This is a genomic window from Ligilactobacillus salivarius DSM 20555 = ATCC 11741 (assembly GCF_001435955.1).
Taxonomy (GTDB): domain Bacteria; phylum Bacillota; class Bacilli; order Lactobacillales; family Lactobacillaceae; genus Ligilactobacillus; species Ligilactobacillus salivarius.
On sequence record NZ_AYYT01000003.1, the window covers coordinates 113,966 to 171,636 of the forward strand.

Annotated in this window: 55 protein-coding genes and 1 tRNA gene (1 of these 56 cut by a window edge); 53 read left to right on the forward strand and 3 right to left on the reverse strand. The window is 32.3% G+C overall.

The genetic code is table 11. From position 1 onward, the window contains the following. Nucleotides 1-19: 19 nt before the first annotated feature. From FC55_RS02915 to FC55_RS03015, 21 genes are all read left to right on the forward strand, one after another. Nucleotides 20-802, forward strand: coding sequence for an isoprenyl transferase (locus FC55_RS02915; RefSeq protein ID WP_003699891.1), 783 nt, complete (start codon nt 20-22; stop codon nt 800-802). A gap of 2 nt (nt 803-804) precedes the next feature. After that, nucleotides 805-1,593 (forward strand): phosphatidate cytidylyltransferase, encoded by a 789-nt coding sequence (locus tag FC55_RS02920; RefSeq protein ID WP_003699893.1) that lies wholly within the window; start codon nt 805-807, stop codon nt 1,591-1,593. Between the two features lie 24 nt (nt 1,594-1,617). Next, nucleotides 1,618-2,895: an RIP metalloprotease RseP gene (gene rseP / locus FC55_RS02925; protein ID WP_003699895.1), complete on the forward strand. Its 1,278-nt coding sequence runs from the start codon at nt 1,618-1,620 to the stop codon at nt 2,893-2,895. Nucleotides 2,896-2,945: 50 nt separating this feature from the next. Next, on the forward strand, nt 2,946-4,661 hold the full coding sequence (locus tag FC55_RS02930; protein ID WP_003699897.1) for a proline--tRNA ligase: 1,716 nt from the start codon (nt 2,946-2,948) through the stop codon (nt 4,659-4,661). Nucleotides 4,662-4,758: 97 nt separating this feature from the next. Next, nucleotides 4,759-9,093, forward strand: a complete 4,335-nt coding sequence (locus tag FC55_RS02935; RefSeq protein ID WP_035149686.1) for a PolC-type DNA polymerase III — start codon at nt 4,759-4,761, stop codon at nt 9,091-9,093. Between the two features lie 208 nt (nt 9,094-9,301). Next, nucleotides 9,302-9,775, forward strand: a complete 474-nt coding sequence (gene rimP / locus FC55_RS02940; RefSeq protein ID WP_003699900.1) for a ribosome maturation factor RimP — start codon at nt 9,302-9,304, stop codon at nt 9,773-9,775. Nucleotides 9,776-9,800: 25 nt separating this feature from the next. Next, nucleotides 9,801-10,928, forward strand: a complete 1,128-nt coding sequence (nusA, locus tag FC55_RS02945) for a transcription termination factor NusA (RefSeq protein ID WP_003699901.1) — start codon at nt 9,801-9,803, stop codon at nt 10,926-10,928. A gap of 2 nt (nt 10,929-10,930) precedes the next feature. After that, the gene (gene rnpM / locus FC55_RS02950) at nt 10,931-11,230 is read left to right on the forward strand and encodes an RNase P modulator RnpM (RefSeq protein ID WP_003699903.1); all 300 of its coding nucleotides are present in this window, start codon (nt 10,931-10,933) and stop codon (nt 11,228-11,230) included. Further along, nucleotides 11,220-11,525 (forward strand): L7Ae/L30e/S12e/Gadd45 family ribosomal protein, encoded by a 306-nt coding sequence (locus FC55_RS02955; RefSeq protein ID WP_003699904.1) that lies wholly within the window; start codon nt 11,220-11,222, stop codon nt 11,523-11,525. Before rnpM ends, FC55_RS02955 begins: the two co-directional genes overlap by 11 nt. 71 nt (nt 11,526-11,596) lie before the next feature. Then, complete coding sequence (gene infB / locus FC55_RS02960) at nt 11,597-13,810, forward strand: translation initiation factor IF-2 (RefSeq protein WP_003699906.1); 2,214 nt, start codon at nt 11,597-11,599, stop codon at nt 13,808-13,810. Nucleotides 13,811-13,833: 23 nt separating this feature from the next. Beyond that, nucleotides 13,834-14,193, forward strand: coding sequence for a 30S ribosome-binding factor RbfA (gene rbfA / locus FC55_RS02965; protein WP_003699907.1), 360 nt, complete (start codon nt 13,834-13,836; stop codon nt 14,191-14,193). Between the two features lie 69 nt (nt 14,194-14,262). Next, a complete protein-coding gene (truB, locus tag FC55_RS02970) occupies nt 14,263-15,171 on the forward strand; it encodes a tRNA pseudouridine(55) synthase TruB (RefSeq protein WP_035149689.1) in 909 nt (302 codons plus the stop codon). 12 nt (nt 15,172-15,183) lie between these two features. Then, complete coding sequence (gene ribF / locus FC55_RS02975) at nt 15,184-16,140, forward strand: riboflavin biosynthesis protein RibF (protein ID WP_003699910.1); 957 nt, start codon at nt 15,184-15,186, stop codon at nt 16,138-16,140. A gap of 120 nt (nt 16,141-16,260) precedes the next feature. Continuing rightward, the gene (gene hrcA / locus FC55_RS02980; RefSeq protein ID WP_003703155.1) at nt 16,261-17,313 is read left to right on the forward strand and encodes a heat-inducible transcriptional repressor HrcA; all 1,053 of its coding nucleotides are present in this window, start codon (nt 16,261-16,263) and stop codon (nt 17,311-17,313) included. Nucleotides 17,314-17,333: 20 nt separating this feature from the next. Next, nucleotides 17,334-17,906: a nucleotide exchange factor GrpE gene (gene grpE / locus FC55_RS02985; RefSeq protein ID WP_014568279.1), complete on the forward strand. Its 573-nt coding sequence runs from the start codon at nt 17,334-17,336 to the stop codon at nt 17,904-17,906. Between the two features lie 38 nt (nt 17,907-17,944). Further along, nucleotides 17,945-19,792, forward strand: coding sequence for a molecular chaperone DnaK (gene dnaK / locus FC55_RS02990; RefSeq protein ID WP_003699915.1), 1,848 nt, complete (start codon nt 17,945-17,947; stop codon nt 19,790-19,792). Between the two features lie 140 nt (nt 19,793-19,932). Then, on the forward strand, nt 19,933-21,066 hold the full coding sequence (gene dnaJ / locus FC55_RS02995) for a molecular chaperone DnaJ (protein WP_035149695.1): 1,134 nt from the start codon (nt 19,933-19,935) through the stop codon (nt 21,064-21,066). Nucleotides 21,067-21,210: 144 nt separating this feature from the next. Continuing rightward, complete coding sequence (lepA, locus tag FC55_RS03000; RefSeq protein WP_003699919.1) at nt 21,211-23,040, forward strand: translation elongation factor 4; 1,830 nt, start codon at nt 21,211-21,213, stop codon at nt 23,038-23,040. Nucleotides 23,041-23,210: 170 nt separating this feature from the next. After that, nucleotides 23,211-23,283: transfer RNA gene (locus tag FC55_RS03005), tRNA-Gln, on the forward strand. Nucleotides 23,284-23,658: 375 nt separating this feature from the next. After that, nucleotides 23,659-25,116, forward strand: a complete 1,458-nt coding sequence (locus tag FC55_RS03010; RefSeq protein WP_003699921.1) for an amino acid ABC transporter substrate-binding protein/permease — start codon at nt 23,659-23,661, stop codon at nt 25,114-25,116. Then, nucleotides 25,116-25,856 (forward strand): amino acid ABC transporter ATP-binding protein, encoded by a 741-nt coding sequence (locus tag FC55_RS03015; RefSeq protein WP_003699922.1) that lies wholly within the window; start codon nt 25,116-25,118, stop codon nt 25,854-25,856. The genes FC55_RS03010 and FC55_RS03015 overlap by 1 nt, the downstream gene beginning before the upstream one ends. Nucleotides 25,857-25,936: 80 nt before the next feature. On the opposite strand, the gene FC55_RS03020 is transcribed toward FC55_RS03015, so the two are convergent. Next, on the reverse strand, nt 25,937-26,266 hold the full coding sequence (locus FC55_RS03020; protein WP_003704574.1) for a hypothetical protein: 330 nt from the start codon (nt 26,264-26,266) through the stop codon (nt 25,937-25,939). A gap of 92 nt (nt 26,267-26,358) precedes the next feature. Between FC55_RS03020 and FC55_RS03025 the strand changes: the two genes are divergently transcribed. Next, a complete protein-coding gene (locus FC55_RS03025) occupies nt 26,359-27,360 on the forward strand; it encodes a serine hydrolase domain-containing protein (protein ID WP_003699924.1) in 1,002 nt (333 codons plus the stop codon). Nucleotides 27,361-27,524: 164 nt separating this feature from the next. On the opposite strand, the gene FC55_RS03030 is transcribed toward FC55_RS03025, so the two are convergent. Both FC55_RS03030 and FC55_RS03035 read right to left on the reverse strand, forming a co-directional pair. After that, complete coding sequence (locus FC55_RS03030) at nt 27,525-28,229, reverse strand: type 1 glutamine amidotransferase (protein ID WP_003699925.1); 705 nt, start codon at nt 28,227-28,229, stop codon at nt 27,525-27,527. Nucleotides 28,230-28,231: 2 nt separating this feature from the next. Next, the gene (locus tag FC55_RS03035; RefSeq protein ID WP_035149698.1) at nt 28,232-29,581 is read right to left on the reverse strand and encodes a Mur ligase family protein; all 1,350 of its coding nucleotides are present in this window, start codon (nt 29,579-29,581) and stop codon (nt 28,232-28,234) included. A gap of 272 nt (nt 29,582-29,853) precedes the next feature. On the opposite strand from FC55_RS03035, the gene FC55_RS03040 reads away from it, so the two are divergent. From FC55_RS03040 to FC55_RS03190, 31 genes are all read left to right on the forward strand, one after another. Further along, entirely contained in the window at nt 29,854-30,459 is a 606-nt protein-coding gene (locus FC55_RS03040) for a thymidine kinase (RefSeq protein WP_003699928.1), read from the forward strand. Further along, nucleotides 30,452-31,534 (forward strand): peptide chain release factor 1, encoded by a 1,083-nt coding sequence (gene prfA, locus FC55_RS03045; RefSeq protein WP_003699930.1) that lies wholly within the window; start codon nt 30,452-30,454, stop codon nt 31,532-31,534. The genes FC55_RS03040 and prfA overlap by 8 nt, the downstream gene beginning before the upstream one ends. Next, nucleotides 31,527-32,366 (forward strand): peptide chain release factor N(5)-glutamine methyltransferase, encoded by an 840-nt coding sequence (prmC, locus tag FC55_RS03050; protein ID WP_003699932.1) that lies wholly within the window; start codon nt 31,527-31,529, stop codon nt 32,364-32,366. The genes prfA and prmC overlap by 8 nt, the downstream gene beginning before the upstream one ends. A 17-nt stretch (nt 32,367-32,383) precedes the next feature. Next, nucleotides 32,384-33,394 (forward strand): L-threonylcarbamoyladenylate synthase, encoded by a 1,011-nt coding sequence (locus FC55_RS03055; protein ID WP_003699933.1) that lies wholly within the window; start codon nt 32,384-32,386, stop codon nt 33,392-33,394. A 93-nt stretch (nt 33,395-33,487) separates the two neighbouring features. Beyond that, the gene (upp, locus tag FC55_RS03060) at nt 33,488-34,117 is read left to right on the forward strand and encodes a uracil phosphoribosyltransferase (RefSeq protein WP_003699935.1); all 630 of its coding nucleotides are present in this window, start codon (nt 33,488-33,490) and stop codon (nt 34,115-34,117) included. A 230-nt stretch (nt 34,118-34,347) separates the two neighbouring features. Then, nucleotides 34,348-35,061 carry a F0F1 ATP synthase subunit A gene (gene atpB, locus FC55_RS03065; RefSeq protein WP_003699936.1) on the forward strand — a complete coding sequence of 238 codons (714 nt, stop codon included), beginning with the start codon at nt 34,348-34,350 and terminating at the stop codon, nt 35,059-35,061. An 18-nt stretch (nt 35,062-35,079) separates the two neighbouring features. Further along, nucleotides 35,080-35,304: a F0F1 ATP synthase subunit C gene (gene atpE, locus FC55_RS03070; protein ID WP_003699937.1), complete on the forward strand. Its 225-nt coding sequence runs from the start codon at nt 35,080-35,082 to the stop codon at nt 35,302-35,304. 52 nt (nt 35,305-35,356) lie between these two features. After that, the gene (gene atpF / locus FC55_RS03075) at nt 35,357-35,884 is read left to right on the forward strand and encodes a F0F1 ATP synthase subunit B (RefSeq protein WP_003699938.1); all 528 of its coding nucleotides are present in this window, start codon (nt 35,357-35,359) and stop codon (nt 35,882-35,884) included. After that, nucleotides 35,871-36,413: an ATP synthase F1 subunit delta gene (atpH, locus tag FC55_RS03080; RefSeq protein WP_003699940.1), complete on the forward strand. Its 543-nt coding sequence runs from the start codon at nt 35,871-35,873 to the stop codon at nt 36,411-36,413. The genes atpF and atpH overlap by 14 nt, the downstream gene beginning before the upstream one ends. A 20-nt stretch (nt 36,414-36,433) precedes the next feature. Next, complete coding sequence (atpA, locus tag FC55_RS03085; RefSeq protein WP_003699942.1) at nt 36,434-37,945, forward strand: F0F1 ATP synthase subunit alpha; 1,512 nt, start codon at nt 36,434-36,436, stop codon at nt 37,943-37,945. Between the two features lie 19 nt (nt 37,946-37,964). Further along, nucleotides 37,965-38,894: a F0F1 ATP synthase subunit gamma gene (locus FC55_RS03090; RefSeq protein WP_003699944.1), complete on the forward strand. Its 930-nt coding sequence runs from the start codon at nt 37,965-37,967 to the stop codon at nt 38,892-38,894. 24 nt (nt 38,895-38,918) lie between these two features. Then, nucleotides 38,919-40,325 carry a F0F1 ATP synthase subunit beta gene (gene atpD, locus FC55_RS03095; RefSeq protein ID WP_003699945.1) on the forward strand — a complete coding sequence of 469 codons (1,407 nt, stop codon included), beginning with the start codon at nt 38,919-38,921 and terminating at the stop codon, nt 40,323-40,325. 14 nt (nt 40,326-40,339) lie between these two features. Then, nucleotides 40,340-40,759, forward strand: a complete 420-nt coding sequence (locus FC55_RS03100; RefSeq protein WP_003699947.1) for a F0F1 ATP synthase subunit epsilon — start codon at nt 40,340-40,342, stop codon at nt 40,757-40,759. Between the two features lie 150 nt (nt 40,760-40,909). Then, nucleotides 40,910-41,125, forward strand: a complete 216-nt coding sequence (locus FC55_RS03105) for a DUF1146 family protein (protein WP_223656965.1) — start codon at nt 40,910-40,912, stop codon at nt 41,123-41,125. 19 nt (nt 41,126-41,144) lie between these two features. Further along, a complete protein-coding gene (gene murA / locus FC55_RS03110) occupies nt 41,145-42,470 on the forward strand; it encodes a UDP-N-acetylglucosamine 1-carboxyvinyltransferase (protein ID WP_003699949.1) in 1,326 nt (441 codons plus the stop codon). 157 nt (nt 42,471-42,627) lie between these two features. Then, nucleotides 42,628-43,614, forward strand: a complete 987-nt coding sequence (gene mreB, locus FC55_RS03115) for a rod shape-determining protein (RefSeq protein ID WP_003699950.1) — start codon at nt 42,628-42,630, stop codon at nt 43,612-43,614. Further along, nucleotides 43,589-43,852 carry a membrane protein insertion efficiency factor YidD gene (yidD, locus tag FC55_RS03120; protein ID WP_034983417.1) on the forward strand — a complete coding sequence of 88 codons (264 nt, stop codon included), beginning with the start codon at nt 43,589-43,591 and terminating at the stop codon, nt 43,850-43,852. The genes mreB and yidD overlap by 26 nt, the downstream gene beginning before the upstream one ends. A gap of 11 nt (nt 43,853-43,863) precedes the next feature. Beyond that, nucleotides 43,864-44,085 (forward strand): DUF2969 domain-containing protein, encoded by a 222-nt coding sequence (locus FC55_RS03125; protein WP_003699952.1) that lies wholly within the window; start codon nt 43,864-43,866, stop codon nt 44,083-44,085. A gap of 71 nt (nt 44,086-44,156) precedes the next feature. Then, nucleotides 44,157-45,359, forward strand: a complete 1,203-nt coding sequence (locus tag FC55_RS03130) for an FtsW/RodA/SpoVE family cell cycle protein (protein WP_003699953.1) — start codon at nt 44,157-44,159, stop codon at nt 45,357-45,359. Nucleotides 45,360-45,383: 24 nt separating this feature from the next. Further along, nucleotides 45,384-45,737 (forward strand): Spx/MgsR family RNA polymerase-binding regulatory protein, encoded by a 354-nt coding sequence (locus FC55_RS03135; protein ID WP_003699954.1) that lies wholly within the window; start codon nt 45,384-45,386, stop codon nt 45,735-45,737. A 155-nt stretch (nt 45,738-45,892) separates the two neighbouring features. Further along, nucleotides 45,893-46,747: a phosphotransferase gene (locus tag FC55_RS03140; protein WP_035149704.1), complete on the forward strand. Its 855-nt coding sequence runs from the start codon at nt 45,893-45,895 to the stop codon at nt 46,745-46,747. Nucleotides 46,748-46,868: 121 nt separating this feature from the next. Further along, nucleotides 46,869-47,486 (forward strand): guanylate kinase, encoded by a 618-nt coding sequence (gene gmk, locus FC55_RS03145; protein ID WP_003699957.1) that lies wholly within the window; start codon nt 46,869-46,871, stop codon nt 47,484-47,486. Between the two features lies 1 nt (nt 47,487). Continuing rightward, nucleotides 47,488-47,685 carry a DNA-directed RNA polymerase subunit omega gene (gene rpoZ, locus FC55_RS03150; protein ID WP_003699958.1) on the forward strand — a complete coding sequence of 66 codons (198 nt, stop codon included), beginning with the start codon at nt 47,488-47,490 and terminating at the stop codon, nt 47,683-47,685. Between the two features lie 144 nt (nt 47,686-47,829). Continuing rightward, nucleotides 47,830-49,029, forward strand: a complete 1,200-nt coding sequence (gene coaBC, locus FC55_RS03155; protein WP_003699960.1) for a bifunctional phosphopantothenoylcysteine decarboxylase/phosphopantothenate--cysteine ligase CoaBC — start codon at nt 47,830-47,832, stop codon at nt 49,027-49,029. A 6-nt stretch (nt 49,030-49,035) separates the two neighbouring features. Next, a complete protein-coding gene (priA, locus tag FC55_RS03160; protein WP_258413366.1) occupies nt 49,036-51,456 on the forward strand; it encodes a primosomal protein N' in 2,421 nt (806 codons plus the stop codon). A 17-nt stretch (nt 51,457-51,473) separates the two neighbouring features. Then, nucleotides 51,474-52,430, forward strand: a complete 957-nt coding sequence (gene fmt, locus FC55_RS03165) for a methionyl-tRNA formyltransferase (protein ID WP_003699963.1) — start codon at nt 51,474-51,476, stop codon at nt 52,428-52,430. Further along, the gene (gene rsmB / locus FC55_RS03170; protein WP_003699964.1) at nt 52,420-53,757 is read left to right on the forward strand and encodes a 16S rRNA (cytosine(967)-C(5))-methyltransferase RsmB; all 1,338 of its coding nucleotides are present in this window, start codon (nt 52,420-52,422) and stop codon (nt 53,755-53,757) included. Before fmt ends, rsmB begins: the two co-directional genes overlap by 11 nt. 12 nt (nt 53,758-53,769) lie before the next feature. Next, on the forward strand, nt 53,770-54,513 hold the full coding sequence (locus FC55_RS03175; protein ID WP_003705984.1) for a Stp1/IreP family PP2C-type Ser/Thr phosphatase: 744 nt from the start codon (nt 53,770-53,772) through the stop codon (nt 54,511-54,513). Next, on the forward strand, nt 54,513-56,216 hold the full coding sequence (gene pknB / locus FC55_RS03180) for a Stk1 family PASTA domain-containing Ser/Thr kinase (protein WP_003699966.1): 1,704 nt from the start codon (nt 54,513-54,515) through the stop codon (nt 56,214-56,216). The genes FC55_RS03175 and pknB overlap by 1 nt, the downstream gene beginning before the upstream one ends. Nucleotides 56,217-56,261: 45 nt before the next feature. Beyond that, the gene (gene rsgA, locus FC55_RS03185; protein ID WP_003699968.1) at nt 56,262-57,176 is read left to right on the forward strand and encodes a ribosome small subunit-dependent GTPase A; all 915 of its coding nucleotides are present in this window, start codon (nt 56,262-56,264) and stop codon (nt 57,174-57,176) included. Then, nucleotides 57,173-57,671, forward strand: partial view of a thiamine diphosphokinase gene (locus FC55_RS03190; RefSeq protein WP_003699969.1) — the 5' portion only. It continues 164 nt past the right edge of the window; 499 of the gene's 663 nt are visible here — the first part of the coding sequence; it begins with the start codon at nt 57,173-57,175; its stop codon lies beyond the right edge, outside the window. Before rsgA ends, FC55_RS03190 begins: the two co-directional genes overlap by 4 nt.

The window sequence follows — 57,671 nt, forward strand, 5'->3', positions numbered from 1 at the left end:
ATTATGGAGGTGAATTTAGATGTTGGATTTTTTTAATAAAAAAGAAAATATAGACGAAAAAAGGAATAAATTAAAAAGAGAACTAATTCCTAATCATATAGCTATTATCATGGATGGAAATGGACGTTGGGCTAAGAAAAGACACTTACCGCGAATAGCAGGACATAAACAAGGAATGGAAACTGTAAAAAATATAACTAAGGTAGCGAGTAATCTAGGTGTTAAAGTCCTAACGTTATATGCTTTTTCTACAGAAAATTGGAAACGTCCTGATAAAGAAGTGGATTTTCTTATGGATTTACCGGTCAAGTTTTTCAATACTTTTGTTCCTGAATTAATTGAAAATAATGTAAGAGTAAATGTTATGGGTTATATAGATATGCTACCTAAAAAAACTCAAAAAGCTGTTTATGATGCAATTGAACAAACTTCAAATTGTACAGGAATGATCTTAAACTTTGCGTTAAATTATGGTGGTCGTGCTGAATTAGTATCTGCTATTCAAAGCATTGCTAGTGAAGTAAGTGAAAATAAATTAGAGATAGAAAAGATAACTGAAAAAGTAGTAGATGCTAATTTAATGACTGGAAAGCTTGCTCCATACAATGATCCTGATTTGTTAATTAGGACGAGTGGAGAAGAAAGAATATCAAATTTCCTATTATGGCAATTGGCATACAGTGAATTTGTATTTACTGATACATTATGGCCGGATTATTCAGAAGAAGATTTATTGGCTAATATTTATACTTTTCAAACAAGAGATAGAAGATTTGGCGGATTAAAAGAGGAGAAAAAATAAAGATGAAACAGAGAGTTATTACAGCAGTCATAGCATTGCTGATTTTTATTCCTTTACTAGTAGTGGGAGGAAATTTATTTAGTATATTAGTAGTAGCAATGGGATTAGTGGGAATGTCAGAATTCTTAACTATGAAAAGAAAACTTTTAATTTCACCTGAGGCAATAGTAGCTTTTATGGCAGTAGCTTGCCTATTAGTACCAAGTAATTGGATCAATTTTTTTCCAAATGGAATTTTTTATAGTGGATTCTATTTCTTCACGCTAGTATTACTAGGATATACAGTTGTTAGTCGTAATAGATTTTCCTTTGATGATGTGGGAGCTATAATTTTAGGAGCTATTTATTCAGGATTAGGATTTCACTATATGATTTATGCTCGCCAAGAAAGTTTATGGATGATTTTATACGCATTCTTGATTACTTGGATTACAGATAGTGGCGCATACTTAATCGGGCGTCAAATTGGGCGTACTAAGTTAGCTCCTCATATTAGTCCTAACAAAACATGGGAAGGATCAATTGGGGGTACAGTGAGTGCTGTCATTATCGTAGGAATCTATCTTTTCTTTAAGCAAGGTGTTTTTCCATACGGCTTTTTAACTATGTTAGGAATAACAGTATTTCTATCAATTGGTGCTCAATTTGGTGATTTAATTGAATCAGCATTTAAGAGACATTATGGAGTAAAAGATTCTGGAAAAATTTTACCAGGACACGGTGGAATATTAGATAGATTTGATTCAATTTTGTTAGTTTTACCTTTAATGCATTTCGTTGGGTTAATTTAGCAAGGTTTAAGAGAGGATGGTTAAATGATTATCACAATAATTGCATTTATTATTGTTTTTGGAGTCCTCGTTTTTGTACATGAATTTGGACATTACTTTTTTGCAAAAAAGGCAGGAATTTTAGTAAGAGAATTTTCCATTGGTATGGGGCCTAAACTATGGTTTTATCGAAAGAATAGTACTACATATACAATCAGATTATTACCTATAGGTGGATATGTGCGTATGGCAGGCGCCGAGGAAGATGATGTTCCTCTGAAAAAAGGAATGACAGTTAGCCTGTTAATAAATGATGAAAATAAAGTAGTAAAAATTAATACAAGTAACAAAAAAACTTTAATTTCAGGTGTTCCTGTTCAAATTTCTGATTGGGATTTAGAAGATAAGTTGTGGATCGAAGGATACGAGAATGGTAATGATTCAGAACTAAAAGTATATGAAGTAGATCATGATGCATGCATAATTGAAAATGATGGAACAGAAGTGCAAATTGCACCTAAAGATGTCCAATTTCAGTCAGCTAAAATTATTCAAAGAATGCTTACAAACTTTGCAGGCCCTATGAATAATTTTATTTTAGCAATTGTAGCTTTTCTAGTGATCGCACTTGTGCAAGGTGGAGTAGCTTCTACAGATAATCAAATAGGAAAGGTCCAAGAAAATTCGGTTGCACAGAAAGCAGGAATAAAGCCTAATGACCGAATAATAGCTGTTGATAATATAAAAACTACTACTTGGCAAGAAGCTTCCGCCCAAATCCAAAAAAATGGGAATAAAAAAATTATTTTAAAAATTGATAGAAAAAATAAAATTATTAAAATAAAGATAACACCTAAAGTTCAAATTGAGAATGGTAAAAAAGTTGGAATGATAGGAGTTATGGCAAAAGTCCATTATGATAAATCAATTGTTGCAATTTTGTCATATGGATTTACTCAAACTTGGTATATAATAACAAGTATCATAGGAGTTTTAGGTAAAATGTTTACACAGGGATTCAGTTTGAATGATTTGGGTGGACCTGTAGCAATGTACTCTTATACGAGTGAAGCTGCTCATTATGGTATCTTGAGTATTATGAATTTAATGGCAGTTTTGTCTATAAATTTAGGTATTGTAAATTTATTGCCAATACCTGCGTTAGATGGTGGGAAATTGCTATTAAATGTAGTAGAAGCAATCAGAAGAAAGCCTTTGGATCCAGAAAAAGAGGGTATAATTACTTTGGTAGGATTTGGTTTTTTAATGATTTTAATGATTTTAGTAACCTGGAATGATATTCAAAGATATTTTTTACATTAGTATAATTAATGATTTAAAGATGGATATTGTTTTCAGAGAGGAGTAAAAAAATGAAACAATCACAAATGTTAATTCCAACATTAAAAGAAATTCCAAGTGATGCTGAAGTTGTCAGTCATCAATTAATGCTAAGAGGGGGATATATCAAACAAATAACAGCTGGTATGTATGCTTACTTACCTCTTGCATATCGAGTAATGAAGAAAATCGAAAATATTATTCGTGAAGAAATGGATAGAATTGATGCAGTAGAAATGCTAGTCCCTGCAGTTGTACCAGCAGAGTTATGGCAAGAGTCAGGACGTTATGAAACTTACGGTCCTACTTTGTTTAAATTAAAAGATCGTCATGAACGAGATTTTATTTTAGGACCAACTCATGAAGAAACTTTCACAACAATTGTAAGAGATGCAATAAAATCTTACAAAAAATTGCCACTATATTTATATCAAATTCAAATGAAGTATCGCGATGAAAATAGACCTAGATTTGGTTTATTACGTGGTCGTGAATTTTTGATGTTAGATGGTTATTCATTCCATGTTGATGATGCAAGTATGGAAAAAGTTTTTAATGATACTGACAAAGCATATCAAAGAATTTTTGAACGTTGTGGGCTAGATTTTAGAGGAATTATTGCTGATTCAGGCGCAATGGGAGGAAATAGATCAAAAGAATTCCAAGCCATCGCTGAAGTTGGAGAAGATACAATTGCATATTCTGATTCGTCTGATTATGCAGCTAATATTGAGATGGCAAAGAATTTGAGAATACCTAAACAATCTCATGAAACTCCAAAAGATTTGGAAAAAGTTGCTACACCTAATGCCAAAACAATTGTTGAAGTAGCTGAATTTTTGGGAACAGATACTCAAAATGAAATTAAGACTCTACTATTTGTGGCTGATGACGAACCTGTTGTTGTTTTAATGAGAGGTATTGACGAAGTAAATGAAGTTAAATTAAAGAATCATTTAGGAGCTATTGATTTACGTCCAGCTGAAGAAGAAGAAGCTGTAAAATTCTTAGGTGCAAACTTCGGCTCTCTAGGACCTGTAGGAATTGATGAAAATCTAAAAGTACTAGCAGATTTAGATGTTGAAGGAATGATAAATGCTAGTGTAGGTGCCAATGAAGATGGTTACCATTATATAAACGTTAATATTGATAGAGATTATCATGTTGATGAATTTTTAGATCTACGTGAAGTTAGAGAAGGAGAACTATCACCAGATGGCGAAGGTGTATTGAAATTTACACGTGGGATTGAAATTGGTCATATTTTCCAATTAGGAACTCGTTATTCTGAGAGTTTGGGTGCAGATGTATTAGATGAAAATGGACGTCAAGTTCCTATGAGAATGGGTTGCTATGGAATTGGTGTTTCACGCTTATTATCAGCAATAGTTGAACAACATAATGATGAAAATGGTATTGCTTGGCCTCGCGAAATTGCTCCATTTGATATTCATGTTGTTCCTGTTAACGTAAAAAATGATACACAAAGAGAACTAAGTGAAAAAGTTACTGCAATGTTAGAAGATGCAGGATATCAAGTGTTAGTTGATGATAGAAAAGAACGCGCAGGAGTAAAATTTGCAGATTCAGATTTAATTGGACTTCCAATTCGTATAACTGTTGGTAAGAAAGCAGATGAAGGAATTGTTGAAATTAAACTTCGTCAAAATGGAGAAAAGATTGAAGTTAAGTTAGAAGAGTTATTAAATTCTGTAAAAATACTTTTTAATGAAACAATTACTGATTAGTTAATATTTTTATTTGAAGTGACTGAGATTAAGTGTTAAATTTTTCTCAGTTACTATTTTTTTTGAAATTAAGAATTTGGGGAAAGGAGCTACTTCTTTGGAAACCAATAAACAAGATCTATTTAAGAAATTATTAAGACAGATTAATTGGGAAAATAAACGTGGGTTTGAAGAGGTATTTACGAATGCAGAAATTCAAAAAGTTGAAGTTCATGTAGAGAGTAAAGTTTGGAATTTTCATTTACAGATAGAAGATATACTGCCATATGAAGTATTTTACCAATTTTATCAGCAACTACAGTTAGCGTTTAAAGATATTGCCAAAGTTGACATCACTTTGCATACAAAAAATCCCATTATAACGAATCAAAAGTTAGGAGATTATTGGAAATGGGTTGTATTTAATAGTGGTATTCAATCATCATTTATACAAGAACTTTCCAGAAGTAAAGTACCATATTTAGATAATAATAGAGTAATTTTACTGGCAGAAAATGAAATTGTAAAACGTTTTTTAGTAGATCAAGCTTTAGGTCCATTAGAATCAACATATCACAAGATAGGGTTTCCTAAATTTTCAGTTAATACTCTAGTTGATGAAACTAAGTCTCAGGAGATAATTGAGAATATTAAAGAACAGAAAGCTAAGAGCGATGCCGAATTGGCTCAAAAAGCTGTAGAAGCCATAAAGAAACAAAGTGAACAAAGAGAAAAATCTAAAGCAGAAGTTCCTAGTATAGAAGGGCCGGTCCAACTAGGAAAGAAAATTTCACCTGATCAAGAAATTACGCAAATGATTAATATAACTGAAGAAGAACGTTCAGTTACAGTTCAAGGCTACGTGTTCGACAAAGAAGTTAGAGAGTTACGTTCAGGAAGAAAATTATTAATCCTGGAAGTTACAGATTACACTTCATCATTTGTCGTTAAGAAGTTTTCACGAACTGAAGAAGATGAAGCAATGTTCGATGCTATAAATTCTGGTGTCTGGATTAAGGTGCGTGGAAGTGTTCAAGAAGATAACTATATGAGAGACCTAGTTATTAATGCATATGATTTGAATGAAATAAAACATGAGAGTAGAAAAGATACGGCCCCTGAAAATGAAAAGCGAGTTGAATTACACCTTCACTCTAATATGAGTATGATGGATGCTACTAATAGCATTACAGAATACGTATCTAAAGCTGCGGAGTGGGGACATAAAGCTATTGCAATTACAGACCATGGGACGTTACAGGCATTTCCTGAAGCACATGCTGCTGGGCAAAAAAATAATGTCAAGATTCTCTATGGTGTTGAGGCAAATATTGTAGATGATGGAGTTCCTATTGCGTATAATGAGCAACACAAAAACTTGAGAGATGCAACATATGTTATTTTTGATACTGAAACAACAGGTTTGTCAGCACAATATGATAAAGTAATAGAACTTGCTGCTGTAAAAATGGAAAAAGGAAATGTTATTGATACGTTTGAAGAATTTATTGATCCCGGTCATCCTCTTTCACAGACTACAATTAATTTAACAAGTATTACTGATGACATGGTAAGAGGTTCTAAAAGTGAGGAAGAAGTTTTTAGGTTATTCAAAGAATTTTGTAAAGATTGCATTATTGTAGGACACAATGCTACTTTTGACGTAGATTTCATGAATACAGGATACGAACGTCATAATATGGAAATGATACAGGAACCTTGGATTGATACATTACCGTTAGCAAGATATTTATATCCTGAAATGAAGGGATTTAGGCTTAATACATTAGCTAAAAAATTGAATATAAAATTAGAACATCATCATCGAGCTATATATGATGCTGAAGCTACTGGTTTTATATATTATGCTATGTTAAAAGATGCTGAAGAGAAACAAATATTATATCATGATGACTTTAATAAGCATGTTGGAGAAAATGATGCGTATAAACACGAGCATCCATCGCATGCAATAATTTTAGCAAAAACACAAGAAGGGCTAAAAAATCTCTTTAAATTAACTTCAGAATCTATGGTTAAGTATTTCTATAGAGTTCCAAGAGTACCACGTTCAATTTTAGAAAAATATCGTGAAGGACTTATAGTAGGGTCTGCTTGTGCTGATGGAGAAGTATTTACAGCAATGATGCAGAAGGGATATACAATTGCTAAGCAAAAAGCAGAATTTTATGATTATTTAGAAGTTCAACCAAAGCCGTTGTATGAACCATTATTAGAACAAGAATTAGTTAAAGATAATGATAATCTTGAAGAAATTATTACAAATATGGTCAAATTAGCCCACGAACTAGATAAACCAATAGTTGCTACTGGAGATGTTCATTTTATGAATAAAGAGGATGCAATTTATCGAAAGATATTAATCCATTCTCAAGCAGGAGCTAACCCATTAAATAGATTAAAAAAATTACCAGATGCACATTTTAGAACTACAGATGAAATGTTAGAAGAATTCAGCTTTTTAGGAGAAGATATAGCAAAAGAAATTGTGGTAACCAATCCTAATAAGTTAGTAGATGAAATTTCAGAAATTACTCCTGTTAAAGATAAACTTTATACACCTAAAATGGAAGGTGCAGAGCAAGACATACATGATCTTACTATGAATAGAGCACATGCCTGGTATGGTGATACTTTACCAGAAATAGTTCAAAAGAGATTGGATAAGGAATTAAAATCTGTTATTGGTAATGGATTTTCGGTAATTTATCTAATTTCACAAAAATTAGTGTATAAATCTAACAAAGATGGATATTTAGTAGGTTCTCGAGGATCTGTTGGGTCAAGTTTAGTTGCAACAATGACAGGTATTACAGAAGTTAATCCATTGCCACCACATTATCGATGCCCAAAATGCAAGTGGACGCATTTTTATGAAAAAGGTGAGTATGGTTCTGGTTACGACTTACCGGATAAAGACTGTCCTAATTGTGGTACAGAATTAATAAAAGATGGACAAGATATACCTTTTGAAACTTTCTTAGGTTTTAAGGGAAATAAAGTTCCAGATATAGATTTAAATTTCTCTGGTGACTATCAACCTATTGCACATAATTATACGAAAGTCTTATTTGGTGAGAATAATGTTTATCGTGCTGGAACAATTGGTACGGTAGCTGATAAAACGGCTTATGGCTATGTTAAAGCTTATGAGAGAGATACTGAACAAAATTTCAGAGGTGCTGAAATAGATAGACTAGCTAAGGGAGCTACTGGAGTAAAGCGAACTACAGGGCAACATCCTGCAGGAATTCTTGTTGTTCCTGATTATATGGATATTTATGACTTTACTCCAATACAATATCCAGCAGATGACCTAACAGCTGCTTGGCGTACAACTCACTTTGATTTTCATTCGATTCATGATAACATCTTGAAATTAGATATTTTAGGTCATGATGATCCTACGATGATAAGGATGTTACAAGATTTATCTGGAATAGATCCTAAAACTATCCCTACAGATGACCCTGGAGTTATGGCTTTGTTCTCAGGAACAGATATTTTGGGTGTAACTCCTGAAGAGATTCAATCTTCGACAGGGACATTGGGTGTTCCGGAATTTGGTACTCGATTTGTTAGAGGAATGTTAGAAGAGACCCATCCAAAAACATTTGCAGAGTTATTAAAAATTTCAGGATTATCACATGGTACAGATGTTTGGTTGGGAAATGCAGAAGAATTAATAAAAAATGGGACTGTAACAATGCCAGACGTTATAGGATGTCGTGATGATATTATGATGGATCTAATTCATATGGGTGTTGAGTCTGATAAAGCGTTCAAGATTATGGAACATGTACGAAAAGGTAGAGGAATACCAGATGAGTGGCAAGCTGATATGAGAGCAGCAGATGTTCCTGAGTGGTATATCGGAGCATGCTTAAAAATTAAGTATATGTTTCCTAAAGCACATGCTGCTGCGTATGTCTTGATGGCACTAAGAATTGCATATTTTAAAGTTTATTATCCCCTTGTTTACTATGCAGCATATTTCTCAGTACGTGCGGATGATTTTGATTTGGTTTCAATGTCTAGAGGAAAAGAAGCTGTAAAAAATGCGATGGAACTCATAAATTCAAAAGGAAATGAAGCAACAACTAAAGAGAAAAATCTTTTAACAGTATTAGAAATTGCTAACGAAATGTTAGAAAGAGGTTTCGATTTTAGTATGGTAGATATTAATAAGTCTGATGCTCAGAACTGGACTATTCAAGAAGACGGAAGAACATTATTGGCACCTTTCACAGCAATCCCTGGTTTAGGACTAAACGTAGCTAAGCAAATTGTTGCTGCAAGAGAGGAACAAGAATTTATTTCAAAAGAAGATCTAAGTAAGAGGGGAAAAGTATCTCAATCATTGATTGATTTTATGACAGAAAATCATGTATTGGATGATTTACCAGATGAAAATCAATTAAGCTTATTTTAACTACTAAATAAACTTAGAAATTCTCAGTATAATAAGAAAAACAGAGCAATGTTAATTCTTGTATTCTAATTTTAGCTATGTTAAACTAAGTTATATTAGATAACTCGTAAAGAGTGAGCAGAAATGCTCACTCTTTTTGTTGGAATAGTTTACTTTGGTTCTATTTCTGCTGAAGTATTGCTTTAATTTAGTTGAAGGAGGCTCATAAGTGAGTAGTGTTGTTGAAACAGTAACTAATCTGGTAACCCCTATTCTAGATGAAAATCATTTTGAATTAGTTGATGTAGAATTTGTAAAAGAAGGAAAAAGTTGGTATTTAAGAGTTTATATTGATAAACCTAATGGAATTAACATTGAAGAATGTGCCTTGGTGAGTGATAAACTCAGTGAAAAATTAGATAGTTGTGACCCAGATCCAATACCACAAGCTTATTATCTAGAAGTTTCATCACCAGGTGCTGAAAGGCCTTTAAAGAAAGAGAAAGACTATGAACGTGCATTAAATAAGTATATTCATATTTCTCTTTATCAAGCTATTGATGGACAAAAAGTTTATGAAGGTACTATGGTTGATTTAAACAAAGAAACTTTGACATTGGAATATAGAGTAAAAACAAGGACAGTAACTAAGACTTTTGATCGAAATAAAATCGCAAAAGCTCGTTTGGCAATTAAATTTTAATAATTATTAAGGAGATAATAGAACAATGAGTAAGGAATTACTAAACGCATTAAATGCCTTAGAAGTTGAAAAAGGTGTAAAGAAAGAAATTGTGATTGAAGCATTAGAAGCAGCTTTAGTTTCAGCTTATAAGCGTAATTATGGTCAAGCTCAAAATGTGGAAGTTGAATTTGATAAGATTGCAGGTAATATCCATGTTTATGCTGTTAAAGAAGTAGTAAATGAAGTGTATGATTCTCAGTTAGAAATTAGTTTGAAATCTGCTCTTGAAATTAATAGAGCTTATGAAATTGGTGATACTATCCGTGAAGAAGTTACACCAAAAGATTTTGGGCGTATAGCAGCACAAACTGCTAAACAAGTAATCATGCAACGTGTTCGTAAAGAAGAAAGAGAAGTTATTTATAATGAATATGTTCAATATGAACAAGAAATTGTTACAGGTGAAGTAGAACGTAGAGATAATAAATTTGTTTACGTTAATTTAGGTAGAATTGAAGCTGTTTTGTCACGTCAAGATCAAATTCCAGGTGAAGAATACAAGTCACATGATAAAATTAAGGTATACATTTATAAAGTTGAAAACACATCAAAAGGACCTCAAGTATTTGTAAGCCGTTCTCATCCAGATTTGTTAAGACGTTTATTTGAACAAGAAATTCCAGAAATTTTTGATGGTACTGTAGAAATAGTTTCAATTTCTAGAGAAGCCGGTGATCGTGCTAAAGTAGCTGTTCGTTCTAATGAAGATGGTGTAGATCCTGTTGGAACATGTGTAGGACCAAGAGGTGAACGTGTACAAGCTATCGTAAATGAACTAAAAGGTGAAAACATGGATATTGTTGAATGGCGTGAAGATCCAGCAGAATACATTGCTAATGCTTTGAATCCTGCTAAAGTATTAGACGTTCGTTTTGATGATGAAAATGAGCATGCTTGTACAGTTGTTGTACCAGATGATCAATTGTCTTTAGCAATTGGTAAACGTGGACAAAATGCAAGATTAGCTGCAAGATTGACAGGTTATAAAATTGATATTAAATCAGAAAGCGATGCTGCTGATTTAAATAACGTGGAAGCTGATAATAATGATATTGATGATGAAGATCAATTGATGTCAGACTCTTCTTCCAATATAATTGAGGAGGAATAATTATGGCACAACGTAAAATTCCTATGAGAAAAGACATTGTTACAGGTGAGATGGTACCTAAAAAGGAATTAGTCCGTGTTGTTAAAAATAAGGAAGGCGAGGTAAGCATAGACCCTTCTGGGAAAAAATCTGGTAGAGGTGCATATATCCATCTAAATGTTGATGTAGCAAAAAAAGCAAAAGTTGATAAGACTTTTGATAAAACTTTTGGTATTAGTATTTCTGATGATTTTTATGATGAATTGATTGCATATGTTGATCATCAAGTAGAAAGAGCAAAATTATTTGGTAATGGAAAATAGGATAAAGGTATTAAATTTATTAGGTTTAGCTAGAAGAGCTAGTAAATTAGTAACAGGGCAAGAATTAGTCTTATCGCGAATTAGAAGCAACAAAGTTAATATTGTTTTTGTTGCTAGTGATAGCGGAAAAAATTCATTGAAACAATTTACTGATAAGTGTAAGAGTTACAATGTATTTTTATGTAAGTCTTTCACAAAAGAAGAGTTAAGTTCAGCTATTGGACAAAAACGTTCCGTTATTGCTGTAAATGACATTGGATTTGCAAATAGAATGAAAGAACTATTATCTGATTAATTTATTGTTCATTCTTATTTTAATGCGATAGGGCTTCTGAAGTTAGGGTACTAAATTAGGAGCGTGATAATATGGTAAAAAAACGTATTTATGAATTGGCTAAAGAGTTAGGTATAAGTAGTGAGAGAGTAATAGAAATTGCTAAAAAATATGATTTTAAAGTTACAAACCATATGTCAGCATTAGATGAAAATGAACAGAATAAAATTCGTGGAAGTATAAGTCTAAAAGCAAAGAAAAAAGAGCACATACAACATAATAAAAATAAAGATAATTTTCATTCCAAAAAGGTACAAAAAAGTAATACAGGGAGTAAAGACGAAAATAATCATAAGAATGTGCATAAAAATAATAGAAAGCGATCTGGTAGTAGTATGAAAGAAAATAATAATGCAAAGAACGGACAACGTAATAATAGAAATAATCGTTCTAATAATAAATTTAAAAATAAACGTAATAACAATAATAAACGTAATAATAATTTTAAGAAGGGAAATCCTGTTCCACCAAGAAAAAATAAGCCATTGCCAGAAACATTGGTTTATACTGTAGGGATGAATGTAGCTGATATTGCTAAAAAAATTCATAGAGAACCTGCAGAAATTATTAAGAAGTTATTTATGATGGGGGTAATGGTAAACCAGAACCAATCCCTAGATAAAGATACAATTGAACTTTTAGCTGCTGATTATGGTATTAATGCAGAAGAAAAAGTTGAAGTGGATGTGTCTGATATTGATAAGTTCTTTGAAGAAGAACAAAACAACACTGAGCATTTAGAAAAACGTCCTCCAGTAGTTACTATTATGGGACATGTTGACCATGGTAAGACAACTTTACTTGATAAATTACGTCATACGCATGTTACTGAAGGCGAAGCTGGTGGTATTACACAACATATTGGTGCTTATCAAGTAAGACATGATGATAAGATTATAACTTTCTTAGATACACCAGGACATGCTGCATTTACTAACATGCGTGCTAGAGGTGCTGATATTACAGATATTACTGTTTTAGTTGTAGCTGCTGATGATGGTGTTATGCCTCAAACTATTGAAGCTATTAATCATGCTAAAGCTGCAGGTGTACCTATAATTGTAGCTGTTAACAAGATTGATAAACCAGGTGCAAATCCTAACCATGTAATGGAACAACTGACGGAATATGAATTAATTCCTGAAAGCTGGGGTGGAGACACAATTTTTGTAGAGATATCTGCAAAATTTGGTAAGAACTTAGATGAATTATTAGATATGATTCTTTTAGAAGCAGAAATGTTAGAATTACATGCTAATCCAAACCAAAGAGGGGCAGGTTCTGTTATTGAAGCCCGTTTGGATAAAGGAAAAGGTTCAGTAGCTTCATTGTTAGTTCAACAAGGTACGTTACATGTTGGTGATCCAATTGTTGTGGGTAATACATTTGGACGTGTACGTACAATGGTGGATGCTCGTGGACATGATATTAAAAAAGCTACACCAGCGACACCTGTAGAAATTACAGGGTTGAATGAAGTACCGGATTCTGGTGATAGATTTATTACATTTGAGGATGAAAAGACCGCTAGAGCTGCAGGTGAAAAACGTGCCGAAAGAGCTTTATTGAAAGAACGTAGTCAAACAAATCATGTTACTCTAGATAACTTATTTGATACTCTTAAAGAAGGAGAATTAAAAGAAGTTGGAGTTATTATAAAAGCTGATGTTCAAGGATCTGTTGAAGCTTTAGCACAAAGTTTTAAGAAGATTGATGTTGAAGGTGTACGTGTAAATATTATTCACCAAGCAGTAGGTGCCATAAATGAAAGTGATGTTACATTAGCAGAAGCATCTAACGCTATCATTGTTGGTTTTAATGTACGTCCTACACCATTAGCTAAACAACAAGCAGAATCAGATAATGTTGATATACGTTTACACCGAGTTATTTATAAAGCTATTGATGAAATTGAAACAGCTATGAAAGGTATGTTAGAACCTGAATATCAAGAAAAGATTACAGGACAAGTAGAGATACGCCAAACATACAAAGTTTCAAAATTAGGTACAATTGGTGGTGGATATGTTATTGATGGGTATATTCGCCGCGATAGTGGTGTACGTGTAATTCGTGATGGAATTGTTATTTATGAAGGTAAATTAGCTTCTTTGAAACGCTTCAAGGATGACGTTAAAGAAGTTAAACAAGGATATGAATGTGGATTGATGATTGAAAAATATAATGACATAAAAGTTGGAGATCAAATTGAAGCATACATTATGGAAGAAGTTCCAGTTGATTAATCTTTATTATACAGGAGGAAATTATGGCACAACATTTTCGTGTAGGAAGATTATCTCAAGAAATTCAACGAGAAGTAAATGATATCTTACTTAAACGAGTGCGAGATCCAAGAGTTAAAGATGTAACTATTACAGGTGTAGAAGTTTCTGGTGATTTACAACATGCTACTATCTATTATAGTATTTTATCAGATAAGGCTTCTGATGAGAAAAAGGTGCAAACTGGTTTGGATAAAGCAACTAGTTTGATTAGAGGCGAACTTGGTCATCGTTTAAGTATTTATGTAACTCCTGAAATTAAATTTGAACGTGATAAGTCTGTTCAATATGGAGATCATATCGATGAGCTTCTTAGAAAACTTCACAGTACAGATAAATTTTAGTATTTTTAAGAAAGTATTTAAGAGGGTATGGTTGTTAAATCGTACTCTCTTTTTTGGAGGGATTTTTTAATGGATGGAATTCTACCTTTGTATAAAGAACGTGGAATGACTAGTAATGATGCTGTCATAAAATGTAGAAAAATTTTTAAGACTAGAAAAATAGGACATAGTGGAACTTTAGATCCTGAAGTCGATGGTGTTTTACCGATTTGTGTGGGAAAAGCTACAAAAGTGGTTAATTATTTAATGGATTCAGGTAAAGTATATAAAGGCGAAATAACATTGGGATTTGCTACTACTACTGAAGATTTGGAAGGCGAAATAATTTCGAAAGTAAAACTTTCTGAACCATTTTCAGATGAGAAAATAAATGAAATTTTGTCTAGTTTTATAGGTGATATAATACAGGTTCCGCCTATATATTCTGCTATAAAAGTTAACGGTAAAAAATTATATGAGTATGCTAGAGCTGGTGAAAAAGTAGATATTCCAGAAAGAAGAGTTCATATAGAATATTTTAAACAAATTTTCCCTTCAAAATTTGATAAAGAAAAAGGACAGCAAACTATATATTTTGAAGTCGGTTGTGGTAAGGGTACATATGTTAGAACTTTAGCAGTAGATGTTGGAAAAAAATTAGGTGTTCCAGCTGTTATGAGTGATTTGACAAGGCTTAAAAGTGGTGGCTTTCAAATTGGAATGGCGAAGTCATTATCACAATTAGAAAAATTAGCACATGAAAATAAATTATCTGAATCATTATATCCTATTGATTATGCTGTTAAAGATTTACCAAGATATGATTTGAAATTAGAACAATGGAAGATAGTGAAAAATGGAGGCTTTTTATCCGTAAATACTTTTAAAGAAGATTACGATAGAGTGAATCTTTTCTATGATGATAGAATTAGATGTATTTATCAATATAATAAAGAAAAAAATAGATATCAATCTGAGAGAATGATAGATTTAAGTTAGGAAGGGATATAGATGAAAATCGTAAAATTGAAGGAACCTTATGATAAAAATGCAATTGTTGATTCTCCAATTGTATTAGCTTTAGGTTTTTTTGATGGAGTTCATCGTGGACATCAAGAAGTAATAAAAAGAGCTATAGAAAAAGGAAAAAGTTTAGGTGTAAAAGTTGCAGTAATGACTTTTGACAGACATCCAAAAATCATCTTTCAAAATATTGATGGTGAAAAGTTTAAATATCTAACAATGTTGGATGAAAAACTAGAACATTTTAAAAATTTAGGTGTAGATATAGCTTATGTTGTTAAGTTTGATGAAAATTTAGCTTATCTTTCACCACAAGATTTTATAGATAAGTATGTAGTAGGGTTACATGCAATATGTGTTGTTGCAGGCCAAGACTATACTTATGGAAAACATGATATTGCTAATATGGATACTATTTCGGATTTTGCAAAAGGAAGGTTTGAAATAATAACTGTAGACCACTTACAACGCAATGATCAAAAAATTAGTTCTACTCAAATAAGAAAAGATTTAGATAGCGGGAATGTGGAAGCTGCTAATTTGCTATTAGGATATCAATATGAAAATCATGGAACTGTTGAACATGGTTTTAAGAGAGGAAGAAAAATAGGATTTCCAACTTTAAATGTTTCTATCCCTAAGAATGAACGTATTTTAGGAGAGGGTGTATATGCTGTTAAAGTGAAAATAGATAAAGATAATTTATGGTATGAAGGAATGGCATCTATAGGGCATAATGAAACATTTGGTGATGATTTAGAAAAAACAGTTGAGATAAACCTATTTAATTTTGATAAAAGTGTTTATGGAGAAAAAGTTATTGTTAAATGGTATAAATTTTTAAGAGAAATGGTGAAATTTGATAGTGTTGAGGAACTAATAGATCAATTAAATAAAGATAAAAGAGATACTGAGGTCTTTTTTGGAGACTTGAAAAAAAATTAGCACTTATAGGGTTGCTCTGCTAATTTTTTGTCTAAAACTCTTGACTAATCCTATTAACTAGGTTATATTAATAATTGACTTAGCACTCTAATGTGTTAAGTGCTAAAAGAGGTGGTTGGTTTGCTAACTGAAAGACAGTTGTTGATTTTGGAAACAATAATCCGAGATTATACTGATTTAGGACAGCCTATTGGTTCTAAAACTTTGCAAGAACAATTACCTATACGTGTTAGTTCAGCTACTATTCGAAATGAAATGGCAGTTCTTGAAAAACAAGGTTTTATAACTAAAGAGCACTCTAGTTCTGGTCGAATTCCTTCCCTTAAGGGATATCGTTATTATGTTGATAATTTAGTTAAACCTGTTAAAATAGATTCGAAATCTGTAAGAAGTATTCAATCTCTATTTGGAAATGAATATCGTAGAGTTGATGAAATAATAGAAATGTCTGCAAAGATATTGTCTGATTTAACTAATTATACGGCGATAACTTTGAGACCAGAAGCTAGTGATTTAAAACTCGAAGGATTCAGGATGGTACCATTAGGAAATGGCCAAGTAATGGTTATTCTCGTTGCCAGTGATGGATCAGTTGAAAGCCAAATTTATAATTTACCTAATAACATAGATGGAGAGTCTCTAGAAGCTGTTATTAGGCTAATTAATGATAAATTGGTAGGTTCTTCCCTTAGTGAAGTCACTTCTAAACTACAAGAATTGCAGCCGTTACTTACTAAATATATTGAAAAATCTGATGGATTTATCGATGTATTTGGTGGAATCTTAGATAAAGCTATCAAAGAGCAGTTTTATATTGGTGGAAGGCGAAATTTGTTGAATTTTGCTAACGGTAATAATTTAGAACAGATCAAATCCCTGTATTCATTAATTGATGATGAATCAGATAAGATTGGTGGGTTAGTAGATAATACGACTAATCCACATGATCATCATGGAATTTCGGTTAAAATAGGTGATGAGATGTCTGATAGGTTATTGTTAGATTACAGTCTCGTATCGGCAACTTACAATGTTGGGAGTCATGGTCGTGGCATGATTGCTATTTTAGGACCTACTAACATGCCTTATTCTAAGATGATAGGATTGGTTGAAGTTTTCCAAAAAGAGCTAACTAAAAAATTAATTGATTATTACCGAAATTTTGATAAGTGATAATTGAAAGGGGTGGCGATGTGTCTGAAGAAAAAGTAAAAGCTTCTGAGCAAAATGAAGATATTGAAAAAGAAATTAAAGAAGATGATAAAGCTTCATCTGTTGAGAATGAAAAATCAGTAGAGGAGACAGATGATTCTTCAAAAGCATTAGATGAACTTCAAAAGAAGTACGATGATATTGAAGATAAATATTTACGAGCTGAGGCTGAAATGGCTAATATGACACAACGTTTTAAGAAAGAGCAGGAAATGTTGTTGAAATATGAGGGTCAAGATTTAGCCCGTGACATTTTACCAGTTATTGATAATTTAAACCGTGCTTTAGAAATTGAAGTAGATAATGATGCATCACAGCAACTGAAAAAGGGTATTGAAATGGTTGCTCGTGATATGGAAAAAGCCTTGAAAAATAATAATGTTACTAAGATAGATTCTCTAGGAAAGGTATTTGATCCTACCTTACACCAAGCTGTAAAAACAGTTCCTGTTGAAGAAGGTCAAGAACCTGAAACTATAGTACAAGTTTTCCAAGACGGATATATGCTAAAAGATAGAGTACTACGACCAGCGATGGTTGTTGTAGCTCAATAAGTAGTAATTAATATTTTTATAAAAGAGGTAATACATTTATGTCAAAAATCATTGGTATTGATTTAGGTACAACAAACTCAGCTGTTGCTGTACTAGAAGGTAAAGATCCTAAAATTATAACAAATCCAGAAGGTAATAGAACAACTCCATCAGTTGTATCATTCAAGAATGGTGAAACACAAGTTGGTGAAGTAGCTAAGCGCCAAGCTATTACCAATCCAAATACAGTATCTTCTATAAAGCGTCATATGGGAGATGCAAACTATAAGGTAAAGATTGAAGACAAGGAATATACTCCACAAGAAATTTCAGCAATGATTTTACAATACATTAAAGATTATGCTGAAAGTTACTTAGGTGAAGAAGTATCACAAGCTGTTATTACAGTTCCTGCATACTTTAACGATTCACAACGTCAAGCAACTAAAGACGCAGGTAAGATTGCGGGTTTGAAAGTTGAAAGAATTGTTAATGAACCTACAGCTGCAGCTTTAGCTTATGGTCTTGATAAATTAGATAAAGATGAACGTATTTTAGTATTTGACCTTGGTGGTGGTACTTTTGACGTTTCTATCCTTGAATTAGGTGATGGAGTATTTGAAGTTCTATCAACTAATGGTGATACACATCTTGGTGGTGATGATTTTGATAATAAGATCATTGATTGGTTAGTTGAAAACTTTAAAGCTGACAATGGAATTGATCTATCTCAAGATAAAATGGCTATGCAACGTTTGAAAGATGCTGCTGAAAAGGCTAAGAAGGACTTATCTGGTACAACAGAAGCACAAATTTCACTACCATTTATTGCTGCTGGTGAAGCTGGTCCTTTACACTTAGAAACATCATTATCACGTGTTAAGTTTAATGAATTAACTGAAGATTTGGTTGAAAGAACAAAGATTCCTGTACGTAACGCTTTAGCTGATGCAGGATTAACAAATGCTGATATTGATGAAGTTATTTTAGTTGGTGGTTCCACACGTATTCCTGCAGTTAAGGAAGCTGTTAAGGCTGAAACAGGACATACTCCTAATGAATCAGTTAACCCAGATGAAGCTGTTGCTTTGGGTGCTGCAATTCAAGGTGGAGTTATTACCGGTGATGTTAAGGATGTTGTTTTATTAGACGTTACACCTCTATCATTAGGTATTGAAACAATGGGTGGCGTATTTACTAAGTTAATTGATCGTAATACAACTATTCCAACATCTAAGTCTCAAGTATTTTCTACAGCAGCTGATAATCAACCAGCAGTGGATATTCACGTTCTTCAAGGTGAACGTCCAATGGCTGCAGATAATAAGACGTTAGGTCGTTTCCAATTAACAGATATTCCTGCTGCTCCTCGTGGTGTACCACAAATTGAAGTTAAATTTGATATTGATAAAAATGGTATTGTTAATGTTTCTGCTAAGGACTTAGGAACAAATAAAGAACAAAAGATTACTATTAAGAGTTCATCTGGTTTGTCTGATGAAGAAATTGATCGTATGGTTAAGGAAGCTAAAGAAAATGAAGCTGCTGATAAGAAACGTAAGGAAGAAGTTGACTTGCGTAATGAAGTAGATCAATTATTATTCCAAACAGACAAGACTTTGAAAGAAGTTAAAGATAAAGTTTCTGCAGATGAAGTTAAGAGTGTTGAAGATGCGCGTGATGCTCTAAAGAAAGCTCAAGAACAAAATGATATCAATGAAATGAAAGCTAAGAAAGATGAGTTAACTAAGTTAATTCAAGATATGTCTGTAAAATTGTATCAACAAGCACAACAGGCTCAACAAGCTAGTGGTGCACAAGGTGATACTTCAGCTAATAACTCTACAAACGATGATAATACGGTTGATGGAGACTTTAAAGAAGTAGATCCTGATGAAAATAAGTAGTATCTATCTTGTAAAATAGGATTGAGCCATATGCTTTTATGCATGTGGCTTTATCTTTATTAACTATTTAAGTTATAATTAGTTGTGTAAATTTGGCAAAATGAAAGTCATTTTGTACTTTGAAAATTGGAGAGAAAAAAATGAATCCATATGATGTTTTAGGAGTTTCTAAAGATGCTTCTGATCAAGAAATAAAACGTGCGTATCGTAAGCTATCAAAAAAATATCATCCAGATTTAAATCATGAATCTGGTGCTGAAGAAAAATTCAAAGAAGTAAATGAAGCGTATGAAATTTTAAGTGATCCTCAAAAAAAGGCACAATATGATCAATTTGGTACAACAGGTGGACAGCAAGGCTTTGGTGGTGGCCAAGGTTTCGGTGGCTTTGATTTTGGTGGATCTGGAGCAGGTGGCTTTGAAGATATATTCAGTTCATTCTTTGGTGGTGGTCAAAGCAGAAATAATAATGGCCCTCGTCAAGGGAGAGATCTTCAATATGAAATGCATCTAACTTTTGAAGAAGCAATCTTTGGAAAGAAAACAGAAATTAAATATACTAGAGAAGAAAATTGTAAAACTTGTAGCGGGACAGGTGCTAAGCCAGGAACATCACCTGTAACATGTTCTAAATGTCATGGTAGAGGATTTATTCAGGTTCAACGACAGACACCTTTGGGTAGAATGATGTCTCAACAAGAATGTGATGTGTGCCACGGTACTGGTAAAGAAATAAAAGAAAAATGCTCCACTTGTCACGGAAGTGGACATGTAAATGAACAACATGCTATTGAAGTTACAGTACCTGCTGGTGTTGAAGATGGTAATCAAATGCGCTTGAGTGGTCAAGGTGAGGCCGGAGTAAATGGTGGACCATATGGCGATTTATATATTTACTTCTCTGTTGCACCTAGCGATAAGTTTAAACGTGATGGGGCAGATATATACTTGAGTTTGCCTATTAGTTTTGTCCAAGCTGCACTTGGTGATGAAGTTGAAGTGGATACAGTTCATGGTAAGGTTAAAATGAAAATTCCAGCTGGAACTCAAACAGGAACAACATTTAGACTTCGTGGGAAAGGTGCACCTCATTTAAGAGCTGGTGGAAATGGTGATCAACGTGTTACAGTCAAAATAGAAACACCTAAGAATTTAAATAAGAAGCAAAGAGAGGCATTAAAGGCTTTTGCTGACTCTATGGGTGAAGATCCTAGTGGTGATGATAGTTTCTTTGAACGTTGGTCTAAGAGTAAAAAAACTAAACGAAAAAAATAATTAGATAAATTGATGAAATATACCTTTGGCTTCGTTAGTCAAAGGTATATTTGTTTAAAGGTGAATTATTAAATGAATTGACCCTATATGTAAAAAAAAGGTATAATTAATAATTAGATATTTAGAAAAGGTAGGAGTGTTCTCATGGATTTAGAACAAATGAAAGTTCGTCAGAAGCATATTCGGAATTTTTCCATTGTGGCACATATTGATCACGGAAAATCAACTCTAGCTGATCGAATTTTAGAAATGACTGATACAGTAACCAAAAGAGAGATGCAAGATCAACTTTTAGATTCAATGGAATTAGAGAGAGAACGAGGCATTACAATTAAATTAAATGCTGTTGAATTGCACTATCATGCAAAAGACGGTGAGACATATATTTTTCACTTGATTGATACACCGGGACACGTTGATTTTTCATATGAAGTTTCTAGATCTTTAGCAGCTTGCGAAGGAGCTGTATTAGTTGTTGACGCTGCACAAGGGGTAGAAGCGCAGACTTTAGCAAATGTATATCTAGCTTTAGATGATGATTTAGAAATTGTACCGGTTATTAATAAGATAGATTTACCTTCAGCAGATCCAGAACGTGTTCGTCAAGAAATTGAGGATGTGATAGGACTAGATGCTTCTGAAGCTGTTTTGGCTAGTGCTAAAAAGGGAATTGGAATTGAAGAAATGTTAGAACAAATAGTGCAGAATGTTCCCGCTCCTGACGGGGATTTAGAGGCACCGTTGAAAGCTTTAATTTTTGATTCTGTTTATGATGATTATCGAGGGGTAGTTCTAAGTATTAGAGTTGTTGAAGGAACTGTAAAGCCTGGTGATAAAATTCGTTTGATGAATAGTGGCGCCGAATATGAAGTAGTTGAAGTTGGTGTGAATTCACCTAAACCATTAAAGAGAGATTTTTTAATGGCTGGAGACGTGGGATATCTTACTGCAAGTATAAAAGATATTCAGGATACACGAGTAGGTGATACTGTAACAAATGCTAATAATCCGACAGCAAAGCCACTCGAAGGATATCGTGAAATGAATCCTATGGTATATTCAGGATTGTACCCAACAGATAACGCTAAATATAATGATTTACGAGAAGCGTTAGAAAAATTGCAATTAAATGATGCTGCTTTAGAGTTTGAACCAGAAACTTCACAAGCTTTAGGATTTGGTTTCAGATGTGGTTTTTTAGGTTTGTTGCATATGGATGTTGTTCAAGAAAGATTAGAACGAGAATTTAATATGGACTTAATAACAACTGCTCCTTCTGTAACATATGATGTTGAATTAACAGATGGTACACATATTAATGTATCTAACCCATCTGAAATGCCAGAAACACCACTAATTAAGCAAATTAATGAACCATACGTTAAAGCAGAGATAATGGTACCAAATGACTATGTTGGCGCTGTAATGGAGTTATGCCAACGAAAACGTGGTACTTTTGTAACTATGGATTATCTAGACGATTATCGTGTTAATGTTATTTATGAAATACCATTATCTGAAATAATTTTTGACTTCTTCGACAAGTTGAAATCTAGCACACGTGGTTATGCGTCATTAGATTACGAGTTAGATGGAACTAGACCAAGTGATTTGGTGAAAATAGACATACTTCTTAATGGTGATAAAGTAGATGCTCTAAGTTTTATTTCTCATAGACAATTTGCTCAAGCGAGAGGTAGAGTAATAGTTGATAAACTTAAGACTATCATACCACGTCAAAATTTTGAAATTCCTATTCAAGCTGCTATTGGAGCTAAAATAATAGCTAGAACTAATATAAAAGCTTATCGTAAAGATGTAACAGCAAGAATTCATACTGGTGATCCAGATAGACGTGCTAAATTACTAGATAAACAAAAACGTGGTAAAAAGAGAATGAAAGCAGTAGGTACAGTAGATGTACCTCAAGCTGCATTTATGGCTGTATTGAAGACAGATGAAGAAATAAAGTAAAATATATTTTTTTAGAGTACTGGATGAGTTAATAACATTCCAGTACTCTTTTTTATAGGAAAATTATATTAAGTTATGAAGTAGGTAATATATAATTTATATTAAATATATTTTTGAATGCTCTTGACAAAGAAAAAATGGAGAACTAAAATATAATAGATGAATAATTTTGGGCATTCGCCAAATTGGTAAGGCAGTGGACTCTGAATCCATAATTTACAGGTTCGAACCCTGTATGCCCAATCTTTTTATTAATTGAATACTATATTTTAAGGATAAATCTTACATAGATTTATCCTTTTATTTTTTTATTGAAAATAAATTTATAAATAGATTGGAAATTAATAAGTTATATGTAATATTTAAAAGTAACGCACATAAAGCAATGAGAAAAAAATAAGGTGTATAGGAATATATTTCTAATATAACAGTTAGATTAGTTCATAGTTCATCAGTATCCATTGTAACTTTATATAACATTAAATTTGGATATTCACGAAATAATATATATTTTCAATGTTTTTATATTGAATTTATCTATTAAACAAAATATCATGTATCATTTTGTGACAATATTGTGGTATAATATTTTCATAAATCATAGTAAGGAGAACGAACATGAAGAAGTTTATTACATTTTTAAGTATTATTAGTAGTTTAATCTTTCTTTCATTTTTTGTTAAACCACAGTTAGTTCATGCAGATGAAAAAACATATACAATAGCTACTGATGTAACATTTCCACCATTTGAATATGCAAATGATAGTAATAAATATGTCGGAATTGATATTGACTTGATGAATGCTATAGCTAAAGAAGAAGGATTTAAAGTGGATCTGAAGCCAATTGGTTTTAACGCTGCTTTGCAATCTGTTAGTGCTGGACAAGTTGATGGAATGATCGCAGGAATGACAATTACAGATGAACGTAAGCAAAAATTTGATTTTTCGAAACCATATTATTCATCTGGTATTGTTATGGCTGTAAAACCTGACAGTAGTATTAAAAGTTTAAAACAGCTACGCGGAAAGAAAGTAGCTATAAAAACGGGGACTTCAGGTGCGGATTATGCTAATTCTATAAAAGATAAATATGGATTCAAGACTGTAACTTTTGATGATTCAGATAATATGTATAATGATGTAAAAAATGGGAATTCTGTTGCATGTTTTGAAGACAGTGCTGTTTTAGAATATGGTATTAGCACAGGTTTAGGATTAAAAATAGTAACTAAACCAGCTAATTCTGGTAATTTTGGTTTTGCTGTAAAAAAAGGAACACACCAGGAATTGATGAATAAATTCAATGATGGTTTAGATAAACTTAAGAAAAATGGAAAATACCAAAAGATAATTGAAAAATATACAGGTAAAAGTGCAATTTCAGCTACTAAAGAGGCTAATGAAAAGAAAAGTAAAGATAGTCATACTGTCTTAGGACTATTAAAACAAAATAAAAAGGCCTTCTTAGATGGAATAGTAGAAACTTTAAAGTTGACAGTAGTTGGGATTATAGGTGCAACTATTTTTGGGATTCTAATAGGAATGTTAGGTGTTGTGCCAAACAAGTTTGCTCAAGGTATTTCTACAACAATAATTTATATTTTTAGAGGACTTCCATTGTTAGTTCTAGCTTTGTTTATTTACAATGGTATTCCTAGTTTAACAGGATCAAAAATTCCAGCATTTATCGCCGGAATTATTACATTAACTTTAAACGAAGGTGCATATACTGCAGCCTTTGTGAAGGGTGGAATTGAGGCCGTAGATAAAGGTCAAATGGAAGCAGCTAGAAGTTTGGGACTTTCATTTGGCAAATCCATGAGAAAAGTTATCTTACCTCAAGGTGTTAAAATTATGATTCCATCTTTCATTAATCAGTTTATAATTACATTAAAGGATACTTCAATTTTATCTATTATAGGTATATTAGAATTAACTCAAACTGGTAAAATCATTATTGCCAGAAACTTAGAAGGTTTTAGAATTTGGGGTATTATAGCAATAATGTACCTATTAATAATTACAATTTTGACTTTATTATCCAAATGGATTGAACGGAGGATAAATAACTAATGACAGATTTAAAAGTAGATGTTACAGATTTAAAAAAGAATTATGGTAGTAATCATGTATTAAAGGGAATCAATTTTAAAGTAAAAAATAATGAAGTTGTAGTTTTAATTGGACCATCTGGTTCAGGGAAAAGTACGTTGTTGAGATGTCTAAATAAATTAGAAGAACCTACGAGTGGTTCAATTATCATTGACGGACATGATATAAGTGATCCTAAGACTGATATAGATAAAGCACGTGAAAATATCGGTATGGTTTTCCAACACTTTAATCTATTTAATAACTTAACAGTAGGTGAAAATATTACTTTGGCACCAGTAGAGCTCGGAAAGCTAGAAAAGGAACAAGCCGAATTTGTAGCTAAGAATTTATTAGAAACAGTAGGCTTAGCTGATAAATATGATGCAATGCCTGCTTCATTGTCTGGTGGTCAAAAGCAAAGAGTTGCTATAGCAAGAGCATTAGCAATGAAACCAGATATTATGCTATTTGATGAACCTACTTCGGCTCTAGATCCTGAAATGGTTGGAGATGTTCTTGAAGTAATGAAAGAATTAGCTAAAGATGGAATGACTATGGTTGTTGTAACACATGAAATGGGATTTGCTAAAGAAGTTGCAGATAGAGTTGTTTTTATGGCTGATGGACATGTGATGGAAGAGGGCACTCCTGAAGAGGTATTTGATAATCCACAAAATGAAAGAACTAAAGCATTTTTAGACAAAGTAATTAATGTCTAGAGTATAAAAAGATTGGAATTAAATAATCGCTAAAGATTGCATTGTTTTAATAATGGCGATCTTTAGCGATTTTTATTTTATTATTCATAAGATAATTCGACAAGATATACATTTCTATCAGTTAAATGAGCCGTACTAGCCCAAACTTCATGGTATCCACGTAATTGGCGACCAGTCATTTGAAAGAAATCGTCTAATAATTTTCCATGTTGAGAAATGAAGTCAAGCTTTAATCTATTAACCATAAGGCTATTATCAGGGAAATATATTTCTGCATCTGAAACCTTAACTTTATCAGAAATAAATAGTCTAATAACATTATCGTAAGCGGGAATGGCCTTTACTAAATCATCAGGATGTCTTTTAATATAAGATAAGATGAAGAATAGAGAATCTGAATTACTTGCCAAAACACAAAAACTCCTTTGCACAATCATTTAATATTCATTGTATCATTTTTAGAGTACACTTAGTATATAAAATAAAGAAAAGAGAGAATAGGATGTTTGAAAGAACTTGTGATTTAATAGAAAATTTATATAAAGACAACATTGTTCCTGGTGTATCATATGCTGTAATAAAGCCCGGAGAAGTATTAACTAAAGTTATAGGAAACAGTCAGTTGATTCCTAAAGTAGAAAAACTAAAAGCAGGCATGTTATATGATATGGCTTCTTTAACTAAAGTTGTAGGAACTACGACTGTAATTTTAAAGTTAGTTGAAGATAACAAGATATCAATTGATGACAAAGTGATGGATTATCTACCATTATTTAAAGATGATAGAGTTACAATTAGACATTTATTAACTCATACTTCAGCATTAAATGGGTATATACCACACCGAAATGAGCTAAATGCACAAGAGTTAATTAAGGCGATGTACACTCTAAAAGTAGGAGACTGGTTAGGAAAAAAAGTGATATACACAGATACAGGATTAATATTATTAGGAGAAATAATTCAAAAAATATATAATAAACCTGTACAGACAGTTATAACGCAAGAAGTGTTACAACCATTGCAGCTATTTGAAAGTACATTCAATCCGGATCCGAGATTGTGTGTTCCTACTGAGGTTCAAAAAAATGGTAAAGTCTTGAAAGGGGTTGTACATGATCCTAAAGCTAGAATTTTAGGTAAATATTGTGGATCAGCTGGTCTATTTATGTCGTTAAATGATTTGATTAAGTTTTCTAATTGGATTATAGATAATTCAAAAAACAAAGTATTAAAAGACAAGACAATATCTAAATTGTTTAATGATTGGACTCCTAACGGGACTTTGGGGCGATCGCTAGGCTGGGATTTAAGGTATAGAAACGATAGAGTTCCATGTATTTATCATACAGGATATACTGGTACATTCGTTTTAATAGATAGAGATAGTGGATGTGGATTAATAGTATTGAGTAATAGGGTTCATCCAAGTTCTAATAATCAAATCTTTTTAGATAGAAGAGATATAATTATATCTACTTTTCTTGATGAAATTATTAATTAAAAAATAATAGGAGGCTGGGAAAAACTATATTTTCAGATGAATTTTAGAAAATAGTTATATTAAAACCCGCTAGGAATCAACGTTTTTAGTAACGTGATTTCTAGCGGGTTTTAAGTCTTGAGACTATTTTCCTAGTGAGACTATTTTCCTAGCCTCTATTTGTTTTAGTAGGTAGGTTTGATTTCTAGAGCTTGTTGTTTTGATAAATCAGCATCTGGATATTTTCTTTGTAAAGCAGTAATTAATATACGTTTAGCTAATTCACCATTTCTAGCTAAGATAGGTCCATGGAAGTAAGAACAGTACGTATTTTTAAAAATAGCACCTTCAGTTTTGTCTTTTCCATTATTTCCATGTCCACTTACAACAGTACCTAGAGGTCGCTCATTTTTTCCTAAATATGTGACTCCATTATGATTTTCAAAGCCATGATATTCTTGGTTAGTTTCTTCGTTTTTAATAACAATATCTCCGATGAAACGATTATTATCTTGACTTTCAGTATAATGGTCTAAGGCATGAATACCTTCAATTTTTTGACCGTCAGCCCCAATATAGTATTGACCTAGTAATTGATACCCACCACAAATGGCAAGCATTGGCCCGCCATCATGTATATATTTAGTCAATGCTTCTTTTTTTGATTGAATATCTTTTGAAACAATCATCTGCTCGTAATCTTGGCCACCACCAAAAAAGGCAATATCATACTTTTCAGGATTAAATTCTTGATTTAAGGAGATAATATCAACTTTTAAATTGGTGTCCATTTGTTTAGCATAATAGCGTAAAGCAAGGATATTTCCGATATCACCATAAGTGTTTAATAAGTCACCGTATAGATGAGCTAAATTTAGTGAATATTTCATGATTAATCCATGCCTCCTTTAATATAACCTTGTTCAGATAATAATTTACGTAACTGTAACACAGCAGTATAAGTTGCTAAAACATAAATATGCTTAGTTGGCATTTTTTTAATATTTTCAAGCACGTCAGGAAGTTTTTCTTCTTGAGAGAAATTTTCTTCAGGTACACCAGCGACTCTCAATCTAAAAGTAATATCGCGATATCTTTCACCACCAGTTAAAATAGCTGGTATCTTATCAAATGGAAGAGATTCAAAACTTCCATCCCAAATCCAGCTAGTATCGATACCGTCAGCATAGTTAGCATTTAATAACACTGCTAAAGAAAATGGTTCTGTATCGGTTTTTATCATATCAAGTACTTGATCTAGACCAACTGGATTTTTAATCAAGACCAATGTTAGTTCTTTATCACCTATCTTGATAACTTCTTGTCTTCCAAAGACTTTTTCATCGTTACTGCTTAAAGCATGTGCTATCTGTTGAGGTGAAACGCCTAATTCATTTCCGACAGCATATGCTGCTAAAGCATTATAAATATTATATGTTCCACCTATATGAAGTGAGATGTTAGTATTATCGATTTCAAAAGTCGAGCTTTGAGGACTTTGACTTAGAATACGGTTCATTCGATAAGAAAGTTTTGGACGTTTGAAATCGCAGTTAGGACAATAATATTTCCCCAAATTACTGTAACTTCTATTCTTATAGTGTAGAATATGTTGGCATTTAGGACATAATAAACTGTCTGTGTTAGCCGGTGCCATTTGTTCTCTATCTGCTTTATCATCAAATCCGTAATAAATAACTTTATTTTTTAATTCTCTACTATTGAAGATAGGAGCGTCACCGTTAGCAATAACGAGTGCATCGGGATGCATATTAATACCTTTTAATATTTTATCGTAAGTGGTATATATTTCACCATATCTATCCATTTGATCACGGAATAAGTTTGTCATGACATAGATAGAAGGGGATATATATTGAGATATAATTGGAACATTGGCTTCATCAGTTTCTAATACTGCAAGTTTTTTTCCACTCTTTGTTTTTTGAGCGGTTAAAAAGGCGGATACAATACCTTGTTTCATATTAGATCCACTAGGGTTAGTTAAAATGTTGGAGTATTTTTCACCTAAAACTTTAACAGTTAAAGCAGTAGTTAACGTCTTGCCATTAGTACCTGTGATGATAACTATTTCATAATCTTTTGCTAGACTTTTTAAAACATCAGGATCAATAGCTAAAGTAATCTTTCCAGGTAAAGAAGTACCACCATTTGTAAATTTGTGTAAAAACCAATGTGAAGTTTTTCCTGCCGTAATGGCAACTGAACTTTTCAAACTCATTTTAAAGTTCCTCCAGATATATGTTTGATAAAAAAACATAAGAATTTAATAATACTAAAAAATATGATAGCATAAATTTGTGGTTGTGCATATCAAAAGGACTATATTGAAAGGCAGAGATATTGTAAATTTAAAGAATGTTGAAAGTTTAAAATTAAAAAGAGTTGTTGATCATAATTATTAATTATAAAAAAGCATGATATAGGCTTGTTTTTAGTCTATGAAATAATCTATACTAGACTAGGAAATTTTATTCAATGGAGTGATTTTTTGTGGCTCAACTTTTTTTTCGCTATGGAGCGATGAATAGTGGTAAGACAATCGAAATCCTTAAAGTTGCACATAATTATGAAGAACAAGGGAAAAATGTTATTATCATGACAAGTGGTTTGGATAATCGCGATGGTTATGGTTATGTTTCTAGTCGTATAGGTTTGAAAAGAAAAGCTATTCCAGTTGTTAGTGAAACTAATATTAAAGATCTAGTAGAACAATCTTCTTTAGAGCCTGCCTGTATTTTAGTTGATGAGGCACAATTTTTAGAAAAACATCATGTATTGGAATTAACTCAGATTGTAGATGAACTGAATATTCCTGTAATGACTTTTGGGTTAAAAAATGATTTTATGAATGAGTTGTTTGAAGGATCTAAATATCTTTTATTATATGCTGACAAAATAGAAGAAATGAAGACAATTTGTTGGTTTTGTAATAAAAAGGCTATTATGAATTTAAGAATGCATGATTCTAAACCGGTATATAGTGGTGAACAGATAATGATTGGTGGTAATGAATCTTATTATCCAGTATGTAGAAAACATTATTTTAATCCACCTATTAATAATTTAGAAAAAGATGAAGGAGAAATAAATGGATAAGTTATTTGATAGATTGCAGATGTTAGAAGATAGATATGAAGAATTAGGTGAACTTCTATCAGATCCCGATGTAATTTCAGATACAAAGCGTTTTACAAAGTTATCTAAAGAAATGGCTGACTTAAGAGAAACTGTTGAAAAATATAATAAATATAAAGAAGTAACACAACAAATTTCTGATGATGAAGAGATGCTAAGTGATGGATTAGATGATGAAATGGCATCTTTAGTGAAAGAAGAATTGTCAAATGCTAAGGATGAGAAGGTAAAGCTAGAAGAAGAAATTAAAATTTTATTACTACCTAAAGATCCTAATGATGACAAGAACATTATTATGGAAATTAGAGGGGCTGCTGGTGGTGATGAAGCTAGTTTATTTGCTGCAGATTTATTTTCTATGTACAGCAAGTATGCTGAACGCCAAGGATGGTCAATTGAAGTCATTGACAAGAACGTAACAGAAGTTGGTGGCTTTAAGGAAATAGCACTTATAATTAACGGTAATAGTGTATGGTCTAAGTTAAAATATGAAAGTGGTGCTCACCGAGTTCAAAGAATACCAGTAACAGAATCTGCAGGACGAGTACATACATCAACTGCGACAGTTGTTGTTATGCCTGAAGAAGAAGATGTAGAAATTGAGCTAGATCCTAAAGATATCCGAGTAGATGTTTATCGTTCATCCGGTGCTGGTGGACAGCATATTAATAAAACATCTTCTGCCGTACGTATGACTCACTTACCTACAGGTATAGTCGTTGCTATGCAAGATCAACGTTCTCAACAACAAAACAGAGAAAAAGCAATGAAAATATTAAAAGCTCGTGTATACGACTACTACGCTCAACAAGAACAAAGCGAATATGATGCAAATCGTAAATCTGCAGTTGGTACAGGGGATAGATCTGAGAGAATTAGAACTTATAACTATCCTCAAAATAGAGTTACAGATCATCGTATAGGTTTATCATTAAATAAATTAGACCGCATCATGAATGGTGAGTTAGAGGATGTTATTGATGCTTTAATTTTATTTGAGCAAACTAAAGCAATGGAGAAGTTGGAAAATGAATAATCCAACATTTTTTGAAGTCCAGAAATGGGCTTTTTCTTGTATAAAGGGAAATGGTGGTACATTAGAAGATGTAGATTACTTAATATGTGGTCAAATGGGTTGGAATAAAACACAATTGTTGATGAATTACCGGACACGTATTGATGATAAAAATTACCAAGAACTACAAGAAAAGATAGAATTGTATAATCAAGATTATCCCCTACAGTATTTAATAGGTTATCAGGATTTTTATGGTTTGAGACTAAAAGTTACGAAGGATACATTAATACCACGCCCAGAAACTGAAGAACTTGTGGATTGGATTTTAAATGATAATTCAAAAAATGAGAACTACGATGTCTTAGATGTTGGTACAGGAACTGGAGCGATAGGATTAGCACTAAAATCTATACGAAGTAACTGGAATATTTTTTTATCTGACATTTCTGAACCTGCATTAAAAGTAGCTAAAGAGAATGCTCAAAATTTAAATTTAGATGTATCATTTTCTACAAGTGATTTATTTGAAAAAATTGAAGGAAAAAAAGATATCATTGTTTCTAATCCACCATATATTTCGGAAAACGAAAAAATTTATATGGACAAGAGTGTTTTGAATTATGAACCTCATCAAGCTTTATTTGCAAAAAATAATGGACTAGAAATATATGAAAGAATTGCAAATGAAAGTGGTAAACTTCTTAAACAAGGTAGCAAAATCTATATGGAGATAGGATTTTTACAGGGAAAGGCAGTAAAAAAAATCTTTAAAGATAGTTTTCCAAATTCGGAAATTACTTTAAAGAAAGATATCAATGGTAATGATAGAATGATCTGTGTAAAAATTTAGAGGAAGAAGGAGATTTTTTGTTAATCACAAAAATTTATAAACCAAGTGAGTTTAATGAAGCTGCAAAAGAATTACGTCTAGGAGAACTTGTAGCTTTTCCAACAGAAACAGTATATGGATTAGGAGCAGATGCTACTAATGAACAAGCAGTAAAGAGGGTTTATTTGGCTAAAGGAAGACCATCAGATAATCCTTTGATTGTGACTGTATCATCACTAGAGATGGTAAAAAGATTTGTTCCATCGTTAAGTAAAGAGGTAGAAAAGATAATAGAAAAATTCTGGCCGGGTTCATTGACAATTGTACTAAAAATAAAAGATGGTAGTTTATCTAAGACAGTAACAGGTGGTTTGAAAACTGCTGCGTTTAGAATGCCTAAAAATGAAACTACATTAAACTTGATAACAGCATTAGGTAATCCTATTGTAGGCCCTTCAGCAAATTCTTCGGGAAAGCCAAGTCCCACGACTGCTCAGCACGTTTATCATGATTTAGAGGGAAGAATTGCAGGTATTTTAGATGATGGACCTACTGATGTCGGTGTAGAGTCAACAATTATTGATATGAGTACAGAAATACCAACAATTTTAAGACCAGGAGCAGTAACAGCAGAAGAAATTGAAAAAGTCATAGGTAAAGAAGTATATAGTGATAAACATAAAGTTAAAGAAAATGAAATACCTAAAGCTCCGGGAATGAAATATAAGCACTATGCTCCATCAGCACAAGTGTTAATAGTTAATAAAGATAATTGGAATAGTGCACTACAGTGGGCAAATGAAAATAAAAATCAGGTAGGAATATTAGCTGATGATGAAGTATTGAGTAAAGCCTTAGAAAATAAAACTTATTCATTGGGAGAAAATGTAGAAAGTGCAGCTAAGAATCTTTTTGCAGGGCTTAGATATTTTGATGATGACAATCAGATTAAGTATATTTTAGCCGAAGCGTTTCCTGAAGAAGGTGTCGGTTTAGCATATATGAATCGTTTAAAAAAATCAGCCGGTAATCAATTTTATAATAAATAGAGTAATTATTTATTAATATGGTAGAAATTAGATGTGATATCATATAAAATTAGTAGAGAAAATTATATTAATTAAATCAAGGGAGCGTTAAACATGGGAAAGTTTCAAGTATTAGATCATCCATTAATTCAACACAAATTATCAATTATTAGAGATAAAAATTGTGGAACAAGAGAATTTAGACAATGTGTAAATGAAATAGCTGAATTAATGGTTTATGAAGTTTCTAGAGATATGCCTTTAGAAGATGTAGAAGTAGAAACACCAATTACAAAAGCAACTACTAAACGACTAGCTGGTAAAAAAGTGGTAGTAGTTCCAATTTTACGTGCTGGTATTGGAATGGTAGATGGTATCTTGGAATTAATCCCAGCTGCTAAAGTAGGTCATATAGGCATGTATCGTGATGAAGAGACACTACAACCACATGAATATTTTGTGAAAATGCCAGATGACTTAGAAAATCGTGAAATGATAATTGTTGATCCAATGTTAGCAACTGGTGGTTCAGCAATCATGGCTGTTGATGCACTCAAAAAGCGTGGTGCAAAATCTATAAAATTTGTTTGCTTAGTTGCTGCTCCAGAAGGTGTTAAAGCATTTCGTGAAGCACATCCAGATGTAGATATTTATTCAGCTTCATTAGATGAATATCTAAATGAAGACGGATATATTGTTCCTGGATTAGGCGACGCAGGTGATAGATTATTTGGTACTAAGTAAATAATTAGTTTGTTAGTATTTTAATTATTAATAATTACTTTTAAAATGATGATTTATTGAATTTAAATGCGATAAATCATCATTTTTGTATTATTTTTCTCAAATTGACTTTTGTAATTTTATCAAAATGGTGGTATTATCTTTTTAGTATTCGAAGATTTATCCCGTCTTTGAATGCATACCAGTTGTTTTAAGCTCACTGGACAAAATTTGAAAAGAGGTGAGACTTGGTGAATGAAGGAACTCAAATTGTAGAGTTTTTTGGAATTCCTTTTAATGTTGGTAATATTGTTTCTGGATTAGTTTCAGCGGTAATAGTATTCGTAGTATTATTTTGGTTATCTCGTAAAATTCAAATGAAACCTGTTGGTAGACAAAATGTTTTAGAATGGGTTGTAGATTTTACAAATGGTATTATAAAGAATGCTTTACCAGATGAAGAAGGAAAGCAGTTTGGTTTGTTAGCCTTTACCTTATTTGTTTTCATCTTTATCTCTAATCAGTTGGGATTAATAATAGAGCTTACGTTTAATGGAGTTGAATATGTGAAAAGTCCCACATCTTCTCCATTAACAACGTTAACTCTAGCATTTATGATACTAGTGTTATCCCATTATTTAGGAGTAAAGAAATTTGGTTTTAAGGGATATTTTAAAAATACATTCCTTAGTCCAATGCCAGCATTATTACCTATTAGTATTTTTGAACAATTTACTAATTTTATAACATTGGCATTGCGTTTATATGGTAATATTTATGCCGGTGAAGTTTTGCTAAAATTAATTTACAATATGGCAAACTCTAAAGGTGTATTAACATATATACCTGCAATTCCATTGGAAATTATATGGCAGGGATTCTCTGTCTTTATCGGAAGTATCCAAGCCTATGTCTTTGTCACATTGACAATGGTATACATCTCTCAAAAAGTTGAAAAAGAGTAATCGAGGAGGATTTTAATTATGAGTGCTTTAGCATTAATTGGTGCAGGTTTAGCTGCTGCAGGTGCTGCTATTGGTGGTGCTATTGGTAACAGTCTTGTTATTTCTAAAATGTTGGAAGGTATGGCTCGTCAACCAGAACTTTCAAATCAATTACGTAGTAATATGTTCATTGGTGTTGGTTTGGTTGAAGCTACACCTATCTTAGCTATTGTTGTTTCTTTCTTGCTTGTTGCAAAAGGATAATTCTCAATTTAATTAATTTAACAAATATTGGATTGAGGAGGTGTCAATAGTAATGAACACAACATTTTTACTAAGTGCTACTGAACAAGGTGTTGCATGGGGAGATTTTATTTTCTACATCGTAACGTTCTTGATTTTGCTTGCTCTAGTTAAAAAGTTTGCATGGACTCCTATCACGGATATGATGGAAAAACGTGCAACAAAAATCTCTAATGATATTGATTCTGCTGAACAAGCGCGTCAAAAAGCAGAAGAGTTAGTTGAAAAACGAGATCTTGCTTTGAAAAACTCTCGTTCAGAAGCTTCTCAAATTATTGATCGTGCAAAGAAAAATGGAGAACAACAAAAGGCTAATATTGTAAGTTCAGCACATGAAGAAGTTCAGACAATGAAAGCTAATGCTAAGAAGGATATTCAACAAGAACGCCAAGAAGCATTAGATAGTGTAAAAAATGATGTGGCAGAGTTATCTATTGAAATTGCTTCGAAGATTATTCGTAAAGAACTAACTGCTGATGACCAAAAGGCCTTAGTTGATTCATATATCGAAGGGTTGGGAAAGCAAAATGAAACTAGATAATGAAACGATAGTACATCGTTATGGAAAAGCCTTATTTGAACTTGCTGAAGAAATGAAAATAAGGAATGAATTTCATTCTGAATTGCAAGAATATAAGAAGATACTCCAGAATGAACCACAGTTAAAAGTCTTTATGAGTAGTAATCAAATTAGTCCTGAAGCTAAATTAAAGATTATGGAAATTTTGAAGAAGGATTCTTCAAAGTTAATGACTAATCTTTTAGATATGCTCTATGACTATGGTAGAATTACTAATTTAGAAGGCATTATTGATGAATTTGACAGATTAAATGACGAATTCGAAAAGACAGTGCGTGCATCAGTCATAACTGCTATCGAATTAGATGAAGAACGCAAACAAAAACTAGCCTCTTCATTTGCTAATGTTGTTGGTGCAAAAAAAGTCATTATTGACCCTATTATCGATCCTGAGATTATAGGTGGAGTTATTTTGAAATCTGAAAGCTACATCTATGATGGATCTATTAAAACAAAAATTGCACGCATTAAACGTCTATTATTAAAATGATTTAAAGAGGTGAGACTTTTATGAGCATTAAGGCTGAGGAAATCAGTGCTCTGATTAAACAACAATTAGCAAATTATCAAGATGAGCTTACTGTTGATGAAGTTGGTACTGTTACTTATGTTGGTGACGGAATTGCTCGTGCTAATGGTTTAGACAATGCGCTTGCTGGCGAATTGGTTGAATTTGATGATGGTACTTACGGTATGGCTCAAAACCTTGAATCTAATGATGTAGGTATCATTATTTTAGGTTCTTTTAAAGGAATTCGTGAAGGAGATACTGTTAAACGTACAGGTCGAATCATGGAAGTTCCAGTTGGTGAAGAGCTAATTGGTCGAGTTGTAAACCCATTAGGACAACCTATTGATGGTTTAGGTGAAATTAAAACAAATAAAACACGTCCAGTTGAAAGAAAAGCTCCAGGTGTTATGGAACGTCAATCAGTTACAGAACCATTACAAACAGGTTTGAAAGCTATTGATGCATTAGTTCCAATTGGTCGTGGACAACGTGAATTAGTTATTGGTGATAGAAAGACTGGTAAGACATCAGTTGCTATCGATACAATCATAAATCAAAAAGATCAAGATATGATCTGTATTTATGTAGCTATTGGTCAAAAGGACTCAACAGTTCGTACATCTGTAGAAACTTTACGTAAATTTGGTGCTATGGATTATACAATTGTTGTTTCTGCTGGCCCATCATCACCAGCACCATTATTGTACCTAGCTCCTTATGCTGGTGCTGCTATGGGTGAAGAATTTATGTTCAATGGTAAGCATGTTTTGATAGTATATGATGATCTTTCAAAGCAAGCTGATGCTTACCGTGAATTATCTTTGATTCTAAGAAGACCACCTGGTCGTGAAGCTTATCCTGGTGATGTTTTCTACTTACATTCACGTTTATTAGAGCGTGCTGCTAAGTTAAGTGACGAATTAGGTGGAGGATCAATGACGGCATTGCCGTTTATTGAAACAAAAGCAGGGGACGTTTCTGCTTATATTCCAACTAATGTTATTTCTATCACAGATGGTCAGATTTTCTTAGACAGTGATCGTTTCTATTCAGGTATTCGTCCAGCTATTGATGCTGGTACATCTGTTTCACGTGTTGGTGGTAACGCACAAGTTAAAGCTATGAAGAAAGTTGCTGGTACTTTACGTACAGACTTGGCATCTTATAGTGAATTAGAATCATTTGCTCAATTTGGTTCTGATTTAGATGAAGCAACACAAGCAAAATTGAATCGTGGACGTCGTACAGTTGAAGTACTAAAACAACCACTTCATAAACCACTTCCTGTTGAAAAACAAGTATTGATATTATACGCATTAACACACGGATTCTTAGATCCAGTTAAAGTTGATGATATTTTACCATATCAAGATGGTTTATTTGATTATTTTGATGCAAATCATAAAGATTTACTTGACGAAATAGCAAATACAGGTAAACTACCTGAAACTGAAAAATTAGATGCTGCAATCAAAGAATATGCAGCTACATTCCAAGCTAGCGAAAAATAAGAAAGGTTGGTGAAAACTAATGCCAGCTTCTCTACAAGAAGTTAAACGTCGAATTGAATCGACTAAAAAAACTAGTCAAATTACCAGTGCGATGCAGATGGTTTCAACTGCTAAGCTTAGTCAAATTCAAAAGCATGCGACTAGTTATCAAGTTTATGCCACCAAAATTCGCAGTGTTATAACACATCTTTCTAAATCACATTTACTAGATTCAGTAAATACTACTAGTAAAAATAGTGATGGAAAGGTAAACACTCTAGGAATGTTAAGGCAGCGTCCAGTAAAAACTACAGGGATTGTTGTCATTACTTCTGACCGTGGTTTAGTTGGAAGTTACAATAGTAATGTTATTAAAGAAACTCTCGAACTTATAGAAAATAATCATCATAGTACTGAAGATGTAGCTATTATAGCTATTGGAGGTACTGGAGCAGATTTCTTTAAGAAGAGAGGTTATAACGTTGCTTATGAGTACCGAGGAATAAGTGATATTCCTACTTACAAAGATGCTAGACCTTTAGTAGAGGCAATTGTAAGTATGTATGATAAAGAAGTATATGATGAATTATTCGTTTGTTACAGTCATTTTGTAAATACATTAACATCAGAATTTAGAGCTGAAAAAATGTTACCAGTTTCAGCTGAAAACATGGGACATGATGACTTAACAAGTAACGATGAAGGCTACAGTATTGAATACGAAACTGAGCCTTCTGAAGATGCAATATTAGAAGTAGTTTTGCCACAGTATGCTGAATCTTTGGTATATGGTGCAATTCTTGATGCTAAAACATCTGAACATGCATCAAGTTCTACTGCAATGAAATCTGCATCTGATAATGCTAAGGATATTATTTCTTCATTAGAATTGCAGTATAATCGTGCTCGTCAAAGTGCTATTACTACTGAAATCACAGAAATTACAGGTGCTCAGGCTGCCTTAGAATAGTAAAAAATTGGGAGGAATAAACTAATGAGTTCTGGTAAAGTAGTTCAAGTTATCGGACCCGTTGTTGATGTTCAATTTCCTCTAAGTGAATCATTACCAGATATTGACGATGCTTTGAAAGTGAAACGTGAAGACGGTACAGAATTAGTTATCGAAGTTGCACTTGAGCTTGGTGACGGTATTATGCGTACTGTTGCTATGGACTCCACTGATGGTTTAAAGCGTGGAGCTGAAGTTGAAGGTACAGGGGCATCTATTAGTGTTCCTGTTGGTAAAGATACACTTGGACGTGTATTTAACGTTTTAGGAAATACCATTGATAATGGGCCTGAATTTGATGAGGATCATCCACGTAATCCTATTCATCGTGATGCTCCTAAATATGATCAATTGAGTACAGGGATTGAAATCCTTGAAACAGGTATAAAAGTTATTGACCTTTTAGCACCTTATATTAAAGGTGGTAAAATTGGTTTGTTCGGTGGTGCCGGTGTTGGTAAGACTGTTTTGATTCAAGAGTTAATTCATAATATTGCTCAAGAACATAACGGTATTTCAGTATTTACTGGTGTTGGTGAACGTACTCGTGAAGGTAACGATTTATACTTTGAAATGAAAGAATCTGGCGTTTTGGAAAAAACAGCCATGGTATTCGGACAAATGAATGAGCCACCTGGAGCCCGTATGCGTGTGGCTCTTACAGGGTTAACATTAGCTGAATATTTCCGTGATGTTGAAGGTCAAGATGTGTTATTATTTATTGATAACATTTTCCGCTTCACACAAGCTGGTTCTGAAGTTTCGGCTTTGTTGGGACGTATACCTTCTGCCGTTGGTTATCAACCAACACTTGCAACTGAAATGGGTCAATTACAAGAACGTATTACTTCTACTAAGAAAGGTTCTGTAACTTCTATTCAAGCTGTTTATGTTCCAGCTGATGACTATACTGACCCTGCACCTGCAACAACATTTGCTCACTTGGATGCTACAACTAACTTGGAACGTTCTTTAACACAACAAGGTATTTATCCAGCTGTGGATCCATTAGCATCTACTTCAAGTGCTTTAACACCTGAAATTGTTGGTGAAGAACATTATGAGGTTGCTACAGAAGTGCAACATGTATTACAACGTTATCGTGAATTACAAGATATCATTTCTATTTTAGGTATGGATGAATTATCTGATGAAGAAAAGATTATTGTTGCACGTGCACGTCGTATACAATTCTTCTTATCACAAAATTTCCATGTTGCTGAACAATTTACAGGTAACCCTGGTTCTTATGTTCCTGTTGAAGAAACAGTAAAAGGATTTAAAGAAATTTTAGAAGGTAAGTATGATAATCTTCCTGAAGAAGCCTTCAGATTAGTTGGTGGAATCGAAGATGTAGTTGAAAAAGCTAAGAAACTTGCTGGCAATAATTAAGGAGGTAACGTCTGATGGATGAAAAATCTATATTGACGATAAATGTCGTTACTCCTGATGGAAGTGTTTATGAAAATACTACGGATTTAGTTATTTGTAAAACTACTGTAGGTGAAATAGGTATAATGCCTAATCACTTACCATTGCTGGCTTCTTTAGCTATTGATGAAGTTCGAGTAAAAGTTGATGATGAAAATTTTGATGAAATTGCTGTTAGTGGCGGATTTGTGGAATTTTCAGACAATACTTTATCTGTTGTTGCTTCAGCTGCCGAAAGAAAAGAAACTATTGATGTTTCTCGTGCGGAACGTGCTAAGCAACGTGCTGAAAAGCGTATTGAAGAAGCTAAGAACGAAAATAATGACATTGATTTACGTAGAGCTGAAGTTTCCCTACGTAGAGCTATAAATCGATTGAACATTTCAAAACACTAATCATAATAGAAAGACAGTATTTTTTGGATACTGTCTTTTTTATGTAGAAAAATTTAAAATTTTATAAAAATCATGACTTAATTTATAAATTATGCTATTATGAGTTCGATTAGTTTAGAAAGGAATAATATTAATATGTATTTAGGATTAATGGCAGTAGTTACAATTATTAGTCATTTTTTCTTCATAACACTCGTTTTTATAAGTTTTCAGGGATTAAGACTAGATTATTTTTTTAGTAAGGAAAAACAAGGAAAATTCCGATTAGCACTTGTACTTTTTTCTGTAGCTATCGGGTATTTAGCAAGTGAATTCTTCTTAAGTTTTATCGATAGTATTCGCAATTTGCTATTTTTAATTAAGTAATGCAGAGTGAGGAATTGTAATGGAAAAAATTGTAGTTCGTGGTGGAAATAAGTTAGAAGGAGAAGTAGAAATTGAAGGAGCTAAAAATGCAGTTCTTCCTATCTTAGCTGCAGCAATCTTGCCCAGCGAAGGAAGAACGATTCTAACTAATGTTCCAATGCTATCTGATGTATATACTATGAATAATGTAATCAGATTTTTAAACGTTAAGGTTGGCTTTGATGAAAATGAAAAATCAGTTGAAATAGACGCAACTGGTAAATTATCATATGATGCACCATTCAAGTATGTTTCTAAAATGAGAGCATCGATTGTTGTGTTAGGACCATTATTAGCACGATTAGGCAAAGCTAGAGTAGCAATGCCTGGAGGATGTGCTATAGGTTCTCGTCCAATAGACTTACATTTAAAAGGATTAGAATTGTTAGGAGCTAAAATTGAGCAACATAATGGTTACATAGATGCACATACCGATGGAAGATTGGTGGGAGCAAATATTTATTTAGATTTTCCAAGTGTTGGTGCTACTCAAAATATTATGATGGCTGCTACTCTAGCTAAGGGCACAACTATTATTGAAAATGTTGCAAGAGAGCCAGAAATTGTAGATTTGGCTAATGTTTTAAATAAGATGGGAGCTAAAGTTTACGGAGCGGGTACTGAAAAAATCAAAATTATAGGTGTAGAAAGTTTACACGGAACTGAACATGCTATTATTCAAGATAGAATAGAAGCTGGAACATTTATGGTTGCTAGTGCTTTAACCCAAGGAAATGTTTTAATTAAAGAAGCAATTGCAGAACATAATATCCCATTGATTTCTAAACTAGAGGAAATGGGTGTAAAAGTTATCGAAGAAAATGAAGGCATTCGAATAATAGGACCTGAAAAATTGAAACCAACTACAGTTAAAACTTTACCTCATCCGGGTTTTCCTACGGATATGCAACCACAAATTTCAATTTTGCAACTAGCTGCTGAGGGAACAAGTATTTTAACTGAAACTGTGTTTGAAAATAGATTCATGCATTTAGAAGAATTGAGAAGAATGAATGCTGATTTTAAAGTAGAAGGGAATTCGGTAGTTCTTCATGGGCCAACTGATTTCAATGGTGCCGAGGTAGCTGCTACTGATTTAAGGGCTGCAGCTGCGTTAGTTTTAGCAGGATTAGTTGCGAAAAATATTACTCAAGTTACTAATCTAAAGTATCTTGACAGAGGATATTATCATTTCCATCAAAAATTAGCTTCTTTAGGTGCTGATATTAAGAGAATTGATGATATTACTGATAGATCATTTGAAATAAAAAAGGAAAAATTAAAAAACGTCAATAACTTACAATAACTAAGTTCTTAATCCGTTAAATCAAATAAGATGGTTTAACGGTATTTTAGTGTTTTTAAATAGGAATTAAAATTAAAATTTAATCTTGTCTATGGTATAATAAGCTAGATATATTATTAATTTGATAAATAAAATTTAGTAAAAGGAGATTTCTCTTATGGTGAAGGATATAGGTATCGACTTGGGTACTGCTAATGTTTTAATAAATGTTAAAGGTAGAGGTATTGTCCTTAATGAGCCATCAGTTGTTGCTATAGATACTAAGAGTGGCAGGGTTCTTTCTGTTGGATCTGAAGCATATCAAATGGTTGGTAGAACACCTAGTAATATTCGTGCAATTCGTCCTTTAAAAGATGGAGTAATTGCTGATTTTGATATGACTGAGCAAATGTTGTCCTACTTTATAAAAAAATTAAACGTTAAAGGTTTCATGTCTCGTCCTAACATTTTAATTTGTTGTCCTACTAACACTACAGATATTGAAAGAAAAGCAATTAGACAAGCAGCGGAAAAATCTGGTGGTGGTAGTAAGGTATACTTGGAAGAAGAACCTAAAGTTGCAGCAATTGGTGCAGGTTTAGATGTTTTCCAACCACATGGAAATATGGTAATTGATATCGGTGGTGGGACTAGTGATATAGCAGTACTATCACTAGGAGATATTGTTGTAAGTCGTTCATTACGTGCAGCTGGAGATAAATTAAATAGTGATATCGCAAATTACGTAAGAAATAAACATAACTTAATTATAGGTGAAAGAACTGCTGAAAAAGTAAAAATGGAAATAGGTTCTGTACTAAAAGGACACAGAGATGAAACATTTAGTGTACGTGGTAGAAATGTAGTTGATGGATTACCTAAGACTATTACGATGACTTCTGATGAAACGGAAGAAGCAATGCATGATACGATGCAAGCTATGATTTCTGCTGCTAAAGATCTATTAAGTACGACTCCTCCAGAATTAGCTTCAGATATCATTGATAGAGGAATTGTTATTACTGGTGGTGGTGCGTTGTTAGATGGAATAGACATGTTGTTCTCAGAGAATTTGAAGGTACCAGTTATGATTTCAGAAACTCCATTGGATGATGTTGCTTTAGGAACAGGAAAATTACTTGACCATATTGAAAAATCAAATTAATAAGGGAATAATATTCTTAATAAGATGTTATCAAAAGTATATTTCTCCTATGTTTCCACCAACGTGTAGATATTATCCAACTTGTTCTAACTACGCAATAGATGCAATAAAAAAGCATGGTGTTGTTAAAGGAATTATAATGGGGATTTTTAGGATTTTGAGATGTAATCCATTTGTAGAGGGTGGAGTAGATGTTGTTCCGGAGAAGTTTACAATTTTTAGAAATGATGATAAGTAGGAGGATTTTTTGTGTCGAAACGAGAAAAGAATATTGAAATACTTGAAGTCGAAAAAATTGTTGATAATAATACAATTACAGAACTAACTACTAAGGATCAAGAAGTGATCGGTAGAATTTTGCAAGATGGAAAAAGATATATTGCAGAATTGAAAAATGGTGAAACTTTTAGAGTCAGTTCACAAGCTGAAGCAATGGAAATTTTATTAAGAGAATATCATTTGCATAGATAATAAGCTACGAACAGTAAAAGTTAATAGCGTACCAATATAACTAATTTGTTAGACAAAGGAGAAGGATAGTAGTGCAGGATAGACAGTCGCGAGAACGTCGTGAAGAAGAAGACGCACGAATAGATTGGGGAATCATTCTATCTGTTATGGTTCTTGCAATAATAGGAATGCTTTCAATTTATGTTGCTGCAAGTCATGACACTAGTACAATGAGTGTACCAAGAACACTTATTTCTCAAGCTATGTGGTATGCAATAGGGATAGGTGCAATTATATTTATTATGCAGTTTGATGCTGAACAATTGTGGAAAGTAGCCCCTATTGCGTATGGTTTAGGTATTACTTTGTTAGTTTTGGTTTTGATTTTTTATAGTAGAGCTTATGCTTTAAAGACTGGGGCTAAAAGTTGGTTGGCTTTCGGGCCTTTGACTTTTCAACCGTCTGAAGTGATGAAACCTGCCTATATTTTAATGTTAGGTAGGGTGGTTGCACAGCATAATGCAGAGTTTTATGAACATACTATTAAAACAGATTGGAATTTAATAGGAAAGTTGGCTCTATGGACATTACCGGTTGCTGTATTGTTGAAATTACAAAATGACTTCGGTACAATGTTAGTTTTCTTTGCTATTCTCAGTGGTGTGATTTTAGTTTCAGGTGTTTCTTGGAAGATATTAGCGCCTCTTTTTGGAGGTGCTGCCTTCTTAGGAACCGCAGGTATTTTATTAGCTGTTTATGGGAGAAATTTATTAATGGCAATAGGTTTCAAAGCCTATCAATTTGCTAGAATTGAAGCTTGGTTGAACCCATCTGCATCCACTACGGGTAATAGTTATCAATTATGGCAAAGTATGAAAGCTATTGGATCAGGACAGTTATTTGGTACTGGATTTAATCATTCTAATGTATATGTTCCTGTTAGAGAATCGGATATGATATTTTCTGTTATAGGTGAAAATTTTGGATTCATTGGTGGATGCATTTTGATTTTTATATATCTATTACTTATTTTCCAAATGATTCAGGTTACCTTTGATACTAGAAATGAATTTTATGCGTATATTTCTACAGGTGTTATTATGATGATCTTATTCCACGTTTTTGAAAATATTGGTATGAGTATTGGATTATTACCATTAACAGGTATTCCTCTACCATTTATAAGCCAAGGTGGATCTGCTTTAATTGCAAACATGATAGGTATAGGATTAATAATGTCCATGAGATACCATAATAAGAGCTATATGTTTAGCAGTAGTAAGGAATTTCGTTAATACATACTGAGGTGAGAATAAATTATGTTAAAGGTTTATTGTTATAAAAAATGTAGTACATGTAAAAAAGCAATTAAATGGCTAGATAATCATAGTATTGATTATAAATATTATGAGATTACTGAAGAAAGACCTCAGGAAGATTTATTCAAGTTATGGTTACAAGATACAGAAAAAAAGGTAACATATTTCTTTAATACTAGTGGTAACTTATATAGAACAATGAATCTAAAAGATAAATTGAAGGAGTTATCAATCGAAGAAAAAGCAAAGTTGTTAGCTGACAACGGAATGTTAATCAAAAGACCTTTAGTAATAAAAGATGATGGTAGTGTGCTTTGTGGCTTTAAAGAAGAAAAGTACAAAGAATTTTTATAAAAAGTAATTCTAAAATTGAAAATTCGAACTATAATTTATTAATCTAATAATTATGGTTCGAATTTTTTTATTAGATTAATATGATAATTTACTTGTGGTGCAATCTAATTTTTAATACAATAATGACAGAAGGAAATTATGGGGAGGTAGGCACGATGGATGGAATAGATTTTTTGATAGAATTTTTAAATGATTATTATAAGGCAAAATTAAAAAATATTCATGATATTGCTGGTAATGTCCATTTATCTGGATATAGTGAATTATATAAAAAAGATTTATTTGTTAAGATTTTTAGTAATAAAGATATGTTTTACGCTGAACAACATGTAAATCAAGTATATTATCCTGAGATTTATCTAGATAGTGTGATTTTTGAAGATAATTATGTAGTAGTTCTTAAGGATAGACAATTAGAGGACACGGATAAGAAAAAAATCTCTAGAGAACAAGCTTATTTATATGGTAATTTATTAGCAGATTTCCATAATAAATTAACAGGAAATGTATCTGTTTATGAAGATAAAAATTCATTAGGTGAACAAATAGATACTTTAGTAAAAACGCTGCAAAACACAGAATATATAGATGATATTAATGTTGTAAATAAAATTATTAAAGAACGTCTTGAAAAAGCACAATTGGAGTATGAATTATTACCAAGAGTAGTGTTGCATGGTGACTTTAGTATTAGGAATATAAAAAAATATCAAGATCAAGTAATATTAATTGATTTTGAACGTTCTCGTATTGGAGTAGCATATCAAGATTTTGTGAAGTTCTTTTTTAATGAAGTAAAAGATTTGGATTTAAGAAATGCTTTCTTGAAGGGCTATAGAGAAAATAGACCATTTGAAATTCCTAGTGAAACTCTTCAAAGTGTATTATTATTTAAAACAGCATTAGAGATATTGAATTTTCATCTATCACATCCTGAGAAAAAATTTGGGAGAATGGCTGATGATATGTTAGTAGCTATTAGGGAAGATAAGGGCTTTTTAGAATTGTAATACGGCTACTTTATGACTGGTAATTTATATATTAATAAAAATTTGATAAGTTTACTTGCATTTATAATGAAGATAGTGCATTATTAATTTTAGTACATATTAAATAGGAGTTTTTTAATTCATGGCTAAAAGAGGTATGTTGATTGTTCTTTCTGGCCCTTCAGGTGTTGGAAAAGGAACTGTCAGAAAAGAGATATTTTCACAACCAGGTAATAAATTTCATTATTCTGTTTCTATGACAACAAGAGAAATGCGTCCTGGAGAAGTAAACGGTAAAGATTACTATTTTGTATCAAAGGAAGAATTTGAACAAGAAATTGCTGCTGGACAAATGCTAGAGTATGCACAATACGTAGATAATTATTATGGTACTCCATTGAAGTATGTTAATGAGATGCTTGATAGTGGTAAGGATGTATTTTTAGAGATTGAAGTTAAAGGTGCTATGCAAGTTAGAGAAAAGGCTCCGGATGGCTTATTTATTTTCCTTACACCACCAGATTTGATGGAGTTGAGACAGCGCATTATTAATCGAGGTACTGATGATATTGATACTATTAATAAACGTATGAAAAAAGCAGTAGATGAGATAGAAATGATGCAAAATTATGATTATGCTGTTGTAAATGACGAAGTTGAGAAGGCAGCCGAAAAAATTAAAACAATAATTAGAGCAGAACGCTGGAGAGTAAAGCGTTTCTTGCCAGACTATCGAAAACAGTTAGGAGAGTTGAATTAAAATGATTTTATACCCATCAGTAGATGATTTATTAGAACAAGTTGATTCTAGATATTCTTTAATTATGTTAGCTGCTAAGCGTGCACACGATTTAGATGCTGGTTCCCCAGAATTATTATCCAACTATGAGTCACCAAAAAATATTGGACATGCATTAGAAGAAATAGCTGCTGGTAAAGTTAAAATTAAGGAAGACTAATTATATATAATTAGTAGCTATATTAAAGCCGTAGAGATTGTTCTCCACGGCTTTTTTATAATGAAATTGTATGTCACTTGGTATAATATAGTATATGAGATTTATTCTATGATATTGATAGAAATTTGAAGGGATGAAGTCTTTATGGAGAGAAAAAATATTGCTGTATTTTTAACAGGTGGAATTGCTGTTTATAAAGCAGCAAATGTTGTTAGAGGCTTAATTAAAAAAGGATTTAAAGTAAAAGTAGCTATGAGTGAAGCTTCTCAAAAATTTATAACTCCATATACATTCCAAGCTTTAACACATGAAAAAGTCTATACTGATTTATTTGAGATAACGGATGATAACCCAATACCACATATTGAATTAGCTGATTGGGCTGATTTTGCTTTGATTATACCAGCTACAGCAAACATAATAGCAAAAATGGCTAATGGTATAGCTGATGATTTTATTACTACGACACTGTTAGCAATAGATACGCCGAAATTTGTTGTTCCAGCGATGAATGAGAAAATGTTATTGAACAATGCTACCAAAAGAAATATGCAAACTTTGATAAATGATGGTGTAAAAATAATGTCTCCAGATACAGGTATGTTAGCTGAAGGATATACTGGTAAGGGAAGATTGCCTAAAGAAGAAGAGATCATTGAGTGGATTATTAATAAAATAAATTCAAAGAAAGATTTAGTTGGTAAAAAAGTCGTTATTTCTGCTGGAAGTACAATCGAACCAATTGATCCTGTCAGGTATATATCTAACTATTCGAGTGGAAAAATGGGCTACGCTTTAGCGGAAGCAGCATTCGAACGTGGAGCAAGCGTTACATTAGTAAGTGGTCCTACTAATTTGTTGGCAACCCCAGGTGTAAAAATCAACAGAATTAAAACAACTAAAGAATTAGAAAGAAAAATGAATGAAGAATTTAAAACTGCCGATATTGCAATAATGGCAGCAGCTGTTTCTGACTATCATGTTGCTAAAGTAGCAAATAACAAGATTAAAAAAACTGGAGAAAAGTTAACATTAGAATTGGTACAAAATCCTGATATTTTAAAAGGACTGGGCTCAGTTAAGGAAAAACAAATATTAGTAGGATTTGCTGCTGAGACGAATAATTTATATGAAAATGCTCAAAATAAGTTACTTTCCAAACATGCGGACATGATTGTTGGAAATGACGTATCTAGAAAAGATATAGGATTTGGAAATGATAATAATGAAGTAACACTATTTACTTTGAAAAATAGTCCTATTAAGTTACCTAAGACTAATAAAAAAGAATTAAGTCATAAAATTTTGGATGTAATTGTTGAAAAACTTATGTCTAAGGAGTGATTTAAAATTTTAAAAAATTTTGCTGAAGTTATTGTAGATGTACCTACAATGCAAACTAATAAACCATTTACTTATAAAATACCTGAAAATTTGCAGGGACAACTAGAAAAAGGAATGAGAGTAGTAGTTCCCTTTGGAAAGGGAAACAGATTGATTCAGGGATTTATTATAAATTTTAAGTCTAGTAGTGAAAATATAGATAATATAAAAGAAATTGATAGTGTATTAGATTTAGAACCTGTATTGAATGAGGAAATGCTGGAAATTGCAGATTGGTTGTCAAAGTATACTTTTTCATTCAAAATTAGGTGTCTTCAAGTAATGCTTCCAAGTATTATGAAAGCTAAATATGAGCGAAAGTTTACTTATATTGGAGAGCAAGATGAGAAAGTTAAAGAGCTATTTTCAGGCAAATCTGATTTATTAGATAGTGATAAAAAAGTAAATTCTAGTACGATAAATAAATTATTACAGTTAAGAAAGCAAGGAAAAATAAAAGTAGACTACATTGTAAAAAATAAGGCTAAAGCAAAGTTAGTCTCAGTGATTAAGACAAAATTATCTTTACAAGAGTATGAGAATGAGTTAGGAAGTATTGCACCTAATGCCAGCAAACAAAAAAAGTTACTAAATACATTAAAAGAGTTTCCTGTGGGGTCAAAAATACGGCAAAGTGAATTGAGGAAAAAATATAATTTTACTAATGCTGATATAAAAAATGCTAGTGAAAAAGGATGGATAGATGTAATAAAAGTTGAAAAATATCGCGATCCATTTGCTAACTATAAGAGTTATTATGAAAAAAAGCATAAGCTTACACAAGAACAAAGTAAAGTTGTGAAAAAATTAGATGATGATATCGAAAACGATAAAGCGCGAGTGTCTTTGCTTCAAGGGGTAACAGGAAGTGGAAAAACAGAGGTATATTTACAAGTAATAGATACTGCTCTTAATCAAGGGAAAACAGCTATTGTATTGGTTCCTGAAATATCGTTAACACCGCAAATGGTAAAAAGATTTAGAGCTAGGTTTGGCACCAAAGTTGCAGTTTTGCATAGTGGGCTTTCTATAGGAGAAAAATACGATGAATGGAGAAGAATAGAGAGAGAAGAAGCACAGGTAGTTGTAGGAGCGCGATCTGCTATTTTTGCTCCTTTGAAAAATTTAGGAGTCATAATAGTGGATGAGGAACATGAATCTAGTTACAAGCAAGATGAAATGCCTAGATATAATGCAAAAGATGTTGCTAAATGGCGTGGAATATACCACTCATGTCCAGTTATTTTTGGGAGTGCAACCCCATCACTAGAGTCTAGAGCTAGGGCACAAAAAGGAGTATATGATTGGTTAAGATTAACTAAAAGAGTTAACAATCAAAAGCTACCTAAAGTGCAAATTATTGATATGAGAGAGGCAGTAAAAACCTCTCCAATTCCAGATTTTTCTCTTAAAATGGTTAATTCAATTCAGGAAAAATTAGATAAAAAGGAACAAATAGTGCTTCTATTAAATCGTAGAGGGTATTCGACGTTTATGATGTGTAGAGAGTGTGGTTATGTAATAAAGTGTCCTAACTGTGATATTTCTTTGACAGTTCATTTAGATAGCAGATCTTTAAAGTGTCATTATTGTGGATATGAAACGAGAATACCATATGAATGTCCTAGTTGTAGTAGCAAAAAAATAAGATATTATGGTACTGGAACACAAAAAATTGAAAAAGAGCTAAAAGGTCTATTTCCACAAGCCCGAATTTTGAGAATGGATGTAGATACAACTAGAAAAAAAGGAGCATATGAGAAACTATTAAGAACATTTGGAGATGGAAAGGCTGATATTTTACTTGGAACGCAAATGATAGCTAAAGGACTAGATTTTCCAAATGTAACTTTTGTTGGAGTTTTAAATGCAGATACATCACTTGGAATATCGGATTTTAGAGCAAGTGAGAGAACTTTTCAACTTTTAACACAAGTTAGTGGACGTGCTGGACGTGCTGATAAAGATGGAGAGGTTATTATTCAAACTTTTAATCCTGATCATTATGCTATAAAACTAGCTCAGAATCACGATTATGAAAATTTTTTCTATAAAGAAATGGAACTTAGACATAATTTAAATTATCCACCGTATTACTATACATTAAAGATAACAGTAAGTTCTAATTCAGAGTCATTGACGGCTAGAACTATTTTTAAAATAAATAATGAAGTAAGGATGAATGTCTCTAAAGGAACTATTATATTGGGTCCAACTCCACAGACGGTTACTAAAATAAATAATCGTTATTATTATCAAATTGTTATTAAATATAAAAAAGAAACAAAATTAATTAACTATTTACAAGATTTACTTCTTTCAAGTCAAAGAATTGAAAGAGAAGGTATACAAATTGTGATAGATAGAGAACCATTGAAATTTAATTAAGTTAAGGACGTGATATTATGACAAATATTGTATTTATGGGAACACCAGCTTTTGCTGCACCAATTTTAGAAGGAATTATTGAAAATGGTTATAATGTTTTAGCTGTGGTCACACAACCTGATAGACCTGTTGGAAGAAAGAGAGTACTACATGCCTCACCTGTAAAAGAAGTTGCTTTGAAGTACGGTATAAAAGTATTTCAACCGGTAAAATTAAGTGGCAGTGATGAAATGCAGGAAATAATAGACTTACAACCAGATTTAATAGTAACAGCAGCATACGGTCAATTTTTACCAACAAAATTAATTGAAAGTGCAAAAATTGCTGCAATTAATGTTCATGGATCATTATTGCCTAAATATAGAGGTGGTGCTCCTGTACAATATTCAATTATGAATGGTGATGATAAGACAGGTGTAACTATTATTTATATGGTTAAGAAAATGGATGCTGGGGATATGCTAGCTCAAGCTGAATTAAAAATAGAATCTACAGATGATACTGGAACTATTTTTGAAAAAATGAGTATTTTAGGAAGAGATGTGCTTCTAGAAACATTACCTAAAATTATTTCTGGTAATGTTGAAGCTGTAAAACAAGATGAAAATAAAGTTGTTTTTTCACCTAATATCAAACCAGAAGAAGAAATTTTACACTTAAATTTAGAAGCTAAAGAAATTGATTGGAAGACGAGAGCATTACGCCCAGCACCTGGAGCTTATTTTAAAAATTTCAAAGGAAAGAGAACGAAGTTATGGAGTATTAAACCACTTGAAGAAAAAACAGAATTCGCTCCAGGATACGTTGTGAATGTTGATAAGCATGAGCTAAAAGTATCTGCATATAATGGGACTGTTTATTCAATTATTGAATTACAACCGGCAGGTAAACAAAAAATGGATATAACTTCATATTTAAATGGGGTTGGACAAGGATTAAAAATTGGACAAAGGATAATTGAAGATGAAGAATAAGACAGTTAGATTACTAGCAGTTGAATTACTAACTAGAGTTGAAAGTCAAGGTACATATTCAAATCTAGCATTAAATAAAGTGATAGAAGAAAATAACCTTTCTGTTAAAGATACAAAATTATTAACAACAATTGTTTATGGAGTAATACAACATAAGTTAACTTTAGAATATTGGTTAGAACCATTTATTAAGAAGGCAAACAGGTTACAATTATGGGTTAAGGAATTATTATTAGTATCATTGTATCAAATGGTTTATTTAGATAAAATTCCAGACCGAGCTGTATTTAATGAATCTATTGAAATAGCAAAAATTAAGGGTCATACTGGTATTAGAAAATTTGTTACAGGTGTGTTACATTCAATCAGAAGAAATGGTTTGAGAGAAGTTAATGAAATTGATAACGATATTACAAGGTTGAGTATAGGGACTAGTACCCCTAAGTGGCTAGTGGAAGAATTAATTAAGGAATTAGGAATTACTAAAGTTGAGTCGATATTAGATACAATAAATACTTCTCCAAAGCATAGTGTAAGAATTAATACTTATAAAGTTAACAAGCAAATTTTAGTAAATGAACTAAAGAATGACGGCTATACGATTAGAGAAAGTGAAGTTACACCAGATGCATTAATAGTAGATGGAGGCTTCTTACCAAAGAGTTCAGAATTTCGAAATGGAAAGATGATAATTCAAGATGAAAGTGCAATGTTAGCTGTTGAAAGTATGGATATTCAAAAAGATGATATAGTTCTAGATGCTTGTGCTGCTCCTGGTGGTAAAACAACACAAATAGCTGAAAAATTAATGAAAGGTGAAGGCAAAGTTTGGGCTTTAGATATTCACAAACATAAGGTGAAATTGATAGAAGAAAATGCTAATAAATTAGGATTAATATCTAAAATATCAGCTAAACAATTAGATGCGAGAAAGGCGATAACGGAGTTTGATTCGGAAAAATTTGATAAAATTTTAGTAGATGCACCTTGTTCTGGATTAGGATTAATGAGAAGAAAACCAGAAGTAAAATATGAAAAAAAGCTGGCTGACTCATATAGTCTACATGATATTCAAGTTAATATTTTAGAAAAAGTAGCACCTTTATTAAAAAAAGGTGGATATTTGACTTATAGTACATGTACAATTTTAAATATTGAAAATCAAAAAGTTATTGATGATTTTCTTAAAAAGCATCCAGAGTTTGTTCAAGAAAAGACTTATACAAAAAATAAATTAAAAGATGAAAGAGATACACTTTCTTTAACCATATATCCAGATGATTACATGTCGGATGGTTTCTTTATAGCAACGCTACGTAAAAAATAGGAGTTGATGAGTATGGAGATTGCATATTTAAGTGATTTAGGAAAAATGAGAAAAAATAATGAAGACTATGTTGGAAAATTTGTCAATAAAGCTGGAGCAGTAATGGTAATTGTGGCTGATGGATTAGGTGGTCATAACGGGGGAGAAGTAGCTTCAGAAATGGCAGTATCCCATCTAGGCTATTACTTTAGTGAAACAAGTTTTTTTTCTATTTCTCAAGCAAGTACTTGGCTTTCTAAAAAAGTAGATGAAGAAAATAGTTTAATTTTAAAAAATTCTCTTCACTATAAAGATTTACGTGGTATGGGAACAACATTAGTAGTAGCTATCATATTTGAACAAGAATTTTTACTAGCACATATAGGTGACAGTAGGGGATATATTTTAGAAAAAGGAAATCTTACTAGGGTTACAGAAGATCATTCTCTAGTCAATGAATTAATAAAAGAGGGTGAATTAAGTCCAGAAGAGGCTGAGCATCATCCTAAAAAGAATATCATTACACGATCTTTAGGAATATCGGAAAATTCAGAATTAGATGAAGAATTTTTTCAAATTACTAAAAATAGCATTTTGATGTTATGTACAGATGGTTTAACTAATATGGTTGAAGATACGAAGTTAGAACGTTTATTAAATATATCTGAATCTTTACCTGATAAATGTCAAAGATTGGTTGATGAGGCTAATAGAGCAGGAGGAAATGATAATATTTCTGTATTACTTGTGTCGTTTGATGAAGAGGTGAAATATTAATGGGACCAGGATACGTTTTGAATGGTCGTTATAAGATTCGACGTGTTCTAGGTGAAGGTGGAATGGCTAATGTTTATTTAGCTGATGATTTAATTTTAAATCGACCAGTTACGGTGAAAGTTTTAAGACTAGATTTACAAAATGATCCTGCTTCTTTGAGAAGATTTCATAGAGAAGCGATGTCATTAACAGAATTAACTAATCCTAATATAGTTAACATTTATGACATTGATCAAACAGATGATGGTATGCAGTATCTAGTTATGGAATATGTAGATGGTATGGATTTAAAAGCATACATAAAGAAAAATCATAAACTTCCATACGAACGTGTAATAGAAATTATGGAACAAATCTTATCGGCTGTAGAGGATGCGCATGCACACAATATAATTCATAGAGATTTAAAGCCGAAAAATATTTTAATTGATAAGAATGGGACAGTTAAGATTACTGATTTTGGAATTGCTGTTGCAGTTGCGGAATTTACAATGACTCAGACTAATACATTAGTTGGTTCAGTACATTATATTTCACCTGAACAAGCAAGAGGAAGTATGGTAACTAAGCAATCCGATATTTATTCTTTGGGAATAATTTTGTTTGAAATGTTAACTGGTGAAGTTCCGTACCAAGGAGAGACAGCTATCTCTGTAGCTTTAAAGCATTATCGTAATGATATGCCATCTGTTCGTAATTATGATAATAATATTCCACAATCCCTAGAGAATGTCATATTGCATGCGACTGCTAAAAATTTAAATGACCGATATAAAACAGTGGCAGAAATGGCGGATGATTTAAGAACAGTTTTAGATGAAGATAGAAAAAACGAAAAAGTATGGAGACCGCAAAATTTTGTTGATGAAGAAACAAAGATATTACCTCAAATAAAAGATAGTTTTATTGACGAAAATTTAGATGAAACTAAAACTTTAATTCTCTCAGAAGATGCTATAAAAAAGAACGAAGAAACTACTAAGACTAGAGAGAAAAAACAAAAGTGGAGCAGAAAAAAAAGAGGTATTACAGTTGGGGCAATAATATTAGCTTTAATTGTTATTTCGGTTGTGATTTTTGCTTTAATTACAACTCCCAAAGTAATTACTATGCCAGATTTAAGAGGAATGACTCAAACGCAAGCTGAAAGCATTCTTGATAACAAGAAATTAGAAAAAGGTAAAGTTACGGAAAAATATTCAAATTTATATAATTATGGTCAAATAGTTAGTACTAATCCTAAGCAGGGATCAAATGTACGGCAAAAAACATCGGTAGGTTTGGTAATATCTAAGGGACCAGATAAGAAACCATTTGGCGATTATCGCGGACAAAATTATGATGATGTTAAAGAGAGACTTGAAAATCAAGGTGTACATGTTTATAAGAAGTTGAAGTATACTGATGACGTTGCTAAAGATTCAATAACATCTCAAAGTTTAAAGCCAAGTGCTGCTGTTGTTATGAGTCAAACAACCGTTACATTTACAGTTAGTAAAGGTCCCATTCATTTTAGGTTAAAAATGTTTAGTGGGATGAATAAATCTCAAATTGAAAGTTACGCTAAGCAACAGAATATAGATGTAGTTTTTCAGTACGAGGCATCTGATAAGTTTAAAAGTGGTGAAGTTGTGAGACAAGGTCCGGCACCCAATGCTATTGTTGAGAGAGGATCACAAGTAATTGTTGTGTTAGCTAAATAATAAAGTGAGGAAATATAGGATGTATTTCTCCACTTTTTTATATTAATGAGAAAGGAAGTAGGATATTTTTTGACGACAAAAGGGCGCATAAAGCAATCACTAAGTGGATATTATGATGTTTTAGCAGAAGATAAAGAGTATAGAACAAGAGCAAGAGGAAATTTTAGGAAAAAGAAAATGACACCAGTAGTTGGTGATTGGGTAGACTTTAAAATTGACGACAATGGTGATGGATATATATTAAAAATTTATCCTCGTAAGAATCAGTTGGTGAGACCGCCTATAGCTAACATAGATACAGCTATTGTTGTTTCGGCGTGCGTAGAGCCGGATTTTTCTCCAAATTTATTAGACAGACAGTTAGTAATGTTAGAAAGTAATAATGTAAGACCAGTTTTATTTTTTTCAAAAGCAGATTTGTTAAACCAAGAACAAAGAGAAAAATTTGAATCTTACTTTAATTATTATAGTAAGTATTATTCGTGCTATATTTCATTTGAAAATGAAAACAGACAAAATGTATTAAATAATTTGATGAGTGATTTAACTAATGAAATAGTGGTTGTGATGGGACAAACTGGAGCAGGTAAGTCTACTTTACTTAATGATTTAAAGCCAGATTTAAATTTAGAAACAGGTAAGATTTCTAAAGCATTAAGTAGAGGAAAACATACGACAAGAAAAGTAACTTTATTAGATATTAATGGTGTAATGATTGCTGATACACCAGGATTCTCATCATTTGAGTTATTAAATATAACAAAAGAAACATTACCATTAATGTATCCAGATTTTGTTAAATATCAAGATAATTGTAAATTTAGAGGATGCTTACATTTAAAAGAACCTAAATGTGCTGTTAAAGATGCAGTAAACAAGGGTGAAATTTTGGAAAATAGATACATTAATTATGTACAATTTCAAGATATGTTAGCTAATAAAAAGGTTAGGTATAAATGATGGACAATGAAATGACAATAAATATTTTGGTTGGTGGACCACGTGAAGAATTACCTGAAAACTTTTGGAAAAGCAGTTTTAGTGAAGATCATTGGATAGGAGCGGATAAAGGTGCAGTAGATTTGGTTAAACATCACCAATCCTTACTATTTGCAGTCGGAGACTTTGATTCTTCTAGTGAAGAAGAGATAGAATTAGTGAAGGAAAATGTACCTAAATTAATAACTTTTAAACCAGAAAAAGACTACACCGACACTGAATTATCTGTAAAGTTAGCAATAGATAAATATCATCCTAAAAAAATTACTATCTATGGAGCTACAGGTGGAAGAATAGATCACTTATTGGCTAATATAATGTTTGTTTTAAAACCAGAATTTAGATTTTATGCAGATAAAATAAAAATTATTGATAGAAGAAATATTATAAATTTCTTTTTGCCTGGTAAGTATACTATAAATAAAGAGGAAAACTTTGATTACTTGGCATTCATAC

Excerpts from the sequence above, each read along its gene's own strand:
- FC55_RS02915 (WP_003699891.1), top strand. The coding sequence starts at position 20 with ATGTTGGATTTTTTTAATAAAAAAGAAAATATAGACGAAAAAAGGAAT.
- FC55_RS02920 (WP_003699893.1), top strand. The coding sequence starts at position 805 with ATGAAACAGAGAGTTATTACAGCAGTCATAGCATTGCTGATTTTTATT.
- rseP (WP_003699895.1), top strand. The coding sequence starts at position 1,618 with ATGATTATCACAATAATTGCATTTATTATTGTTTTTGGAGTCCTCGTT.
- FC55_RS02930 (WP_003699897.1), top strand. The coding sequence starts at position 2,946 with ATGAAACAATCACAAATGTTAATTCCAACATTAAAAGAAATTCCAAGT.
- nusA (WP_003699901.1), top strand. The coding sequence starts at position 9,801 with ATGAGTAAGGAATTACTAAACGCATTAAATGCCTTAGAAGTTGAAAAA.
- rnpM (WP_003699903.1), top strand. The coding sequence starts at position 10,931 with ATGGCACAACGTAAAATTCCTATGAGAAAAGACATTGTTACAGGTGAG.
- FC55_RS02955 (WP_003699904.1), top strand. The coding sequence starts at position 11,220 with ATGGAAAATAGGATAAAGGTATTAAATTTATTAGGTTTAGCTAGAAGA.
- infB (WP_003699906.1), top strand. The coding sequence starts at position 11,597 with ATGGTAAAAAAACGTATTTATGAATTGGCTAAAGAGTTAGGTATAAGT.
- rbfA (WP_003699907.1), top strand. The coding sequence starts at position 13,834 with ATGGCACAACATTTTCGTGTAGGAAGATTATCTCAAGAAATTCAACGA.
- truB (WP_035149689.1), top strand. The coding sequence starts at position 14,263 with ATGGATGGAATTCTACCTTTGTATAAAGAACGTGGAATGACTAGTAAT.
- ribF (WP_003699910.1), top strand. The coding sequence starts at position 15,184 with ATGAAAATCGTAAAATTGAAGGAACCTTATGATAAAAATGCAATTGTT.
- dnaK (WP_003699915.1), top strand. The coding sequence starts at position 17,945 with ATGTCAAAAATCATTGGTATTGATTTAGGTACAACAAACTCAGCTGTT.
- dnaJ (WP_035149695.1), top strand. The coding sequence starts at position 19,933 with ATGAATCCATATGATGTTTTAGGAGTTTCTAAAGATGCTTCTGATCAA.
- lepA (WP_003699919.1), top strand. The coding sequence starts at position 21,211 with ATGGATTTAGAACAAATGAAAGTTCGTCAGAAGCATATTCGGAATTTT.
- FC55_RS03010 (WP_003699921.1), top strand. The coding sequence starts at position 23,659 with ATGAAGAAGTTTATTACATTTTTAAGTATTATTAGTAGTTTAATCTTT.
- FC55_RS03015 (WP_003699922.1), top strand. The coding sequence starts at position 25,116 with ATGACAGATTTAAAAGTAGATGTTACAGATTTAAAAAAGAATTATGGT.
- FC55_RS03025 (WP_003699924.1), top strand. The coding sequence starts at position 26,359 with ATGTTTGAAAGAACTTGTGATTTAATAGAAAATTTATATAAAGACAAC.
- FC55_RS03030 (WP_003699925.1), bottom strand. The coding sequence starts at position 28,229 with ATGAAATATTCACTAAATTTAGCTCATCTATACGGTGACTTATTAAAC.
- FC55_RS03035 (WP_035149698.1), bottom strand. The coding sequence starts at position 29,581 with ATGAGTTTGAAAAGTTCAGTTGCCATTACGGCAGGAAAAACTTCACAT.
- prfA (WP_003699930.1), top strand. The coding sequence starts at position 30,452 with ATGGATAAGTTATTTGATAGATTGCAGATGTTAGAAGATAGATATGAA.
- prmC (WP_003699932.1), top strand. The coding sequence starts at position 31,527 with ATGAATAATCCAACATTTTTTGAAGTCCAGAAATGGGCTTTTTCTTGT.
- upp (WP_003699935.1), top strand. The coding sequence starts at position 33,488 with ATGGGAAAGTTTCAAGTATTAGATCATCCATTAATTCAACACAAATTA.
- atpE (WP_003699937.1), top strand. The coding sequence starts at position 35,080 with ATGAGTGCTTTAGCATTAATTGGTGCAGGTTTAGCTGCTGCAGGTGCT.
- atpF (WP_003699938.1), top strand. The coding sequence starts at position 35,357 with ATGAACACAACATTTTTACTAAGTGCTACTGAACAAGGTGTTGCATGG.
- atpH (WP_003699940.1), top strand. The coding sequence starts at position 35,871 with ATGAAACTAGATAATGAAACGATAGTACATCGTTATGGAAAAGCCTTA.
- atpA (WP_003699942.1), top strand. The coding sequence starts at position 36,434 with ATGAGCATTAAGGCTGAGGAAATCAGTGCTCTGATTAAACAACAATTA.
- FC55_RS03090 (WP_003699944.1), top strand. The coding sequence starts at position 37,965 with ATGCCAGCTTCTCTACAAGAAGTTAAACGTCGAATTGAATCGACTAAA.
- atpD (WP_003699945.1), top strand. The coding sequence starts at position 38,919 with ATGAGTTCTGGTAAAGTAGTTCAAGTTATCGGACCCGTTGTTGATGTT.
- FC55_RS03100 (WP_003699947.1), top strand. The coding sequence starts at position 40,340 with ATGGATGAAAAATCTATATTGACGATAAATGTCGTTACTCCTGATGGA.
- FC55_RS03105 (WP_223656965.1), top strand. The coding sequence starts at position 40,910 with ATGGCAGTAGTTACAATTATTAGTCATTTTTTCTTCATAACACTCGTT.
- murA (WP_003699949.1), top strand. The coding sequence starts at position 41,145 with ATGGAAAAAATTGTAGTTCGTGGTGGAAATAAGTTAGAAGGAGAAGTA.
- mreB (WP_003699950.1), top strand. The coding sequence starts at position 42,628 with ATGGTGAAGGATATAGGTATCGACTTGGGTACTGCTAATGTTTTAATA.
- FC55_RS03135 (WP_003699954.1), top strand. The coding sequence starts at position 45,384 with ATGTTAAAGGTTTATTGTTATAAAAAATGTAGTACATGTAAAAAAGCA.
- FC55_RS03140 (WP_035149704.1), top strand. The coding sequence starts at position 45,893 with ATGGATGGAATAGATTTTTTGATAGAATTTTTAAATGATTATTATAAG.
- gmk (WP_003699957.1), top strand. The coding sequence starts at position 46,869 with ATGGCTAAAAGAGGTATGTTGATTGTTCTTTCTGGCCCTTCAGGTGTT.
- rpoZ (WP_003699958.1), top strand. The coding sequence starts at position 47,488 with ATGATTTTATACCCATCAGTAGATGATTTATTAGAACAAGTTGATTCT.
- coaBC (WP_003699960.1), top strand. The coding sequence starts at position 47,830 with ATGGAGAGAAAAAATATTGCTGTATTTTTAACAGGTGGAATTGCTGTT.
- fmt (WP_003699963.1), top strand. The coding sequence starts at position 51,474 with ATGACAAATATTGTATTTATGGGAACACCAGCTTTTGCTGCACCAATT.
- rsmB (WP_003699964.1), top strand. The coding sequence starts at position 52,420 with ATGAAGAATAAGACAGTTAGATTACTAGCAGTTGAATTACTAACTAGA.
- FC55_RS03175 (WP_003705984.1), top strand. The coding sequence starts at position 53,770 with ATGGAGATTGCATATTTAAGTGATTTAGGAAAAATGAGAAAAAATAAT.
- pknB (WP_003699966.1), top strand. The coding sequence starts at position 54,513 with ATGGGACCAGGATACGTTTTGAATGGTCGTTATAAGATTCGACGTGTT.
- rsgA (WP_003699968.1), top strand. The coding sequence starts at position 56,262 with ATGAGAAAGGAAGTAGGATATTTTTTGACGACAAAAGGGCGCATAAAG.